General features: G+C 39.8%; 54 protein-coding genes (2 of these 54 cut by a window edge). 16 read left to right on the top strand and 38 right to left on the bottom strand.

The features are described 5' to 3' along the window. Together ACLBWE_RS16910 and ACLBWE_RS16915 are read right to left on the bottom strand one after the other, a co-directional pair. Positions 1-509: the 5' portion of a GntR family transcriptional regulator gene (locus tag ACLBWE_RS16910; protein WP_003653383.1), read on the bottom strand. It extends 187 nt beyond the left edge of the window; 509 of the gene's 696 nt are visible here — the first part of the coding sequence; its start codon is at positions 507-509; its stop codon lies beyond the left edge, outside the window. 256 nt (positions 510-765) lie between these two features. Beyond that, positions 766-1,569 (bottom strand): sulfite exporter TauE/SafE family protein, encoded by an 804-nt coding sequence (locus tag ACLBWE_RS16915; RefSeq protein ID WP_005042782.1) that lies wholly within the window; start codon positions 1,567-1,569, stop codon positions 766-768. A 30-nt stretch (positions 1,570-1,599) separates the two neighbouring features. Here ACLBWE_RS16915 and ACLBWE_RS16920 point away from each other — a divergent pair, with 30 nt between their 5' ends. Together ACLBWE_RS16920 and ACLBWE_RS16925 are read left to right on the top strand one after the other, a co-directional pair. Beyond that, positions 1,600-2,352, top strand: a complete 753-nt coding sequence (locus ACLBWE_RS16920) for a biotin--[acetyl-CoA-carboxylase] ligase (RefSeq protein ID WP_447604057.1) — start codon at positions 1,600-1,602, stop codon at positions 2,350-2,352. Between the two features lie 14 nt (positions 2,353-2,366). Then, positions 2,367-3,101 (top strand): pantothenate kinase, encoded by a 735-nt coding sequence (locus ACLBWE_RS16925; RefSeq protein ID WP_447604058.1) that lies wholly within the window; start codon positions 2,367-2,369, stop codon positions 3,099-3,101. A gap of 49 nt (positions 3,102-3,150) precedes the next feature. On the opposite strand, the gene ffh is transcribed toward ACLBWE_RS16925, so the two are convergent. Further along, positions 3,151-4,566 (bottom strand): signal recognition particle protein, encoded by a 1,416-nt coding sequence (gene ffh, locus ACLBWE_RS16930; protein WP_198497060.1) that lies wholly within the window; start codon positions 4,564-4,566, stop codon positions 3,151-3,153. 140 nt (positions 4,567-4,706) lie between these two features. Between ffh and ACLBWE_RS16935 the strand changes: the two genes are divergently transcribed. Continuing rightward, positions 4,707-5,516 carry a cytochrome C assembly family protein gene (locus ACLBWE_RS16935; RefSeq protein WP_447604059.1) on the top strand — a complete coding sequence of 270 codons (810 nt, stop codon included), beginning with the start codon at positions 4,707-4,709 and terminating at the stop codon, positions 5,514-5,516. A gap of 84 nt (positions 5,517-5,600) precedes the next feature. After that, positions 5,601-6,545 (top strand): tRNA dihydrouridine synthase, encoded by a 945-nt coding sequence (locus tag ACLBWE_RS16940; protein WP_447604060.1) that lies wholly within the window; start codon positions 5,601-5,603, stop codon positions 6,543-6,545. A gap of 78 nt (positions 6,546-6,623) precedes the next feature. On the opposite strand, the gene ACLBWE_RS16945 is transcribed toward ACLBWE_RS16940, so the two are convergent. The 7 genes from ACLBWE_RS16945 to ACLBWE_RS16975 form a co-directional block, all read right to left on the bottom strand. Next, a complete protein-coding gene (locus ACLBWE_RS16945) occupies positions 6,624-7,577 on the bottom strand; it encodes a DUF6160 family protein (protein ID WP_205469792.1) in 954 nt (317 codons plus the stop codon). A gap of 160 nt (positions 7,578-7,737) precedes the next feature. After that, positions 7,738-10,149, bottom strand: coding sequence for a DUF6160 family protein (locus ACLBWE_RS16950; protein WP_447604061.1), 2,412 nt, complete (start codon positions 10,147-10,149; stop codon positions 7,738-7,740). 32 nt (positions 10,150-10,181) lie between these two features. Next, entirely contained in the window at positions 10,182-10,907 is a 726-nt protein-coding gene (locus ACLBWE_RS16955) for a DUF6160 family protein (protein WP_447604062.1), read from the bottom strand. A 15-nt stretch (positions 10,908-10,922) separates the two neighbouring features. After that, on the bottom strand, positions 10,923-12,965 hold the full coding sequence (locus tag ACLBWE_RS16960; protein ID WP_447604063.1) for a hypothetical protein: 2,043 nt from the start codon (positions 12,963-12,965) through the stop codon (positions 10,923-10,925). A gap of 232 nt (positions 12,966-13,197) precedes the next feature. After that, the gene (locus tag ACLBWE_RS16965) at positions 13,198-14,511 is read right to left on the bottom strand and encodes a hypothetical protein (RefSeq protein WP_447604064.1); all 1,314 of its coding nucleotides are present in this window, start codon (positions 14,509-14,511) and stop codon (positions 13,198-13,200) included. Between the two features lie 313 nt (positions 14,512-14,824). Next, on the bottom strand, positions 14,825-15,394 hold the full coding sequence (dcd, locus tag ACLBWE_RS16970) for a dCTP deaminase (RefSeq protein ID WP_003653416.1): 570 nt from the start codon (positions 15,392-15,394) through the stop codon (positions 14,825-14,827). Between the two features lie 114 nt (positions 15,395-15,508). Continuing rightward, positions 15,509-16,102 (bottom strand): LysE family translocator, encoded by a 594-nt coding sequence (locus ACLBWE_RS16975; RefSeq protein ID WP_045436552.1) that lies wholly within the window; start codon positions 16,100-16,102, stop codon positions 15,509-15,511. A gap of 362 nt (positions 16,103-16,464) precedes the next feature. On the opposite strand from ACLBWE_RS16975, the gene ACLBWE_RS16980 reads away from it, so the two are divergent. Continuing rightward, positions 16,465-17,034: a DUF2062 domain-containing protein gene (locus tag ACLBWE_RS16980; protein ID WP_003653419.1), complete on the top strand. Its 570-nt coding sequence runs from the start codon at positions 16,465-16,467 to the stop codon at positions 17,032-17,034. 32 nt (positions 17,035-17,066) lie between these two features. Here the strand turns inward: ACLBWE_RS16980 and ACLBWE_RS16985 are convergent, their stop codons facing one another. The 3 genes from ACLBWE_RS16985 to ACLBWE_RS16995 form a co-directional block, all read right to left on the bottom strand. Beyond that, positions 17,067-17,939, bottom strand: coding sequence for a 5'-methylthioadenosine/S-adenosylhomocysteine nucleosidase (locus ACLBWE_RS16985; protein ID WP_447604065.1), 873 nt, complete (start codon positions 17,937-17,939; stop codon positions 17,067-17,069). A gap of 143 nt (positions 17,940-18,082) precedes the next feature. After that, positions 18,083-19,273 (bottom strand): iron-sulfur cluster carrier protein ApbC, encoded by a 1,191-nt coding sequence (gene apbC / locus ACLBWE_RS16990; protein WP_003653423.1) that lies wholly within the window; start codon positions 19,271-19,273, stop codon positions 18,083-18,085. Between the two features lie 147 nt (positions 19,274-19,420). Further along, a complete protein-coding gene (locus tag ACLBWE_RS16995) occupies positions 19,421-19,921 on the bottom strand; it encodes a hypothetical protein (RefSeq protein WP_447604066.1) in 501 nt (166 codons plus the stop codon). Positions 19,922-20,205: 284 nt separating this feature from the next. On the opposite strand from ACLBWE_RS16995, the gene metG reads away from it, so the two are divergent. Continuing rightward, the gene (metG, locus tag ACLBWE_RS17000; protein WP_348888471.1) at positions 20,206-22,272 is read left to right on the top strand and encodes a methionine--tRNA ligase; all 2,067 of its coding nucleotides are present in this window, start codon (positions 20,206-20,208) and stop codon (positions 22,270-22,272) included. 89 nt (positions 22,273-22,361) lie between these two features. On the opposite strand, the gene ACLBWE_RS17005 is transcribed toward metG, so the two are convergent. The 3 genes from ACLBWE_RS17005 to ACLBWE_RS17015 all read right to left on the bottom strand — a co-directional run bounded on the left by ACLBWE_RS17005 (position 22,362) and on the right by ACLBWE_RS17015 (position 23,652). Continuing rightward, positions 22,362-22,697 carry a calcium-binding protein gene (locus ACLBWE_RS17005; RefSeq protein WP_447604067.1) on the bottom strand — a complete coding sequence of 112 codons (336 nt, stop codon included), beginning with the start codon at positions 22,695-22,697 and terminating at the stop codon, positions 22,362-22,364. Next, positions 22,678-22,866 (bottom strand): NF038215 family lipoprotein, encoded by a 189-nt coding sequence (locus ACLBWE_RS17010; RefSeq protein WP_003653431.1) that lies wholly within the window; start codon positions 22,864-22,866, stop codon positions 22,678-22,680. The genes ACLBWE_RS17005 and ACLBWE_RS17010 overlap by 20 nt, the downstream gene beginning before the upstream one ends. Before the next feature lie 162 nt (positions 22,867-23,028). Then, complete coding sequence (locus tag ACLBWE_RS17015) at positions 23,029-23,652, bottom strand: LysE family translocator (RefSeq protein WP_056483808.1); 624 nt, start codon at positions 23,650-23,652, stop codon at positions 23,029-23,031. 178 nt (positions 23,653-23,830) lie between these two features. On the opposite strand from ACLBWE_RS17015, the gene ACLBWE_RS17020 reads away from it, so the two are divergent. The 5 genes from ACLBWE_RS17020 (at position 23,831) to ACLBWE_RS17040 (ending at position 29,477) form a co-directional block, all read left to right on the top strand. Beyond that, positions 23,831-24,400 (top strand): TetR/AcrR family transcriptional regulator, encoded by a 570-nt coding sequence (locus ACLBWE_RS17020; protein WP_004641494.1) that lies wholly within the window; start codon positions 23,831-23,833, stop codon positions 24,398-24,400. Then, a complete protein-coding gene (locus ACLBWE_RS17025) occupies positions 24,397-26,040 on the top strand; it encodes an MFS transporter (protein WP_005048729.1) in 1,644 nt (547 codons plus the stop codon). Before ACLBWE_RS17020 ends, ACLBWE_RS17025 begins: the two co-directional genes overlap by 4 nt. Positions 26,041-26,080: 40 nt before the next feature. After that, entirely contained in the window at positions 26,081-27,214 is a 1,134-nt protein-coding gene (locus tag ACLBWE_RS17030) for an HlyD family secretion protein (protein ID WP_447604068.1), read from the top strand. 64 nt (positions 27,215-27,278) lie between these two features. After that, complete coding sequence (locus ACLBWE_RS17035) at positions 27,279-28,160, top strand: 1-aminocyclopropane-1-carboxylate deaminase/D-cysteine desulfhydrase (protein ID WP_447604069.1); 882 nt, start codon at positions 27,279-27,281, stop codon at positions 28,158-28,160. Between the two features lie 117 nt (positions 28,161-28,277). Continuing rightward, entirely contained in the window at positions 28,278-29,477 is a 1,200-nt protein-coding gene (locus ACLBWE_RS17040; RefSeq protein ID WP_017392315.1) for a BaiN/RdsA family NAD(P)/FAD-dependent oxidoreductase, read from the top strand. Position 29,478: 1 nt separating this feature from the next. On the opposite strand, the gene ACLBWE_RS17045 is transcribed toward ACLBWE_RS17040, so the two are convergent. From ACLBWE_RS17045 to ACLBWE_RS17055, 3 genes are all read right to left on the bottom strand, one after another. Continuing rightward, positions 29,479-29,649: a hypothetical protein gene (locus ACLBWE_RS17045; protein ID WP_447604070.1), complete on the bottom strand. Its 171-nt coding sequence runs from the start codon at positions 29,647-29,649 to the stop codon at positions 29,479-29,481. Between the two features lie 128 nt (positions 29,650-29,777). Continuing rightward, complete coding sequence (locus tag ACLBWE_RS17050; RefSeq protein WP_447604071.1) at positions 29,778-31,442, bottom strand: mechanosensitive ion channel; 1,665 nt, start codon at positions 31,440-31,442, stop codon at positions 29,778-29,780. 221 nt (positions 31,443-31,663) lie between these two features. Beyond that, positions 31,664-31,897, bottom strand: coding sequence for a hypothetical protein (locus ACLBWE_RS17055; protein WP_045436523.1), 234 nt, complete (start codon positions 31,895-31,897; stop codon positions 31,664-31,666). Between the two features lie 290 nt (positions 31,898-32,187). On the opposite strand from ACLBWE_RS17055, the gene ACLBWE_RS17060 reads away from it, so the two are divergent. Further along, positions 32,188-32,607, top strand: a complete 420-nt coding sequence (locus ACLBWE_RS17060) for a hypothetical protein (protein WP_171056780.1) — start codon at positions 32,188-32,190, stop codon at positions 32,605-32,607. 48 nt (positions 32,608-32,655) lie between these two features. Here the strand turns inward: ACLBWE_RS17060 and ACLBWE_RS17065 are convergent, their stop codons facing one another. Beyond that, the gene (locus tag ACLBWE_RS17065; protein WP_198077914.1) at positions 32,656-33,417 is read right to left on the bottom strand and encodes a ferredoxin--NADP reductase; all 762 of its coding nucleotides are present in this window, start codon (positions 33,415-33,417) and stop codon (positions 32,656-32,658) included. Positions 33,418-33,503: 86 nt separating this feature from the next. Here ACLBWE_RS17065 and gigC point away from each other — a divergent pair, with 86 nt between their 5' ends. Next, positions 33,504-34,388 (top strand): LysR family transcriptional regulator GigC, encoded by an 885-nt coding sequence (gigC, locus tag ACLBWE_RS17070; protein ID WP_198497073.1) that lies wholly within the window; start codon positions 33,504-33,506, stop codon positions 34,386-34,388. Positions 34,389-34,594: 206 nt separating this feature from the next. Here gigC and ACLBWE_RS17075 read toward each other — a convergent pair whose 3' ends face one another. From ACLBWE_RS17075 to ndhC, 15 genes are all read right to left on the bottom strand, one after another. Beyond that, a complete protein-coding gene (locus tag ACLBWE_RS17075; RefSeq protein WP_005042841.1) occupies positions 34,595-34,888 on the bottom strand; it encodes a cold shock domain-containing protein in 294 nt (97 codons plus the stop codon). A gap of 117 nt (positions 34,889-35,005) precedes the next feature. Then, complete coding sequence (upp, locus tag ACLBWE_RS17080; RefSeq protein ID WP_003653460.1) at positions 35,006-35,641, bottom strand: uracil phosphoribosyltransferase; 636 nt, start codon at positions 35,639-35,641, stop codon at positions 35,006-35,008. Positions 35,642-35,741: 100 nt separating this feature from the next. Continuing rightward, positions 35,742-37,238 carry an NADH-quinone oxidoreductase subunit NuoN gene (gene nuoN, locus ACLBWE_RS17085; RefSeq protein WP_003653461.1) on the bottom strand — a complete coding sequence of 499 codons (1,497 nt, stop codon included), beginning with the start codon at positions 37,236-37,238 and terminating at the stop codon, positions 35,742-35,744. A gap of 2 nt (positions 37,239-37,240) precedes the next feature. Next, positions 37,241-38,839, bottom strand: a complete 1,599-nt coding sequence (nuoM, locus tag ACLBWE_RS17090) for an NADH-quinone oxidoreductase subunit M (protein ID WP_003653463.1) — start codon at positions 38,837-38,839, stop codon at positions 37,241-37,243. Between the two features lies 1 nt (position 38,840). Next, complete coding sequence (gene nuoL / locus ACLBWE_RS17095; RefSeq protein WP_080026390.1) at positions 38,841-40,730, bottom strand: NADH-quinone oxidoreductase subunit L; 1,890 nt, start codon at positions 40,728-40,730, stop codon at positions 38,841-38,843. Further along, entirely contained in the window at positions 40,727-41,035 is a 309-nt protein-coding gene (gene nuoK, locus ACLBWE_RS17100) for an NADH-quinone oxidoreductase subunit NuoK (protein WP_003653467.1), read from the bottom strand. Before nuoK ends, nuoL begins: the two co-directional genes overlap by 4 nt. Then, positions 41,035-41,553: an NADH-quinone oxidoreductase subunit J gene (gene nuoJ, locus ACLBWE_RS17105; RefSeq protein ID WP_014205902.1), complete on the bottom strand. Its 519-nt coding sequence runs from the start codon at positions 41,551-41,553 to the stop codon at positions 41,035-41,037. The genes nuoK and nuoJ overlap by 1 nt, the downstream gene beginning before the upstream one ends. Further along, entirely contained in the window at positions 41,553-42,095 is a 543-nt protein-coding gene (gene nuoI, locus ACLBWE_RS17110) for an NADH-quinone oxidoreductase subunit NuoI (protein WP_003653469.1), read from the bottom strand. Before nuoI ends, nuoJ begins: the two co-directional genes overlap by 1 nt. Positions 42,096-42,113: 18 nt before the next feature. Continuing rightward, positions 42,114-43,130 (bottom strand): NADH-quinone oxidoreductase subunit NuoH, encoded by a 1,017-nt coding sequence (gene nuoH / locus ACLBWE_RS17115; protein ID WP_003653472.1) that lies wholly within the window; start codon positions 43,128-43,130, stop codon positions 42,114-42,116. 3 nt (positions 43,131-43,133) lie between these two features. Then, positions 43,134-45,818, bottom strand: a complete 2,685-nt coding sequence (gene nuoG / locus ACLBWE_RS17120; protein ID WP_447604072.1) for an NADH-quinone oxidoreductase subunit NuoG — start codon at positions 45,816-45,818, stop codon at positions 43,134-43,136. Between the two features lie 12 nt (positions 45,819-45,830). Continuing rightward, on the bottom strand, positions 45,831-47,162 hold the full coding sequence (nuoF, locus tag ACLBWE_RS17125) for an NADH-quinone oxidoreductase subunit NuoF (protein WP_003653475.1): 1,332 nt from the start codon (positions 47,160-47,162) through the stop codon (positions 45,831-45,833). Continuing rightward, positions 47,159-47,668 carry an NADH-quinone oxidoreductase subunit NuoE gene (gene nuoE / locus ACLBWE_RS17130; protein ID WP_003653477.1) on the bottom strand — a complete coding sequence of 170 codons (510 nt, stop codon included), beginning with the start codon at positions 47,666-47,668 and terminating at the stop codon, positions 47,159-47,161. Before nuoE ends, nuoF begins: the two co-directional genes overlap by 4 nt. A 13-nt stretch (positions 47,669-47,681) precedes the next feature. Further along, complete coding sequence (gene nuoC, locus ACLBWE_RS17135) at positions 47,682-49,469, bottom strand: NADH-quinone oxidoreductase subunit C/D (RefSeq protein ID WP_016139137.1); 1,788 nt, start codon at positions 49,467-49,469, stop codon at positions 47,682-47,684. A gap of 83 nt (positions 49,470-49,552) precedes the next feature. Continuing rightward, a complete protein-coding gene (locus ACLBWE_RS17140) occupies positions 49,553-50,230 on the bottom strand; it encodes a NuoB/complex I 20 kDa subunit family protein (protein WP_002050353.1) in 678 nt (225 codons plus the stop codon). Between the two features lie 6 nt (positions 50,231-50,236). Beyond that, positions 50,237-50,788: an NADH-quinone oxidoreductase subunit A gene (gene ndhC, locus ACLBWE_RS17145; protein WP_003653481.1), complete on the bottom strand. Its 552-nt coding sequence runs from the start codon at positions 50,786-50,788 to the stop codon at positions 50,237-50,239. A gap of 424 nt (positions 50,789-51,212) precedes the next feature. Here ndhC and ACLBWE_RS17150 point away from each other — a divergent pair, with 424 nt between their 5' ends. Then, a complete protein-coding gene (locus ACLBWE_RS17150) occupies positions 51,213-52,631 on the top strand; it encodes a diguanylate cyclase (RefSeq protein ID WP_447604073.1) in 1,419 nt (472 codons plus the stop codon). Between the two features lie 91 nt (positions 52,632-52,722). Beyond that, complete coding sequence (locus tag ACLBWE_RS17155) at positions 52,723-53,076, top strand: hypothetical protein (protein ID WP_003653485.1); 354 nt, start codon at positions 52,723-52,725, stop codon at positions 53,074-53,076. Positions 53,077-53,098: 22 nt separating this feature from the next. On the opposite strand, the gene bfmS is transcribed toward ACLBWE_RS17155, so the two are convergent. Genes bfmS through ACLBWE_RS17170 form a run of 3 tightly spaced genes read right to left on the bottom strand, consistent with a single transcriptional unit; the run spans position 53,099 to position 55,676 of the window. Then, positions 53,099-54,748: a sensor histidine kinase BfmS gene (gene bfmS, locus ACLBWE_RS17160; protein ID WP_005042856.1), complete on the bottom strand. Its 1,650-nt coding sequence runs from the start codon at positions 54,746-54,748 to the stop codon at positions 53,099-53,101. A 32-nt stretch (positions 54,749-54,780) separates the two neighbouring features. After that, positions 54,781-55,497, bottom strand: coding sequence for a response regulator transcription factor BfmR (gene bfmR / locus ACLBWE_RS17165; protein WP_003653488.1), 717 nt, complete (start codon positions 55,495-55,497; stop codon positions 54,781-54,783). Then, on the bottom strand, positions 55,494-55,676 hold the full coding sequence (locus tag ACLBWE_RS17170; protein WP_016801725.1) for a hypothetical protein: 183 nt from the start codon (positions 55,674-55,676) through the stop codon (positions 55,494-55,496). Before ACLBWE_RS17170 ends, bfmR begins: the two co-directional genes overlap by 4 nt. 353 nt (positions 55,677-56,029) lie before the next feature. On the opposite strand from ACLBWE_RS17170, the gene ACLBWE_RS17175 reads away from it, so the two are divergent. Further along, positions 56,030-57,671, top strand: partial view of a ribonucleoside-diphosphate reductase subunit alpha gene (locus tag ACLBWE_RS17175; protein ID WP_348951067.1) — the 5' portion only. Its footprint extends 1,190 nt past the window's final position; 1,642 of the gene's 2,832 nt are visible here — the first part of the coding sequence; the start codon lies at positions 56,030-56,032; the stop codon falls past the right edge of the window.

Here is a 57,671-nt window from a genome sequence, read left to right on the forward strand (position 1 = left end):
GAAGTATTTAAGGTCAAAAAATAACTACGACGTAATGAAGGCAATAACTCTTTATAGAATTTCATTAGATAAGGATTTCCGACCATATCTTGCTGTTCGGCCAGATATTGGAAAACACCATCATAAAATTTCTCGATATCCCCTGCTTTTACATGCTCAAGAAGTTGTTCTAACAATAACTGCAATTGATCTGCTTCATGTGCCCGCCATGTTTCACTTATTCGCTGAACAATATGCCCCAATAACATCATATTTGTGTCAAACAGTGCTTTCACCTGCTGTGCAGACATTTCTGAAACAATTGCCCCACGGCGTGGAAATATCTCAATTAAATGAGTACGCTCTAATAATAACAATGCTTCACGAACTGACCCTCGGCTCACGTCAAGTTCTTTAGCAATACGTAGTTCTTGAATACGTTCGCCTTCAACCAGCTCACCACTAATGATCTGTTCGCTAATATATTTGACAATTTGCTCAGAAAGACTTTCTGTCTCTTCGAGATTCATAAATCACCCGCTACTTTTTATATGCATTAATCCATGCTTTTCTTTCGCATCCTTGTTTTTAACTGATCCCATCGATTAAAAACTATGTCATTGTCTGACAATTTCATTGCATTTTAAGCCAACCCATTTAAAAACAACACCAAAATCGGATGAATAAAAGCCCCGAATGTTATTATATTATTTAATAAAAAAAGCTCGAATTTCTAAAAATTCAAGCTCTTAGGTCGTAGTCTTGTTAAGGTTAATATTTTATTCTTTAGTGCATAATGCCTTTATAAATAAAATAACTACCTACCACCACTAACAAACAGGCAAAGCATTTTTTTAACATTTGTGGTGACAATGCATGAGCGACTTTTGCTCCAAACTTGGCTGTAATAAAACTCATAACACTAATGCCGATAAAAGCATAGATATGCACATAACCAATCGTGTTAGGTACAGAGATGTGTTCTTTAGCACCGAACCACATGAAGCCAATTGCGCCCGCAATTGCAATGGGTAAACCACAAGCAGCAGAAGTTGCGACTGCTTTTTGCATAACAACGCCGTGACGGTTTAAATACGGTACAGTTAGGCTTCCTCCCCCAATTCCAAAAATTGCAGAGGCAACACCAATTCCGCCACCTGCCATCACTTGCATAGATGCAGAAGGAAGTTGACGTGTTGGATCAACTACAACATGGGCGCCTTTAAACATGCGATAAGCCATGGAAACAGCAAAAATCCCAATAAGAAGTTGCAAATGCTGACCAGACATTAGGTCAGCAATACCAGCACCCAAAAATGAACCAATAATGAGCCCGGGCGCTAAATTACGAAAAACTGGCCAAAGTACAGCTCCTTTTTTATGGTGAGCCGACACCGAACTAAAAGACGTTACAATAATCGTTGCTAGTGATGTTCCTACTGCAATATGCATGATTACCGCAGGGTCATAGTGTAACTGGGTAAAAACGACATAGAGGATTGGTACAATAATTAATCCACCACCAACCCCAAACAATCCGGCAGTAAAACCAGCAATTGCGCCAATGAGTAAATATATGATTAACTCCATAAATGTTTTACCACTCTGCTCATATTCAACATGGATTTAGAGACTCGCCAACTACAACAACTTTTAAGCGCAAAAAACCAGCTTCCAGAAGTGGTTTTATTAAAAGCAACCACAACTTCGACCAATGATGATATTCGTGAAATTGCCCAAAAAGGCATTACAACAGGCTTGGTTTGCAGTGCTCAACAAACTCAAGGGCGAGGTCAACATCAACGGCAATGGATTTCACCTGAAGGAAACATTTATTTAAGCACATTGGTGCAAACTCGAACACCCTTAGATGGTCGCTTAGCACTTGAAGTTGCTCTAAATATTTTGCAAATCCCGCAATTACAGCCTCTAAGCTTACAAGTAAAATGGCCAAATGATTTATATAGTGCGGAAGGTAAATGGGGTGGAATTTTAGTTGAACCCCTTTCGCAACATCAGGCTATAGTAGGTGTGGGCATTAATTTAAAAACGCCACCCGTAACCGACAGTGATCAGCCGATTACCTCTTTAGAAGATTTAGGTTTAGAGCAAAACAACCGTCTTGAGTTAGTTTCAGAGCTGTATATGGCTATTCAAAATGCAGCTCGCTGGTTCGATCATGGCTGCTACAACTTAGCTGGCCGTTTTAATCATCATGCCGCATGGATTAATCAATTCGTGCAGTTTGAGCATAGCCAAGGACTAGTAGAAGGTCGTTTTGTTGGAATTTCCAATGATGGAGCCGTTATACTTGAAACTCCAGAACCTAAACAGTTTTATCAAGGTCGTTTAAGACCACAGATCAATCAATAAACAGGTGTTTCTCCATGAAAAGTTTATGGCTCGATATCGGGAACACTCGTTTAAAATACTGGATTACTGAAAATCACCAAACTATTGAGCATGCCGCAGAACTGCATTTGCAATCCCCTGCCGATTTATTACTTGGGTTAATTCAACATTTTAAGCATCAAGGTCTACATCGAATTGGGGTATCATCCGTCTTAGATGTCGAGAATAATCAGCGCATTCAACAAATTCTAAAATGGCTTGAAATTCCAGTTGTTTTTGCAAAGGTTCATGCTGAATATGCTGAGTTAAAGTGTGGCTATGAAGTACCGAGTCAGCTCGGGATTGACCGTTGGTTACAAGTACTCGCTGTAGCTCAGGCTAATGAAAACTATTGTATTATTGGATGTGGAACAGCCTTAACTATTGATTTAACGCAAGGCAAACAACATTTAGGCGGGTACATTTTACCTAACCTTTATCTGCAACGCGATGCACTTATTCAAAATACAAAAGGCATTAAAATTCCTGACTCAGCTTTTGATAATCTAAACCCGGGTAATAACACCGTAGATGCTGTACATCATGGTATTTTATTAGGCCTTATTAGTACTATCGAAAATATTATGCAGCAATCTCCGAAAAAACTGCTTCTTACTGGTGGAGATGCGCTTGTTTTTGCCAAGTTCTTGAAAAAATATGATCCAGTCGTAGAAACTGACCTTTTGCTCAAAGGATTACAACAATATATTGCTCATTATCCTAAAGACTAAAATACAGAACAAAATAAAAGGCGCTATATGCGCCTTTTATTTTACGAACTTATTTCTTTTGGTCGTTGTTACCAAAGAGTGGTCCCATTCCGCCGCCACCGCCGCCGCCAAATTGTTTTTGCATATTGCCTAATGAACGCATCATTTTGCTCATACCAGATGGATTCGCAAACTTCTTCATCATTTTAGCCATTTGTGCTTGCTGCTTAATGAGTTTATTCACTTCAGCAACATCCATACCACAACCCGCTGCAATACGTTTTTTACGACTTGGGTTCATCAAATCTGGATTACGGCGTTCTTTAACGGTCATCGACTGGATAATAGCTTCCATTTTCTTGACCTGTTTTTCAGGATTTGCTTGCTCAATCGCCTGCTGAATTCCTGCACCGCTCATGCCAGGCAACTTATCTAAGAAGCCCATCATGCCGCCCATACTTTTCATTTGCTCAAATTGCATCAGCATATCTTCAAAGTTGAAGCTGCCTCCTTTTTGCAATTTTTTAGCCATTTTTTCGGCTTTTTCTTTGTCGATTTTACGTTCAACTTCCTCGACTAAAGAAAGTACGTCACCCATGCCTAAAATACGTTGAGCAACACGATCTGGATGGAATGGTTCTAAAGCATCAAGCTTCTCACCCATACCCAAGAACTTGATTGGCTTACCCGTAATTGCACGCACAGAAAGCGCTGCACCACCACGTGCATCACCATCAGTTTTAGTGAGAATCACGCCTGTAAGTGCCAATGCATCATTAAAGGCTTTAGCTGTATTTGCAGCATCCTGACCTGTCATGGCATCAACCACAAACAAGGTTTCAGTTGGCTTAACAGCAGCATGTAATTCTTTAATTTCGTCCATCATGTCTGCATCGACATGTAAACGACCTGCGGTATCGACAATCAATACATCAGCAAATTGGATTTTTGCCTGTTCAATTGCACGATTAACGATATCAATTGGCTTTTCAGAAGCATCTGAAGGAATAAAACCAGCACCAACTTCGCTAGAGACAGTTTCTAACTGCTTAATCGCTGCTGGACGGTAAACGTCGGCAGAAACCGTCATTACTTTTTTCTTTTGACGCTCTTTTAAGAAACGTGCCAACTTAGCGGCAGTTGTCGTTTTACCCGCACCTTGTAAACCAGCAAGTAATACAACAACGGGAGGCTTAGCACTTAAATCAAGTGTTTCATTCGCCTCACCCATCATCTTGGTGAGTTCGTCATAGACAATTTTTACAAATGCCTGGCCTGGCGATAACTGAGTCATCACTTCCTGGCCCAATGCCTCTTCCTTAACTTTCGCGATAAATTCACGAGTTACAGGTAACGCGACATCGGCTTCAAGAAGTGCCATACGTACTTCACGTAAGGTATCTTTAATATTGTCTTCGGTCAGCTGCCCTGAGCCAGTAACATTTCTTAAACTCTGTGTGAGTCGTTCTGTTAAGGTATCAAACATTGCAAAATCCGCTTAAAATGGCTAGTTGCAAAAAAATCTTTCTCGAAATAGAAAATTTATGCATAGAATGCTATAGGATACTTTAGTTCGCAGCGAATTTATATCTTATATAGATGAATTAATCCTGAAAAAGGTTTGACATGATTAGCCTCCCCTTGGTTTACACAATTTTGGCACTCATTGCATATACCACTTCTTTCTGGTATCTGTTTATTCGTTTAATGTCAAAACGTGAACCAAACCCATGGTTATTTGCTGTTGTTGCAATTTTGGCACTCCTGTTGCACGGCACAGTTTTATGCCACGCCATGCTGACACCGGCTGGAATTAACTACGATGTTTTTAATTTAGTATCTTTTACATCGTGGCTTATGCTGTTGTTAAGTTTAATTTTTAGTATTTTTCGCCCCATTGTACCGTTAAACTTGTTAGGCATTCCTGTAGCGGCTATTGGCCTGATTTTAGGTTTTGCATTCAGCCGACCCGATCAATTTATTGAACAGCATTCCCTAGGCCTTGATGTCCATATCATTCTGTCTTTATCTGCCTATGCAGTTTTACTGATGGCAACCATTCACGCTATTTTGCTGTGGTTCCAAAATCGTGAACTCAAAAAGAAACAAAAAAAACGCTTTTGGGTCAATTTACTCCCATCAATTCAGGCGATGGAATCTTTGTTATTTGACCTCATCATTACTGGTTTTATTCTATTAACAATTGCACTCGCTTTTGGTTTCTTGACTATCGATAGCTTCTTTGCCCAACATCTCGCTCATAAAACCGTATTTAGTATTATTTCCTGGTTTATCTATGGATCATTATTGATTGGCCATTACAAACTCGGATGGCGAGGACAAAAGGCCATTCATTTTACCTTAATCGGCTTTGTACTTTTAGCCATTGGTTTTATTGGTAGTAAATTTGTGCTTGAAATGATTTTGGGCCTCTAAATTAATTAAAATTTCATCGATACTAGACAGCGTTATACATATCCCGTATAACGCTGTTTTCTTTTTGCTCAGGTGACACAGACTGTGAAACTCATACTCGCTCCAATGGAAGGTTTAACTGACCCGATCATGCGGGATACACTCACATCTGTTGGTCATTTTGACTGGTGTGTGACCGAGTTTATTCGAGTTACAGACAGCATTTTGCCAGACCATATCTACTATAGTTTTTGTCCAGAATTAAAAAATGACGGTAAAACAGCTGCGGGAACGCCTGTTCATGTCCAGTTCTTAGGTAACAATCCAGATATGCTGGCAGCAAATGCAGCGAAAGTTGTTGAGCTTGGTGCACCAGCAATTGATCTAAATTTCGGTTGTCCCGCAAAAACTGTAAACCGACACCGAGGCGGCTCTGTTCTTCTAGATGAACCTGATGTTGTACATATGCTAATTAAAGCTGTAAGAGATGCAGTACCTCCGCATATTCCTGTTTCAGCAAAGATGCGTTTAGGTTATCTAGATGAAAATCACACCATGGAAAATGCCCATGCTGTTGAAGATGCTGGTGCAAGTTGGTTGACAGTTCACGCTCGTACTAAAGCAGATGGTTACACACCACCAGCTTATTGGGAAAAAATTCTGCCCATTAAAGAAGCTTTAAAAATTAATGTAATTGCCAATGGTGAAATCTGGAGCAATGCTGATGCTAGAGCCTGTCAGCAACAATCTGGCTGTGAAGATTTAATGATTGGGCGTGGTGCTGTGACTACCCCAGATTTAACACAATGCATTCGTGAAAATATGAATGAGGCATTATTCAGTTGGGAACAACTTGTTGATTTGCAAATTCGCTTTTTAAACGGTCAAGCAAAAACAGAAATTGGTATGGTTGGTCGTTATAAACAATGGTTGGGGATGATGACTAAGGCCTACCCACAAGCTAAAAACTTATGGGATCAAGTTAAGCGTATTAAAGCTTTGGATGAAATTGTTCAACAGTTAGAACACACCAAATCAGAAAACATTTAACTCAATATAGTTATAAAAAGAGGGCGATTGTTTTCACAACCGCCCTCTTTCATATTTCAGGTTAAGTTATTATTTTTTCTAAAAGCCACTTACTTTCATTTTTAAGTCAGTCACTGACGCCCCAGTAATACCAAAACTCCCCATAGAACCATTAGGCAAGTTATTAAATGTCGTTGTACTTTGGGTTCCCATATTTCCTAAAGTGACATTGTTAAGTGAAGCATCGAACTTACTCGACACACCGTTATTCCCAAAAGTTAATCCCGTTGGATCAACCCCTGCATAAAAACCATCAAGCACAAAGCCTGTCGAGGTATTTGTTCCAGCAAATTTAAATCCGAATGTAGCTCCCGTATTATCCGAGACTAAAGTAATTGGACAACCCGCAGCAGCAGAACAAATAGATTGAATTGCCCCACCAAATTTAACCATCACTGATTGAGCCGCATGACCAAGCTGGATATTTAAACGAGGTTTATTGGTTTGTACAAAGTTAATATCTAGATTGCCAGTAGAACGGATCAGCTCTTTTACACCCGTATTCACTGTCGTTCCCGAACTAAAAATTGATTTTGGTGCATAACTCGTTAATGCATAATCGGATGGACTAGATAAAGATGCACTTGGAGCTAAATAAACTGAAAAAGGTAAGAGGCGAATACCGTTTACATCATTGCCCATAGACACAGCTAAATTTAAAAAAGGATTTCCACCACCTGCATCAGTATCCATTACGATATTAAAAGAAGGATTACTAGATACCGCAGCTTTAATAAATTCTATGCCAGGAACCGGATTAGTAGAATTCCCTGCAATAACAAAGCCAGCCTTACTATTATACGAAGTTGAAGCAATACCGTTTGTATCAATCAGGGCGACTTGATTAAATTGAACTTTATCAGCCTGAATACCTAAGGTTAAACCATTTTGGCCCGTCGTGGCCGCAAGACTTTGATCATCTAAAGGCTGCATTGCAAAAACACTTGAACTACTGGCAAGTAACAACCAGCACCCTATATTTTTATTCTTCATGTCGCTCTAATCCTTAAGAGACAAACGCTTATTATTTGTTCAGACTATCAGAATAATATTCAAGCACAAAGCAATTATCCCTATAACCCGACGAATGCAAATCCAATCACATTCAAAATAAATTTTTTATAAAAAGTGGCAATGACTGCCACTTTTTTGGTTAGTTAAAAGCACCATTTCTTGGCACAATACTAAAACTACTATTTAAACGACCACCAGTAATTGCAAGCTCGCCTAAACGTGCACCAGCACCAGTTGATGGCGGATAGAAGTTAATATCTTTAACACGTAATGCACCGTCAATACTCTTATCAGGATTAAAATAAACCGCCGTATTTACGCCAACTTTACCTAAACCACTTGCGGTGTCTTTGCCCACAACTAAAGCAGTATTAAACGCAAGTTTTCCAGTAATATTATCAAAGCCAATTGCAGAACCATCGATCGGATCACTAATTTGGACTGTATTTCCAGTTGCTGTGGCAGGCATCGTGAAATCGCCGAGTACAGTTAGAGCGCTACCATCAGCAATTGAACTGTTTGGCACAATCGATAAGTTAAGATCGCCACCTAAACGTAGTTTTAAACCAAATAAAACGTCATTGTTTTTGGCAAAATTATCAATAGGTGAAGTACATGAACCTGTCGCTGGACAAGTTTTATATTTAGCCCCTGGTAAATAACCAGCTGCAATTTCTGTTGATAAAGCAAGTAACATCTCTTTTAAACTAATATTGAGGCTGCCATTTTCTAAACCGATACTGCCATTGCCTTTGACGAACATATCAATGTTACGTAAACCCATATAATAATCAGTCGGGTTACCCGCATTATTGGCATTTGGAGAACCATCGACCAACAACACAGAGGTCGTTTTGGTTCCAGTCGCATCACGTCCTGTAGTTCCAGCTGCAACACCAAAACCTAAACGCGAAGTCGTTCCAGATGTAGCAACAACATTCTGAACAGGTTTACCATTGGCATCTTTTGTATAGTAATAAGCACTATTTGCAGGGGCATCTAAACCATATACAGCAGCATTAGCATTTAAGTTATAAAAAGGTAATGCCAAGCCCCACTGGTTGTTTGCACCATTGTCTGCAAACTGATTTGCAGGAGCGACATTCGCACTTGTTGTAAAGCGACCGCGTCTTGAAAATGCTTGAAACTCTGCTCCACGCATCGCAAGAATTAAGCTAAACGGATTAGTAACCGTATCACGGTGAATATTATGCTGATAATCAGCAGCCGTTGTTAAAGTACCCGATCCTAAACGAATTGCATTTAAAGTCGCGTTGTTTGGCATCAATAACGTTTTTGTATCAGCAAGATTTAAATAAATATTTCCGCTGTCGAAATAACCACGTGTAGCAGAGTTAAGTCCTGTTAAATTGCCAAACTCGAAACCGTAAGCATTCAGACCTGCCCCACCAATTTCTAAAGTGGTTGCTTTACCATCTGCGCCTAGCATTGAATCATTATCTTTAGTAAATTCACCTTTCATACGAAAAGCAATGCCAGAATTACCTAAAATACTATTACTTGAACCTGTACCAGCAGCTGTATTTGCAGTGCCTAAAGTGGTGGTATCCGCCGTACCGTCCATACCACGGACTTGTAAATAACTATTTACCATACGTCCGCTAGCACCTAAACGAATCAAACCCTTCGCATTTTGTGGACTATTAGTTGCATCCAAAGCATAAGGGTTAGTTTTATCGACATTAGAACTTAACATGACCTCAATATTCAGGCCTGAATTGGTTACTTTGCCACTACTGTCAACATACGTACCCGCAGTTAAACCAGAAGCTGAATCTGCTACACGGTTAAAATCAACATAGCCATAGGTAGTATTCGGAGTTTGCCCTACACCAGCAACATTAGTTCCAGTATTTGTCTGTAAAACTAAGCCACGAGTTGGGTCAATCAACATGGCCCCTTTACCAACAAAATTAAAGTTAAAATTTCTTAAAATTAACTGATTTAGCTGACTACGAGCATCCAATTGCCCTAAATAAATATTGGCATTATTAATGCCAAGTGTCATGCTTGACTGGCTATTTGCATTAAATAGGCCATCTTGGGTTGTAAGCGCTAAATTTAGCGGAGAAGTTGTTTGAATAGCCAACTGCCCCATTGTAGGTGAACAAGTAGCAGAGGTATTACATACTTTAAAACTATTTACAGTAATAAGTGATGGACTACTTTGCATAGAAAAGTCGAGTCCAGTTTTACCTGTGGTTGGATTACTCCCCACATCTAAACGGTAATTAGTACTTAAAGATTGACTAGATGCATTACTTTTTTGGACTTTTACACCACTCGCTTGAGCTCTTAAGACCTGATCAGCACTGCTAGGCGTACCTGCATGGTCATCCCAGTAAGCATTATCAATATTAATTTCGTTAAATGTAGTTTGAATCGAGATCCCATCTTGTCCATTAACGGCACTCAAATCTGCATCTGTTAAAGCTTCTAAAGCATAAATTTGTCCACTCACTAACAACATGCTGGTTGTTAATGTATTTAAAATAAACTTTGAGCTGTGATTTTCTTTATTTTTTTTCATCACTTCAGTTCCTTTGAAATCTACATTAACCCTTAACAACGAGGATGGCTACCATCACAGCTAAAGACCATGACTTTTCCTTGAATAGCCAAGTTTCCGTTCATCATTAAGCCCATAAAACCAGTTTCACGCCCATAGTCATAGGCCGATGGAGTTGCTGTAGCAACTTGCTGGTTACCACTATTAGCAGTCGCAGCATATGTCGGTTTTTTGAAATATGCATAATCATACATATTTGCACTCGACCCTTGCGTTGTTGTTGAGCTGGTAAAGTTATCTTGTTCAATCGATAAAGCATTGAAACCAAAATTACGAATTAAAATTGGCTGCGCTGCACTAAAACTCAGCTGAATGGCGGGCTTAATAATTTCTGTATTGTTTTTATCCAGATATTTTAAATCAGCACCATCTAAACCCATTTTTTGAATATTTAAAGTTCCTTGTACACCTTTAAACACTAGCCAAAGCTTATTACCACTATCGCTATTTTCAGCCCAACCACTTGGTTTAGTCACATCTGCTTGTACAAAACGTTTGTTAATTGCCAAACCAATATGGCAGAACTCCACGTTCTCACAGACACCACCACTACCATTGTCAAATATACCGTTACTCGTTTGGTTTAAATTGAGCATCAAAGATAAATCAGCACCGGCCTGTCCATTAATCGCCTGCAATGCTTCATTATCTAAAGTTTGCAGCTCCGCATGAGTAACCGTTGCAAAAAGAGCGAGGATCAAAGTACTTAATTTTTTCATATCATTATCCTCCTCTTATAAGCCTTTAGTTGTCAGTTTTAAATGTTGGATTAATACACCATCAATGACAGCTGAACCCATGTTATTAGTAATGGCTGAGCTAATTTGTGCTCCAGATAGCTTATAGGTGTTCAAATCTGCATTTGGCGTGGTGGTAGACCAACGTCCATTGTTATAAAGTGCATCTGGTAAAGGTGTGCCATTTGGTACAACAAACTGAGCCCCATTTCCTGCATCAGCTAAGGTATAACCTGTATTATTTACTGTCGGGTTATAATAAGCCGTACTATCTACATTGGCCCAATTAGCACCTTGTGAGTCAAATTTCAAACCTGAGCCTGCATTTCCCGTCCAGCCCGTTGCTGTACGGTACTGCCATGTATCATAACAAGTACTTAAGTTCAAAAATCCGCAACTATAACTGCCTGCACGACGCTCCTGATTTTGCAATTGGTAGAAGTTTTTAGTTTGCGTTATCGCCGCCACAGTACCCGTAGGTAATTTACCAAATGAAATACCGACCGCATCCTGTGTACTATTCCCTTTAAATGCCTCTAAAGTATTATTCGTTGCATTATAAACTGTTGAACCAATTGAGATACTGCTGTGCGTTGCACTAGAACCTTGGTAAGTTTTACCACCCAAGGTTACATTCGTACCACATTGGTAAATATTACAAGTAGAACCTAAATAACTAGTATCGGCACCACTATAGTCTGTATAAATTTTCTTATAAATTTCTGGTTTATTTGGAATACGAGCAAGTTCTAAACTAAAGTTTTTACCGTCTGAACTTAAAACGAGTGGTTGATATAAAGACCCTAACACAAGGTTAATGTTTGGGTTATAGAGATATAAACCTTCATTCGCATCAAAAGTTGGTGCAAGCCCACTATTAATTGCTGGTGTTACCAAATTACCTTGGGTAGTTCCAGATTCACGTGTACTCAAACGTAATACGTTATTCATAGCGCTATCAGTTGGCGCGGTCCATGAACCCGTTGAAGTAACAGTCGTAGTCTGACTACGAACCCGATATAACCAGTCCGAGCTTGGAGAGTTATTACTTGGTGCGCCAGTATATTGAGTACTATAGCGATTTACCCATGGCCCTACTGTAGATGTTGGGGTATTTGAAGTAATTGTTGCTCTTAAATTAGAGGCATCACCACTGTTTAAACGAATAACTCCTGCTAAACCCAAAGTATCGTTATAAAAAGGACTCATCCCACCAGCAGATGTTGCGCCCCCTAATGTTTGGAAAAGCTGTAAACGACTGCCATTTAAGCTAAAGTTATTCCAAACTCCTTGTAAACGAAGACGGTTTGCACGGCTTGTATCGGTACTGGTGCCAATCAAACCATTTGAGTCCCCATAATTAAATTGATCGGCGGCACCATTTATTTTATTTGGGTTACGCACAAAGATATCTGTCCATAAACCTAGTTTCAGCTTATAAGCGTCTATACCTGCAGAATCCTTTGTTCCGACCTCATATAAAGGAGCTTCTAAAGCTAAATAGGTTACTTGGCAAGTTGGATCAGTCGCACCACTACAATTTGTCGCACTAAAGTTCGGTACTGAGTTTTCTGTCGCAACTTTAAAGATCCACGGGTTGACGGCAGTTCCCCAACTTGAGATTGCAGCAGCCGCATCAGTAGAAGCAATACGGGTATTCGTATCATTATCAGATTTCGAAAGTGCCAAGCCATAAAGAAAAATATCAGCTTTACCAACCGCACGATCACCCGAATCAATCGAGCCATTTTTATTGGTATCTGCAGCTGTCATACTTAAAGGACCGACAGGCACATAATTGATATAACCTGTATCTTTAGTACGATCGGTTAATATCTGACTTGAGGTTTCATTAGCACCTGCGCCACGAAATACCATATAAGCATTCTGTGGCAAGATCGCAATACCTTCACCAGTAGTTTCACTTAAGCCCGCATCAGAAAGTTCTTCGAGTGCGAAACTAGATTGGCTTATACAAAGCCCTATTAAACTTGCCAAAACGGTTTTTTGAAACCTTACCGTATAATTAAGTGTAGTCATCTTGACCTTCCTGTTTTATACGATGCCGTGCACCATATTTATTTTTCTTTAACAATCCTTGATGCCAGGTGAATCTATCCTTTTCACCTTAGACAAAGAGGCACATCTAAAAGATATTGCCAACCTTTCCACATTTCTATTATGCGGAATATTTGCACAAATGCAAAAAAAAGCATGTAAAAAATTACTTTTCCGATGAATGCATACCATCAACTACAACGTTCTTTTAAGATTAACAGAACTTTAAATTCCCATAGCAGTTAGGAGCAAAACTCTGGTTTTTTAAAACTAAATTCGTCAGATTCATAGGAACATACTGACCAGTTAAATCAATATTTCCTGTATTGATACTCCCAGCCAAACAAGAAATTGCTAAAAAGCCACAGTTGACTGCATTTTCATCTTTTCCTAAATACGCGCTCACTTTACCTAGAGCGGCTTTAACAACATCATCGGTAATCACTACCTGTGACTGCGGAGTTACATCACCAATGTCAATCGGGTTCGAAAGTTCTAACCACCACCCCGCTTGAGAAACTGACTTCGCTCCTGTCCATTGTAAATTTTGCCCTTGCAAGGAAAGAGAGGCCGCCGTACCATTTAAATTGACTTTATGGAAATAGCCCAAATCTTCATTTACAGCAACATTTACACCTAAATTGTTAATCACACCTGTTAAATTCCCTGATAAAGGAATCGTTAAACCAAGATCGAGTTTCGCATCTGCTGAAATAGTTCCAGATAAATTAATACCACTTACATTAGCAGTACCTGTCAAATTTGCAGTAGTTATACGTTTGCCTGAGATGACTTGTGAAGGTAAAGTTAGACTACCAGATGCACTACTTAAACCTAGATCATAAGCTGTAGATTTAAAATTAGCCCAAACTAAACCATCAGAACTTCGTGCTCGGCCAGTAATTACTGTCCCCAAATTAGTTTGAGTTAAGCCAGAACCAGGAGAGCGAGCAAAAGTATTTACAGTTCCTCCAGTCGCTTGAGTTACCATATAACCACTAAAAGAGTTAATACCATTTTTTGTAGCAGTATTCTCTGACCCAAAAGTAAGTAAGCCTTGAATAGATTCAGCACTTAGTCTTACTCCAGCTACTTCGCGAGTCGATGCACTATTGGGGTTTTTAATCGCAAACTCAATAAACGGGTTGGTTAATTTTGCGGAAGAGCTAGCACGACCATCGTTAGTATCTGAAAGACCACTTAGACTTAAGTTATCAATATCAATATCACATGCACCCGCACCATTAGCTCCGCCGCACCCAAGCTGTAGTTTTTTAATATTCGCATTCAGCTCTAAATCGGCATCTAAGCCCAATTTATAAAAACCTACGTTACTGTTATTGTCGCGTAGTTTTTCCAAATTTGCAGAATCCGTAGGCGCAATATAAGACATACTCATTAAAGCTTGGCCACGAGTTGCGGATAGTTCCGAATCTGACATAGGGACTAATGTAGAGGCAGCATACGCTGAAGAAAAGCATAAGCTTCCAAGCGCTATCGCTACATGAAGAGACGTAAACTGTCGCATGGCCGACCTCCGTATCCTTGGGGGCATAATCCTGTTTAATTTCTTTTTATTTGGCCTGTCTGAATTTAGTAGATATCTAAGTAATTACTACTAAAAAGACAACCTATATCCAATACATTTGTTTTTCAATACTGTGATGCAGAACAAAAAAACAAATCAATTATTGATCATATTATATTATTTTTTACAAAAGGAAACTGTCATTTATCACTATTCCGATAAACGCACCTCACGTAAATTTTATTCATAAAATTGGGCCACCTAGGCGACCCATTATTTTAAAACTCTTCTTTATCTAAGAATCTAAGAAAAATTATGTTTTCGGAAGTGTAACGCCTGTTTGACCTTGGTATTTACCACCACGATCTTTATAAGATGTTTCACATACTTCATCACTTTCAAAGAATAGCATTTGTGCTACACCTTCCCCTGCATAAATACGGGCAGGTAAATTGGTGGTGTTTGAAAACTCTAAAGTTACGTGACCTTCCCATTCAGGTTCTAATGGAGTCACATTCACAATGATACCGCAACGAGCATAAGTCGACTTACCTAGACATACGGTCAACACATTACGAGGAATACGGAAATATTCAATTGTACGTGCTAGAGCAAATGAGTTTGGCGGAATAATACAAACATCAGACTCAATATCGATAAAACTTTTGTCATCAAAATTCTTTGGATCGACAATTGCAGAATGTACGTTAGTAAAAACTTTGAATTCACGGGCACAGCGTACATCATAGCCATAGCTAGAGACCCCGTATGAGATCAACTTTTCACCATTTTCATCAAAACGGACTTGATTCTCTGCATAAGGTTCAATCATGCCGTGTTTTTCGCTCATTTCGCGAATCCAACGATCAGACTTAATAGCCATGTATTTTCTATCCAAAAGGTAATTTCATTGATTTCGACGTACTTTAACTTAAAAAAGCAATTATGAAAACAACGCAAAGCTACTCAAACAAATAAGAATAGCTCAGCGGTACCTTTAAAGGCTCAGTAAAGCAGAATAGCTAATAGGAATTGAAAAACTGACTAAAACAAGTGAAGCTGTTTTTTGTAAATTAGTCTGATTTAGCCAGGCAACTTTCTTAGAAGCTAAAAGTGATCCTAAGAAAATCCAGAATAAGGCAATTGGCGTAATAAGCGCTAAGTAAGCCATCATATGAATTAAATAAATGTGAAAATCACTCCACGCAGCTACTGGAAAAATTGCTGAAGCAAAGAGCAAGGCTTTAGGATTCAATAAGGTTGCACAAAATAATTCACGAGTACGGATCGTAGGCTGATTTAATTCAATCTGCTGATTTGCCGTATGCCATAACTTAATGGCTAAGAAAATAATATAGCAAGCACTCAACAGCTTAAGAATAGGCGGCAGCAATGGCAATGTGGTTGACACTTTCCCAATCAGCATTCCCCATGCAGAAATAGAGATCACGTAACCCAAAACTTCTGCCGGAATAAGTTTTACTGACTTCCGTAGTCCTACTTGCACGCCTGAAGAAGCGAGTAAAGTGTTAGTCGGACCAGGTGTAAGTAAAATTGTGGCTACTAAGCCAATAAAAAGCCATGAAATCATTGAATGACCTCATAATATAGTCATCTCAGATTAATAGATATCCTGTCACATGGCAAAAGCTAATTGTAAGACAAAATTTTTTACATCACTTTTAATTTTCAAATAAAAATATTAAAAACATATACTTATAAAATTACCACAAAAAGTGATAAAGAAAAATTTACGGTCAGTTGTTATGCTTTTCAAATAATTTCGTACTTAAATAACATAAGTATTTTTATTTTAAGTCTATTTTTCCATCAAAAGCCTTTATAATAAAAAATATATAGTGATGGTAAGTTTAAATTTTAAGCTTTTAGTAAGTTTCAATTCATATATTGTTTCTGATTTTTTTATTTAGAGCACCGCGCTCTACTACCTTAATGATTATGGCAAAGCACTTTTTTCAATCTTGGCTTCCCTCACCCGAGAAAGTTTCAAATATGAAATTTCTAAGGATTTTTGGTAAAAAGACCCTTAATCCTGTGCTTTGGTATGTCAATCGAAAATCAATTACCCGAGCTGTTTTTGTCGGAACCTTTTTTGGTTTACTGCCTATCCCTTTTCACAGCGTATTTATTGTGATGGCAGTCTTACTATTTGAAGTAAATTTACCAATTAGCTTAATGTTAGCTTGGCTAAGTAATCCTCTTACTTTAGTTCCTATTCTATATATTGGGTTTTGGTTTGGTGCACATATTTTTCATGTGCATATGATCAACAAAGAAATGCTGCTGGGTGTATTGCACCAGATTTCCCGTTGGATTACTCATTTCGGTCATGGACACATTGATTTTAGTCTTGCGAAAATTTTAATGACAGGTCTTGTTGTAGAAGCTTTCGTATTTGCTGTCATTTTATATTTATCTACAGAAATTTTCTGGCGTTGGATGGTCATTAAAAACTGGAAAAGTAGACATCGCCATAAAAAGCAAGAAGAAGAAGTTTTATAAAGACTCCGATCTTCTTGCTTAGTTTTAAATTATTATTTTGGTAGTTTTGATTTCATATACTCTTCAGCCACATTGAGTACATACTCTTGGCAAGCCTCTCCTGTACCTGGGTCATAAGCTCCATTATTCGTAATATTATTAGATAAAATTCGAATTCCTAAAAAAGGAACATTAAACTGGCTGGCAATTTGTGCAACTGACGCCGCTTCCATTTCCTCGACTGAAGTGCCATAGCGTTGATGGAAGAATTGAATACGATCAAGCTCATTATTCCAGACATCTGCTGAACCAATCGTTCCCTCAACCACGTCGCCTTTGTCATAACGGACTTTATGTGCCGCCATTAATAACTCTTGGTCACCTTCAAATTTACGAATTGCGATAGGTTCTGGGTCAGACTCCTTTGTTGGCAAAACATCAAAAGCCTCAACCCATGTGAGTGAGTTTGAACCACCACCTACTGGCTGCTTTGGTGTTCTAAATGCACCAATATTGGTTGCGTATTTTCCTAAGACAATATCGTAAACGTGTAGATCTGGGTCGTGCCCACCTGATGTTCCCTGATTAATAATTGCGATTGGTTTATAACGTTCAATGGCTAAAGCAGTTGCTGCAGCAGAGTTACTCATACCCATGCGTGTTTTAGAGATAATCATTGGATAACCATTATAGGTACCCTTCCAGAATGTCCACCCACCAATGGTTTCAACAGTCTTATTCTCTAATTTTGAAGCCATTCTTTCCGACTCTACAGGCAAAGCACCCTGAATAATAATCGGCTGTAATTTCTGTTTTTGCTCCTGAACTGTAGGTGTTTGTGAAACAGAAGAGTCGTCATTATTGCATCCGACTAAAAATAAAGCGCTACATAAACTGATTACGCCAAAAGCACATTTAAATTGCATTTTTTACCCTTTCTTTTTAAAAAGTGTAAAGTAGCAATCTATATGCCAATTTCAAGTTTAGCTTTGTTATTAAGATTCAGTGGTTTAATTTTTTATTTTAACCAGATAATAAAAAACCCGACTTGAAGTCGGGTTTAAATAAATCAGAAGATACGTTTGTCATCACGTGTACGTTGAGGAATTTTTTCAATCTGCTCCCACATAGCTTTAGCAATATCAATGTAACTATCAGCCGCATCATCCATTGCTACAACACTAGGTTTGCCCTGATCAGCATGCTCACGGATCTGAGCATTTAAAGGCAAGCGACCTAATAATGGAATATGGTACTGTTCAGAAAGCTTGTCACCACCGCCAATACCAAAAATTTGCTCCTCATGACCACAGTTAGAGCAAATATGGGTCGACATATTTTCAACGACGCCTAATACAGGAATTCCAACTTTATTAAATAATTCGATACCTTTAGTAGCATCTAATAAGGCAACATTTTGTGGCGTAGTCACAATGATTGAACCAGTAACTGGGATACGCTGCGCAAGCGTGAGTTGAATATCACCAGTACCAGGTGGCATATCAATCATCAATACATCTAAATCAGGCCAAAGGGTCTGATTAAATAATTGCATTAAAGCACCCGTTGCCTTCGGTCCACGCCACGCGACAGGTGTGTTGTTATCACCAGTTAAATGTCCAATCGATAACACCGCCATGCCATAAGCATCTAAAGGCACAAAATTTTCACTTTCAATAAGAGGAGTTTTGCCAGCATTTCCCAGCATAGTCGGAATACTTGGGCCATAGATATCGGCATCCAACACTCCAACTTTAAGCCCCATTTTTTGCAAGGCAAGTGCTAAATTGACAGTAGTTGTCGATTTACCAACGCCACCCTTACCTGACGAAACTAAAATAACATGCTTAATGCGAGGATGAAGTGGAACATCTCTTTGTTGCGGAGCTGCTTTTTGGATAGGCGGATTATTCGGATCTGGTTCTGATTTAGGTGAAGCATCAAGCACAGGAGGTAAGTTCGAACTTTCTTGTGCAGGGCGCTTTTGTTGAACCACATGTAAGTTTAGTTCTTCGATACCACACTTTTCTAAAGCCCCAGCCAAATCATCATGAATTTGCTGCAAGTGCTCTTTTTCATCAGGAAATGTATTAATGGTGAGTTGTAATACTCGACCTTGAACTTGAAGCTGACTAATGCGCTCTTTTAAAGCATCTTTTGAATGCGGTAGTAAATAATTTTGGAGTACCGTTTGGATTTCATCTTCTTTCACTTCTTGTGCGGGTGAAAAAACAGACTTTAATGAAGAAAGCCAAGACATATTGTTTACTCCAAAAACAGATCATTACAGCTTAATGGAGGTAGTGTAACAGTATTGATCCGCACTCGCTCACCTAAGGATGAAGAATTGCTAATTTTCAAGCTTCCATCTTTTAGGTAAGGAGTGCAGATTTTAATTTAAATAAACTTATTCATCAGAATCATGGTGCTTCAATTTATTTAACTTATCTGTTGCTGTTTTCTTCAACTCATCAAATTTCGCCGTTGCTTGCGTTTTTAACTCATCAAATTTTGTTGCAGCCTCATCTTTTAACTCTACTGCTTTGGCTTTAGCGTCATCAAGTTTATGACCTGCTTCCGTACGTAAATGATCGAACTTATCTTGCAAGGTATGCTGAGCATCCTCAAGTTTGCCTTTCAAATCATTTGCTTTATCTTCAACTGCCTCTTTGCCAGCAGCTTGTTTATCTTTTACATTTTCCTTTAAATCATCCAAAGCTTTTTCACCTTGAACTTTTGCATCTGCCACTTTGGCCTTTAATTCATCTACTTTACCTTCAACAGCTTCTTTACCAGCAGCTTCTTTAGCTTTTACGTTTTCCTTTAAATCTTCCAAAGCTTTTTCACCTTGTACTTTTGCATCTGCCGCTTTTGCCTTTAACTCATCTAATTTATTTTCAGTAGTCATCGTTGTTATCCTCGTAGTTAATTAAAAAATTACCTGAATAAGTTATTAGTTATACATCGTTATGGCTTATTTTCTGACCGTAACTGCAATTTGAAACAAAGACAATACAGGAAGATTCAAATATTTTTTGATTTGTTTATCTGTTCTAAAGAGAAACACTCTCTAACCAAAACCCATTTTTATAGAAACCTCTTGCACCAAGCCAAAGATTATTAATCTTTGCTTATCTCCCTGCATCAGTTAAAATCTTCCACCTTATAAATACGAATGAGAGAATGAAATCCGTGCGTAAAATTTTAGTCACTAATGCCCTCCCTTATGCTAATGGTCCAATTCATATGGGTCATTTACTCGGTTACATCCAGGCAGATATCTGGGTTCGTGCCATGCGAGCAATGGGTCATGATGTGACTTATGTATGTGCGGATGATGCTCACGGTACAGCAATTATGCTACGTGCCGAAGCAAATGGTATTAGCCCAGAAGAGCAAATTGCGAATGTTCAAAAAGAACACATCCGTGATTTTGACGGTTTTGGCGTACATTTCGATCATTACGATTCAACTCATAGCGATGCGAACAAAGCCCGCTCAACAGATATCTATATTAAAAACCGTGAAGCTGGAAATATTGCAGTTCGCCCTGTAACTCAATTATTTGACCCAGAAAAAGGCATGTTCTTGTCTGACCGTTTCATTAAAGGCACATGCCCGAAATGTAAATCAGAAGACCAATACGGCGACTCATGTGAAGTTTGTGGTACGACCTATAATGCAACTGAACTACTTAACCCACGTTCAACCTTAAGTGGTGCAACACCAGTTGAAAAATCTTCAGATCATTATTTCTTTAAACTACCGAACTTTGCTGAGTATTTACAGAAATGGACCCGTGATGAAGGTCGATTACCTGTTTCGATTGCAAACAAGCTAGATGAATGGTTTGAGTCGGGTTTAACCGATTGGGATATTTCCCGTGATGCACCTTATTTCGGTTTCGAGATTCCTGATGCACCAAATAAATACTTCTATGTTTGGGTAGATGCGCCAATTGGTTATATGTCGAGTTTTGAAAATTACATCAAAACTAAGCGCCCAGATTTAAGTTTTGATGATTTCTGGAAAAAAGACAGTCAAAACGATGTTTACCATTTCATTGGTAAAGACATTGTTTATTTCCATGCATTGTTCTGGCCTGCAATGTTGGATGGTGCAAACTATCGCACTCCAACGGGTCTTTTTGTAAATGGTTTCTTGACTGTGAACGGACAAAAAATGTCTAAGTCTCGTGGTACTTTCATTAAAGCAGAGACTTATTTACAGCATCTAAACCCAGAATATTTACGTTACTACTTTGCATCTAAACTTTCAGATAAAGTTGAAGACTCTGATTTAAATCTTGATGATTTTATTCAAAAAGTAAATTCTGACTTAGTCGGTAAAGTCGTCAATATTGCTAGCCGTTGCGCTAAATTTATCAACAGTAACTTTAACAATACTTTATCTGCTGCATGTGCAGAATCTGAATTGGTACAAAGTTTTATTGATGCAGGTGATTCAATCGCTAGCGCATATGAAGCACGTGAATTCTCAATGGCTATTCGTGAAATTATGGCGCTTGCTGATCGTGCAAACCAATATATTGACGAGAAAAAGCCATGGGCACTTGCTAAACAAGAAGGTCAAGAACAACAAGTTCTTGATGTGTGCTCAGTTGGTATCAACTTGTTCCGTCAATTAGCTGTGTACTTAGCTCCAGTTCTTCCAACTTTGGCTGAGCAAGTTCAAGGTTTCTTAAAACTTGAGAGCTTCAATTTCGAATCACGTAAACAAATTCTTGTAAGCCATGAGATTGCACAGTTCCAACCGCTTATGCAACGTGTTGATCCAAAAGCTGTTGCAGCAATGGTGGATGCATCTAAAGAGTCTTTAGGTACTCCTGCTCCAGAAGCAACTAAAGCAGCGGCGAAAAAGGACAAAGCTGCCGAGAAAAAAGCGGCTCCTGTTCCAGCAGTTGGTGAAGCAGAAATCATTGGTATTGAAGATTTCTTAAAGGTTGACTTACGTGTTGCTCAGGTCGTTGAAGCAGGCACTGTTGAAGGTTCAGATAAATTACTTCAACTTACTTTAGACGTTGGTGAAGCTGAAACACGTAACGTATTCAGTGGTATTCGTAGCCAATACGCACCAGAAGATTTAAAAGGTAAACTGGTCGTTATGGTTGCTAACCTTGCACCACGTAAAATGCGTTTTGGTATTTCAAACGGAATGGTACTTGCTGCTGGAAATGGTGAAGGTATTTTCATTATTTCTCCAGATAGCGGTGCAAAACCAGGTGATAAAGTTTCTTAATCTGCCTTCATAAAAAAAGCTTCCTAAATTGGAAGCTTTTTTATTTTTAAAATTCGAGTTCTAAAGAAACATAAATAAGTGAATTTAAATTACGACCACGGCCACCCTTCACAAGGGTTATTAAATAAAACATATATATTTCCTAACTCCTCATTTGTTAAATAGCCATTCTTATTTTCATCTAAATAATGAAATAACCCTATATGCTTGTTTTCACCTTGAAAACGTTTATCGCTGGGCCAGTTATAAGGATAGAAATCTTCAACACGTTCAAATTCTTTTAGGCTGTACATTCCATCATGATTTAAATCATATTTTCCCTGAAAAAGCTCCCAATCTAAAGATGCAGGTTCACATGCATTGACCATATTCAAAATACAGTAAGTCGCACACCCCGCAAGTAACTTAATAGTTGGATTGCTCATGATTATTCGCTTGGATATCGGAAATTTTATAATCCTTTTCATGAACTGGAGTGCCAACAATACTCATGGTCCGTTCATTTGCTGGTGGTTGCTTACTCATCGTTCTCATCTCACATCCTGTAGTTAAGATGAGAAAAACTACAGAAATGCTCACCATTAGTTTTTTCATAACGTGATCCTCATTTCTTTTTGTTTTATTTATTAAGTTACCACTTTTTAAATGTTTAAGTGCTAAAAAAGATATTTCAATTTGTATATATTTTACGCAAAAATAAAGCCAGACTATAAATCGCTGGCTTTGGATTTTTTAGATATTTTAATTAAAGATTTATCATTTGAAGAAAATTAGCTTTAAACCCAATAGGCTAACAATGCTTCCAGCAACTCGGTCAACACCAGTTTTTGCCTTTAAATACATTTTTCTAGGCTTCTCTGAAGATAGAAGCATTGCCACACATGAATACCATCCCGCATCGATCATAAAACAAATCACTGGCAATGCGACGTAGTAATAATTTGGGATTTCTTTCGGCAGTAAAGCAGTAAACACACTTGCTAGTACGACTGCAATTTTCGGGTTACTTAACTGAGTAATCAAACCATATCGATATGCCTGTTTATAGGTCATTTTTGATTTGCCATCATTCTCCATGGCAATTGGTTCTTTGGCATGTTTAATAATTTTAAAAGCTAGCCAAAGCAAATACAGCCCACCACCAATTTTTAAAATTAAATATGCAGAAGGTACAGCCAATAAAACCGCTTGTAATCCCATAACAGCTAATAAGCCAAACAGAGCCGCACCTGTACCCGTTCCTAAAGCCGTGAACAAACCATGTTTACGTGATTTAGAAATTGAATTTTGTGCCACATAAATAAAGCTTGGCCCAGGGCTTATTGCTCCAAGCATCAATGCCATCGCAATTGAAAAAAGAGGAATAAGGGACTCAAACATTGTATTGACCTAGCATTACGCAATTGCGCGGTATTCTACCAGCTTTTTATGACGCAGATAAAAATGGAGAAGATATAAATGATGAAAATTGAATTTTCATGTTTTTACAATTTATCTCTTCACAACGGACAAAAATGTCCGTTAAATATATAACCTTTAAGACTCCCCAATCTATGACATGAGTAAACGTCAAAAAATTGCTGCCCATAATCGGGATGAATTACTCAATGCAGCCGAAGAATGTTTTCGTATTCATGGCATTAATGTCCCCTTACAAGTTGTGATTGACCACGCTGGTGTAGGACGAGCAACGTTCTATCGTAACTTTTGTGATCGCAAAGCTTTAATTAGCGCACTTTTAGAACGCGCGATTACACAGCTAGAGCAAAAAGCAGCTCATTTTCAACAATTCGGAGACGGTTTATTTCGTTTAATTGAAGGACACATTGGGCAACTTCCCAAGCTCGCAATTTTGCAAGATTTTTGGAGAGTAATTGATCGACAAGACCCAATTATGTTAAAAATCTATGAACGGCGAAATAATGCACTTAATCCACTGATTGAAAAAGCAATAGAACAAAAACTGTGCCGAGCTGATCTAACTGCCGATGACTATGCGATGGTTACTGCAATGTTAGGTTCTTCATTTCAAGGACATGAGCCCGAAGAACAGACTCGCTTAGCAAAACGAGCAATTGAATTACTATTTCATGGTATTCAAATACAAAAAATTCGAGGGATAGAATGAGTAAAACGCCTCGTTATTTAGAAACACCACCCGACTGGACACCAGAAGAGCAACCGACTCTACCTGGTTCACCAGCAGCTATTGCACACTCTGTACCTAAGCGGTTTATTTACTTTTTTATCGGTTTATTTATCGCTCTTTCGGCAAGCTTAAGTAATGGTTTTATTACGGCAAACTTACCGTTAATCCAGGGTGAATACGGCCTTACACCTTCCGAAGCTGCTTGGCTGCCTGCGGCCTATGTCATGGCAAATGTCAGCTCAAATCTAATTTTGTTTAAAGCCAGACAACAATATGGCCTGAGAGTATTTTCAGAAATAGGACTCGTTATTTTTATTGCGGTTCTTGTTTTGCATATTTTTGTGCATACCTATGAAATGGCACTATTTGCTCGGGTTGTGGCTGGTTTAGCGGGTGCACCACTAAGCTCTTTAGGTATGTATTACACCATGCAAGCCTTTAAAAAAGCAGACATGGCAAAAGGAATATATATCGCCTTCGGCTTTCAGCAACTTGGCGTACCCTTGGCTTGGATTATTTCTCCTTTCCTTGTAAGTACAGACAGTTGGTCTGTTCTTTACACCTTTGAGCTCGGTTTAGCACTTTGTTGTTTAGCCATGGTCGTTTCATTGAAATTACCACGTAGCTTAAGAATTTATGTTTTTGAGAAGCAAGATTTCTTCACCTTTGCCTTATTGGCTCCAGGTTTTGCATGTTTATGTATCGTGCTGACGCAAGGTCCAATTTTATGGTGGTTTAATAGCGAATGGCTTGCCTATATATTAATCGCAGGTTTTAGCTTAGTTGTTTTAGGTTTGCTCTATGAGCACTATCGAGCCAATCCATTAATTATGACGCGTTGGTTAGGTGCTTCTTCGACCCTACGTTTCATTTTTGGTGCTTTTGCTATTCGACTTTTAATGTCTGAACAAAGCTATGCTGCTGTTAACTTCTTAAAAACAATGGGAATGGGACCTGATCAATTTGTTCCACTCTATGTTGTGATATTCATAGGAATTTTAAGCGGAACACTTTTTAGTGCACTTACTTTTTCACGCGAACGAATTATCTTCCACTTACTTTTTGCAGAATTTTTGATTCTGGTCGCCTGTGGACTAGATTATCACTTAACCAGTGATGTTCGACCTGTGAATTTCTTCGCAAGTCAGTTTTTAGTCGGCTTTGCTGGTGGTCTGTTTATTGGTCCATTACTTCTTATTGGCTTTGCACAAACACTTGCTAAGGGCCCATCTTACGTAGTGACCTTTATCGTATTGTTTTCTGCTACCCAAACTTTCGGTGGTCTTGTCGGGTCTTCTTTCTTCTCGACCTATCAACAACATCGTACGCAGAACTATCAGGCAGAGATCATTAAAGATTTAGAACAAGCAGACCCTCTAGTCGCTCAAAGGCTCTCCACCTATCAACGCAGTGCATCAATCACGACTACTGACCCAGCATTACAAACAGCTCAATCCATGCGCTCACTTAATCAAGTGGTCACTCGTGAAGCCCAAGTACGTGCCTACAATGATGTTATTGCTTTAAACGGTATTTTTGCCGTCGCCCTACTCTTATGGGGTGGATTTAATATTGCACGTAGTAAATATCTACAACGCAGAGGAATTAGCCGTCCTTAACGGCTTTCGTATTTGATGAAATAGAAATTGAGATTGATATATGTCAGATAATCAAAACAAACCGGAACAAACGCCTGCTCAGGCACCTGCCAACGAGCCAACACCTGCACCTGCACCTGCACCTGCACCTGCAAGTAAACTGATTCCGACAAAACGCTCAACACTGTTATGGATGTTAGGTGTTCTTATTGTCGGTATTTTAGTGATTTTATGGGCATGGAGAATTGGACCTTTTGCAACCAGTGTTCAGCAAACTGACAATAGTTATGTCAAAGGTAAAACCACAATTTTATCTTCACAAATTAATGGCTACGTTAAAGACGTATTAGTTAAAGACTTTGACCATGTTAAAAAAGGTCAAGTGCTCATGCATATTGATGCAACCACTTACGATCAAAAAGTAACGCAAGCAGCTTCTGGGGTTGAACAAGCTAAAAATACTTTAGCTAATCAAACTCAATCCATTGCTCAGAAACAAGCTGATATTGTGGCTGCACAAGCCAAAGTGGATCAAGCAAAAGCTCAATACGAACTCTCTTTAGCACAGCTCAGACGTTATCAACAGTTAGGAAATAGTGGAGCAGCTTCTAAATCCGAACAAGATAAAGCCGCGGCGGATGCAGAAAATAACCTTGCAGCACTTAAACAAGCAGAAGCCAATGTATTAGTTGCAAATGAAGCGCTTAAAACAGCACAAGTCGCAGAAGCTGGCTTAGAGGCACAAGTTTCAAGCGCTAAAGCACAGTTGGACCAAGCACAAACCACCAAAGACTATAGCGTTATTGTTGCCCCGATGGATGGTCAACTTGGCGAAGTAAACCCTCGTGTTGGGCAATATGTTGCAGCAGGCTCACAGTTACTCTATTTAATTCCACAGCAAACTTGGGTGATTGCTAACTTTAAAGAAACCCAAATTGCCAATATGCGGATTGGTCAAAAGGCATGGTTCACAGTCGATGCGATGAAACACAAAAAATTTACAGGACATGTTGAGCAGATCTCACCTGCTGCGGGTTCCGAGTTCAGTGTGTTAAAACCTGACAATGCGACAGGAAACTTTACTAAAGTTGTTCAACGGATTGCTGTACGTATAACTATCGACCCAAATCAGGAAGGAATGGAACATTTACGCCCTGGTATGTCAGTAGTTACTTCTGTCGATACAAATTCGTAAACAGCTTTTTAAAGTTCTATTTAAAAAGTTACAATGTGATCAATCATTATTTTCTCAATTTCTAATGTTTGATCACATTACTCAATCGGTTCCTTATCAACATATTCAACTTCCCTATCCCCTGCATCTCGACATTAAGCGGTTAGACTTAATTCACCCTCAAATCTCGGGGAATAAGTTTTTCAAATTAAAATACAATCTACTTGTAGCACAGCAACAAGAATTATCACGCATTTTGACTTTTGGTGGCGCTTATTCAAATCACATTGCTGCAACTGCATATGCGGCTCATCTTTTTGGCTTAAAAAGTATTGGGATTATTCGTGGTGAAGAGTTAGCTGAAAAACCTCTTAATCCAACCTTAGCAAAAGCTCAAAGTTTAGGAATGCATTTACATTTTGTCTCGCGCACTGAATATCGTTTGAGAGATGATGCAAACTATCTTCAACAATTACACAATCAATTTCCTGAAACTTTCATTATTCCTGAAGGCGGTTCTAATCAGCTAGCCGTGCAAGGTTGTCAGGAAATTCTCAGTCAAAGCGATTTGCAAAACTATGATGTCATTTGCTGTGCAGTCGGAACTGGTGGGACTATTTCAGGGCTGATTGAACGAAGTGCACCACATCAAAAGGTTCTAGGATTTTCCGCATTAAAAGGCGACTTTCTACAACAAGATATTATGCAGTGGACTAAAAAACAGAATTGGTCACTGACAGATGCCTACTGTTGTGGTGGTTATGCGAAAACTTCACCTGAGTTATTCGCATTTATCCAAAATTTTGAAGAACAATACGCTGTACCTCTTGAACCGATCTATACGGGAAAAATGATGTTCGGTCTGTTTGACCTTATCAAAAATAATTACTTCCCTGAAGGAACTCGTATTCTAACAATTCATTCTGGCGGTTTACAGGCTGATATAAGAAACAAGCTAAGCTACTGATTCATTAATTTTTAGGAGATATTGCTCCTCATACCGATAAATGTCTTTAGCATGAGTAAGTGTCGGCATGATAGTATATGCCCCTTTTTAATTTTCAAGATTAATCGAGAATCTCTTATGTCTAACAGTCATGTCGATGTCATTGTCTTAGGTGCAGGTGCTTCTGGACTCATGTTGGCTGCACATGCTGCTAAACGCGGGCGCTCGGTTTTAATTTTAGAAAAAGCCAATAAAATTGGTAAAAAGATTTTAATGTCAGGTGGTGGTAAGTGTAACTTTACTAACCTATATGTAGAACCTGATAACTATATTTCTCATAATCCGCACTTCGTTATTTCTGCCCTGTCACGGTATAGCAACTGGGACTTTATCGGTTTGGTGTGTGACTACAAAATTGCCTATGAAGAACGTAAACACGGACAATTATTTACGCTAAACGGCGCTAAAGAAATTTTAGAAATGCTGGTGAGTGAGTGTAATAAAACTAAAAATGTAGATATTCAAACCCATTGCGAAGTTGGACAAATTACACCCTTGGAAAAAGGTGGGTTTTCACTAAACACCAATCAAGGACATTACACTTGTGATTCTTTAGTGATTGCGACTGGGGGCTTATCGATTCCAACATTAGGCGGTTCTGGTTTTGGCTATGAACTGGCACAAAAATTTGGACATCAGGTTTTCCCAACTCGTGCAGGTTTAGTTCCATTTACTTTTTCAGATCATATTAAAGAAGTGACCACACGCTTAAGCGGTAACGCTTTGGATGTAACGTTAAGTAACTCAAAAAATAGCTTTACTGAAGCATTATTATTTACCCATCGTGGTTTGAGTGGACCAAGTTCTTTGCAGCTTTCAAACTATTGGAATTCAGGAGAAAGTTTTAAAATTGACTTTTTCCCAAGCCAAGATTTAGCAACTTATTTAAAAGATAAAAAGAAAACACAGCCTAAAGTTTTATTACGTACTCTTCTTAATGAATTCACTGCCAAAAGTATTATTCAAGAGTTACAACAACTCATATGGTCAGAGCAGAGCGAAACAGCGATTGGTAATATCAGTGATGCACAGCTAGATCATATTGCTGAGCAGTTACATGGCTTCGCAGTTAAACCGTCTGGAACAGAAGGATATCGTACCGCTGAAGTTACTTTAGGCGGAATAGATACAACAGAAGTATCTTCCAAGACTATGGAAAGTAAAAAGCAGAAAGGATTGTTTTTTGTTGGCGAAGTACTCGATGTAACTGGCCATTTAGGAGGTTATAACTTCCAGTGGGCATGGTCTTCTGCCTATGCTGCTGCCCAATACGTATAAACTAATTTGAGTTTTTCGAACTATTTGATGCGTTCGATGAATCTTGTGGCTGAGAAGTAGTCTGTTTTGAGCTTTCCGACTTACTAAATACAAATTTATAAGCACTCGCTAAAAAACCTACCGTAATTCCGGCAATGACAATTGGTGCTAAAAAACGACCTGGTTTCTTCATCGTATTTTCCTCACTTATTTGTTTTTATAACGGCCAAAAAAGAACGACCACTCAATATAGAGTGGTCGAACTTATCACAAAAATCAAAGATTTTTTGTACTGTTTATCTGAAATTCAGTTTAATTCCCTTAAATTTCATCATTTTCACCTGTAGAGCCAAACGGTTTATTCACTGGGGGTTGTGCTGGATTCACCTGTACAGAATCTGCTGGTTTTGCATCAGATGAAACTGGTGACGGTGAAGTCGTTGGCGCAGATGTAGTTGTGGCTGGAGCTGCACTACTCGTACTAGACGGTGGTTGATAAAGAGGATTTGGTTGATTCGCTTCTTTTTTAGCTTTATCAAGCAAATCAGTTAAAAGTCGTTCTGCTGGTTGGCGACCACCTAAGCCAAATGCAAGAGCGAAAGCAACTGCAACTGCACCTAGAGTCAAACCAAATGCAAGATTAACAATTGAATCTGCAATACCCATGGCTCTTAAACCAAGTGCAAGTACTAGACCAATAATTAAGACACGAACTAAGCTAGCTAACCAACGCGAGCTATTATATTCACCACGTTGCACCACGTTCGCCACAACATTTGCGAGCCAGAAGCCAATAACCAAAATAACAGCACCTAACAGAATGTTTGCACCGAAATGGATAAACATTGCGATTAGACCACTAATTTGGTCGAAACCAAGACGATCCGCAGCTTCAGATACTGCAAAAAGCATGGTGAAGAATACGATTAGGCAACCGACAGCACTAGAAACTTTAGTTTGACCTAAAAAGCGTTGTACATCTAATTTGGCAGGAATTTCATCAACACCAGTACCTGCAATTAACTCTGCAACCAAACGTCCAACAAAACGAGAAACAATATAAGCAACCAGTAAAATTAAACCAGCAGCAATAATGTTTGGAATTGCCTGCAAGATTTCGTTGAGCATTGCTGTCGCTGGCTGAGAAATCGTCTCAATCCCTAAAGCTTCGAAAGCTACAATTAATGTCGTAATAATAATGATAGCAAAAACAAACGAACCTAAAAATTTGCCTACATTAGAGCTTTTGAAAAGACCAATTTTTTCCGCTTGAGCTTGAATACCTAAACTATTAACAAGACCTTCAACAATACCTCGTACAATTTTTGCCAAGATATACCCAACAAAAACGATAACGCCAGCAATAAAGATATTTGGTAAGAACGCTACGGCGTCATTTACCATATTCTGAACTGGAATCAGTAAGCCTGTTAGTCCTAATATTGAAAGAACAATCGGAAGGAAAAGTAACAATACAAGCCAGTAAAGAATTTCACCGATATTTTGGCTAATTCCACCTACACCCACTTCATTGCTTAATTTATCATCGAGTTGGGTTCTGGATAAAACATTGGTCACCCCTGCTCGCACCAGTCGAGCAACGATCCAACCAATAAAACCCACCACCACAGCAGCAATAATATTTGGAATATAGACGAGTACCTGATTCACCATATTGCTGAACGGGCCACTTACTCCACTAATGTTAAGTACATTGAGAGCTGCGACAACCGCTAAGATTAAAATAAACCAGAATACGACTTTTGAAATAAGGCCTTCTATATTTGGGGCTCGACCAGTGGCTGAAGATAGTTTGGCATTGGTATTTACTTTTTGTAGAAGCTTTTTCACACCTGCCGCTACCAATAAAGCAATTATCCAACCAACCAATAAGATCACTATTGCAGCCAGAATTGGATGAAACTGATCCCAGTAATACATCGCATCAAATTGAGCGCCGCGAGGCCCATCAAAAAATTCATTCATATTGTTATGTCCTCAATTGTTATGTTCTTTTCAGTGTTATCTCTAGGAAACACCATTCGTTGTAAAAAATGACGATGAATGCGGTCTATCTCACATTATGTTTTGAATATTTTCTAATCAACACACTTCTGCATAAATACAACAAATTGATGCAAAAGGTTGCAAAAAAGCCTTCAGGTTTACACCTAAAGGCTTGATATCAAGATAAACTGATTTGCTTATTACCCTATATAGGTCTTTAAATTCAAATCAGAACTACCCTTAATTACATGTGGTGTGGTCTCATTTTGAAAAGTTCCCTCTTGTTTAGGAGTCTGGTTGTGGTCAGCAACCATATAGACAATAAGCGCAAGAAGAAAAAGCCCAACAATAATTAAAATATAAACTGGCAATCTTCTTTTTTTCGCAGTTTCTTCAGGACTCGTCACATGAGGTGGTTTTGAAAAATCATGCATCTTCTTTCCCCTCTTCTATTATCATTAACTTTATATTCATCATAGCAATTTGCTTTGTTGCATTGTGTGAAAAAGCATTATGCGAAGGTGTCTGTGATTGCAAAACTCTACTTTTAAAATAATAAAAATAGTATAAAATTTGCACACATTAATTTAAGCAATTAAAAATAATTTCCAACTATTCACGAACTTCGTCTATGTCCCATTTGTAATACAATATGTTTTAGCGCTTACTTTTTAGAAAATAGGCTATAATAAGCCCCCATGTTTTAAAGCTACTCTATTTTATGATGTATCGTCAGCAAAACGTAACTCTTGATCTCGACACTGACGTCACACATCAATGTTATATCCACCAGACAAGAGACGAACATCTCATTGGTATTATTGAATTTAATAAACCAAGTTATGAACTCAAATGGGGTGATCTGGAATATTTTCGTCGTCGTACTGAAGAATTTTCAGTTATGCCATTTCCTGACTGCATTAACGCCATGATTGTTGATATTCGTAATATCAATATTTTTCTGGACAATGAAGTTCCGATTTTACCTTGGCGTTTACTTGAAGAAGACTGTCCTGTTCGCTTAGTTGTTCCCCAAGACCGTTTAGAACATTATGCAGGCCTTTTTGAACCTACTTGGCTTTCAAGCGATGTAGACAGTGCGATTTCCGAAATTCGTGAATTTATGGATATGTTTGTCCATTAATAAACATATCCATAAAAATAATTTTAAAGTTCTTTTAATTGTCGTTTGTTACCAGTAATTTTCTACTGCAATATTTCCCTCACCTCGACGATTCATCGTCAAACCACGGCGCTTTAAAGCCTCTTTCGTGTCATCTACCATTTCTGGGTTTCCACAAAGCATGACATGGCTTGTTGCAGGGCTCAGTTCTATACCAGCAACTTTTTCTAATTCACCGTTTTCAATCAAAACCGGTAAACGATCATGTAACTGTGCTGATGGATCACGAGTGATAATTGAAATAAATTTAAAACCGACGTGCCCTTCCCCAAAAGTTTCAGCAATCTCTTGAATACGATCGACATAAGCTAATTCAGCTGCGGTACGGACACTGTAGACCAAATTAATCTTTTGATATTTCGACCATGTATCGAAGTCTTGTAGCATCGATAAAAATGGAGCCAAGCCAGTACCCGTTGCCAATAACCATAAATCATGTGGTAAAGGCTGTTGATAGCGAGCTAAAGTAAGATAACCATAAGGTATTTTTTCTAAATAAAGCTCATCACCTACCTTCAAATGTTGAAGATTTGAGGTAAATGCACCGTCAGGCACTACAATCGAGAAAAATTCTAGCGTTTCATCAAATGGAGACGACACCACCGAATAGGCACGAACAACAAGTTCTTCTCCAACTTTCAGTCCAATACGTGCAAATTGCCCAGCCGTAAATTTAAAATGTGCAGGGCGAGTCATGGTGAAACTAAAAAGAGTTGGAGTCCAGCGGTGTACAGATAAAACTTTTTCTACGCTAAATTTTTCAATTGACATGATTTCAACGTGGCATGAAATAGTGCGCTCATGTTAGCATGACAGTCGAAATAATGAATACTTTTAAACGTTAAGGCTTTTTAAACATGCGCATGACATTACGCCAGTTGGCTGTTTTTGTAGCCGTCGCTCAAGAAGGAACTGTCACCAAAGCCAGTGATGCGGTCAGACTGACGCAAAGTGCAGCAAGTATGGCTTTAGCCGATTTAGAGGATGGTCTTGGTGCCCCTCTATTTGATCGTTTAGGTAAACGACTACAACTCAACGATCTTGGTCGCTTTCTATTGCCACAAGCACTAGAAATATTAGGTCGCTGTGAAGCTTTTGAGCAAGCTGCAAAAGGTGAGTTACAAAGTATTGACTTACGTATTGGGGCAACTCTAACGATCAGTGATTACCTTATGCCAGATTTAATGGCTAACTTTTTACAGTATCACCCTAAAGCACACTTGCAATTACAGGTGGGCAATACTCGCCAAATGATTGAAGCTGTCAATCAGTTTCAGCTTGATTTAGCATTAATTGAAGGCTCGTGTCATCTACCTCAACTTCAATGCATTCACTGGCGTGATGATGAGCTTGCAGTATGCTGCTCACCTACCCATCCTCTAGCACGCTTAAATCGACCTTTAACAGCACATGATTTTCATCAAGTTGAATGGATTTTACGTGAAGAGGGTTCGGGAACTCGTGAAGTGTTTGATAATGCTATTTTGCAAGATCTACCAGACGCTAATATTCGCCTCACCCTAGGCCACAATGAAGCAATTTTGAAAATCGTTGCTGGTGGTTTAGGAATGTCTTGTATCTCTAAACTCGCTATTGAACCTTTAATTGAAAAAGAACAATTAGTTATTTTAGAAACGCCATTCTGGCAACTTACTCGCCCACTTTACATGTTGGTACACCGTCAAAAATACCAAGGTCCTGGCCTCAAAGCATTCTTACAATTCTGTGAAGAGCAGGTTTAAGACCTGATCTTCTAGTACCATCTTGAGTTGTTCTCAGATAACTCACCATTCTTTTCATTTTATTATTTATTACTTAAAACAATTAAGGGAAGTTAACACCTCCCTTAATTGTTTATTACTTACTCGTTCCACAAACGATCAAAAATCTTCTTTGCTGGTCTTAGCTAAACTCTGCAACAAGATAGCTTTGAGCATTGAGAACACTATTAGCGTCGAAAATGTGATAACAACTCTGTTGTAATCGCTTTATTATGATCAGTAATTTGAGTTTTTTTGGTTTTAGACGGATTAGGATCGATACGTTCAATCTTTATAGCCTTAAATTTCCCCTGATTATCTACAGCGAGAAATTTCACTTTTTCATTTCTTTTCGGCTCCCCTTCTGATGCAGGAAAATCCGAAATATGAAAGAAAATATCTCCTTCAGCCGTTCCAATAAAACCAAATCCTTTGTCAGGATCATATTGTTTAACTTTTCCGGTATAAAACTCTTGCTTCATGATCTTTACCTTACTTTTTCAATACTGTTATTACAGCAGAAAATTAAAAAGAGACTTTCAATCCGCCCTCAAAACTTTACGGTTTGATTAAGTCTCTTTTTATCATTATTTCAAAAATTAGTCTTTTTGGACACTACCAAAAATTTTATCGCCCGCATCACCTAAACCCGGAACAATATAGCCCTGTTCATTTAAGCCATTATCAATAGATGCTGTATAAATCTGTACATCTGGATGAGCAGCTTCAACTTTAGCAACACCTTCTGGGGCAGCAACTAATACCATAACACGTATATCTTTACAGCCACTCGCCTTTAACACATCAATGGCAGCAACTAATGAGTTACCTGTTGCCAACATTGGATCGATAATCATTGCAAGACGATTAGCAACATCTGGAACTAGTTTTTTATAATAAGTACGAACTTCTAATGTTTCTTCATTACGTTCAAGACCTAAAACACTAACCTTAGCACTTGGAATCAGATTAAGTACGCCATCCAGCATACCAATTCCTGCACGTAAAATCGGTACAATCGTTATTTTTTTACCAGCAATACGCTGAGTAGTAACAGTTCCGGCCCATCCATTAATTTCACAATCCACAACTGGTAAATCTTTTGTTGCTTCATACGTCAATAACATAGTCACTTCCTGAGCAAGCTCACGGAAATTCTTAGTACTGATGTCAGAACGACGTAACAAACCTAATTTATGACGAATAAGTGGGTGACGAATTTCTTGAATGGCCACAGATGTTACCTAAAAATATAAAAACGTATTTATTATAATCTTTTTTTAATGCTCAATAAAAAAAAGCCTCCAGATTTGGAGGCTTTTTTGTACACTAGGATTATTGTTGTTGTGAAAGCATGAAATGTAATGGAGATAAAATTTCTGCTTTTAATGCCAAATTAATCATTGGATCTGGGTAAACACCCAAAATAATAACTAATGCAGCAGCAGCCAATACCATTAAACCACCTACTTTTTGACCCCAATGAGCATCTGCATCAATACGAGGAGTTTCTGGTGGTGTCATATACATTACAACCATCACACGTAAGTAATAGTACAAACCAATACCACTACCCACAATAATCATTGCAGCCAAGAACCAGTGTTGAGTTGTTACAGCAGCCATTACAACCAAGAACTTACCAATGAAGCCTGCTGTTAATGGAATACCAGCCAAAGATAGCATCATGACTGTTAAAGTTGCTGTAAGTACTGGACGACGCCAGAACAAACCACGGTAGTCTGCAAGGCTTTGTGCTTCATCTACGTTGTTATATGGGCTAGACATTAACGCTACCGCACCAAAAGCACCGATAGTTGTTAATACATAAGACACCACATATACAGTTACGCTACCCAAGCTCGCATAAGTCATACTAATTAACGCAATTAACAAATAACCAAAATGAGCAATAGATGAATAACCAAGAATACGTTTTAAGTTAACTTGACGAACAGCAAGTAAGTTACCAACTAAAATCGACAATACTGCAATGATTGTCAAAATAGTGACTAACGAGTCCACCATAATTGCGCCTGAAGCAAGCATATAGCGCACGAACAAACCAATGGTTGCAACTTTAGCAGCGGTCGCCAAGAAAGTTGCCATTGGCGCTGGTGCACCTGCATATACATCTGGTGTCCATTTATGGAATGGCGCAAGCGATAATTTAAATGCAACAGCAAAGATAATGAGTGCTAAACCTAATAACACCATTGGCTGTTTGATTGCACCAAATAACGCCTGTACAGAATCATAGAATGAAAGCGAACCAGTATATGCATAGATATATGCCATACCCATCAACAGCATTGCAGAAGCTGTCGCTGAAAGTACAAGATATTTAATACCAGCTTCAAGTGAACTACTACGTTGATAGGTATAAGCAAGTAAGCCATATACAGGAATCGACATTAACTCAAGGCTAATGAAGAACGATGCATAGTGAGAACTTGCAACCATCAACATTGCACCTGCTACTGAAGCAAGTAACAAAAGATATAGTTCTTCGCGGTTATCTTTATAAGTTTCGATGTAAGCATGAGACAAAGTACAACAAGCCAATGCCGCAATCAAAATCATAAATTGATAGAACATGGTAAATGGATCAACCATAAACATGCCCATCACATTTGCCGGTACAAACTTACCGCCAAATACTGCAAATAAAATATAAAGTGCAGCGAGGTTTAGACCAACAACAGAAGTTGTTGCGATTAAATTATGATTACGCTTAATAGAAATTAACAGCATGACGACGATTGTTGTCAAAGCAACAATCATCACCGGAGCTAAAGGCATAAGCGTAGAGAGTGATACTGTGAAGTTCATGATTATTGGATCTCCACATGGTCAAGTTGAGTAGCTGTTTGCTGAACAGTTTCAACGACTTCTTGAACTGGCATATAACTATTGACCAACCACTGCATGCTTGAATGAGACATATCCAAGAATGTTTGTGGGTAGATACCAAGCCAAACGAGACCAATCGCACAAATCATCAAAATACCAACTTCACGAGCAGATAAGTCTTTTAGTGGACTAGTGTAGTGTTGCTTTTGTTCAGGGTTTGGTTCACCAAATAAAGCACGGTGAATCAAGATCAAGCCATATAAGCCTGCAAATACAAGGCTGATAGAAGCAAGAATCGTGAAGACAGGATATTTATTAAATGAACCCATCAAAATCAGGAATTCACCGATAAAGTTACCCAAACCTGGCACGCCCACAAGAGCAGCTACGAAGAACATCAAGAAAAATGGCAAGTACTGAAGCTGGCCACGAAGACCACCCATTAAACGTAAATCACGTGTATGTAAACGTTCGTAGATCTGACCAGACATAATGAACAATGCAGCTGATGACAAACCATGTGCCAACATCATGATCATTAGACCTTGGAAGGTCAAAATGTTACCTGCGTAGATTGCAAGTAAAATAAAGCCCATGTGTGAAATCGACGTATACGCAAGTAAACGTTTCATATCAGTTTGCTGGTAAGCACACCATGCGCCGTAGAAAATACCAATCAAACCGAAAATAATCGCAATATCTGCAAACTGAGCAGAAGCTGTCGGGAAGAATGGAATTACAAAACGAAGCAAGCCATACGCAGCTGTTTTAATCAAGATACCCGCCAAGTCTACAGAACCTGCTGTAGGAGCTTGAGCATGCGCATCCGGCAACCAACCATGTAATGGAAACACTGGTAGCTTCACGGCAAAACCAATGAAGAAACAGATCATGAAACCATAAGCTAGGTTCGCAGGTAAGTGGTTGGCTACAGCTAATAAATAGTTGTAATCGAAACCGATCATGCCTGTCATCATGTAGCCATAAACTACAAGACCAAGGATACCGATTAACATCACTAAACCAGCGATCTGCGTGTAAAGGAAGAACTTGGTAGCTGCGTAAACACGTGAACGACCGTTTGAACCTTTATGACCCCATAACGCAATCAAGAAGTAGATTGGTACAAGCATCATCTCCCAGAAGAAGAAGAACAAGAACAGGTCAATCGCTAAGAATACACCGATAACGCCACCTAAGCTCCATAAGAGGTTTAAGTGGAAGAAACCAACGTTCTTTTGAATTTCGCCCCATGAACAACCAACAGCAAGTACACCAAGTAACGCTGTTAATAGCACCATGAGTAAAGATAAGCCATCCACAGCAAGGTGAATGCCAATACCGAGTGATTGAATCCACGGTAAATAGAACTCAGCAGTCCAAGTTGGGATTTTTGAACCCAACTCATAGCTATAAGTTCCACTTTGCCAAAGTGCAAGACCTAAGCCCAAAGTAATGAGCATACCAATTAAGGCAATCCAGCGTGGCAGAGTTTTGTCGAGCTTATCGACTAACCAACAAATAAAACCAGCAATGAACGGAACAAGAATCAGCGCGGGTAAAATTAAATTGTTTTCCATTTTATTTCCCCACTACCTGAATAACGATCAAGATCATCAATAACACCACTACACCGAGTGACATACTTGATGCGTATTCACGCAATGAACCGGTTTGACGTGAGCTTGTAAAACTATTTCCGCCTTTCACAAGTGCAGGAAGAACTAACCACAAACTGTCAATCGGATCACGGCCAAAGATTTTGGCGAAGAATAAATAAGGTTTAACAAAAACGATGTCATACAATGCATCAAAACCAAAAGCAGTACGGCAAATATGTGCCAGACCTGCACCCAAACTTGTTTGAGCGAATGATTTCACTGCACCATAAGCAAATGTAAATAATGCTATACCAACAACTAGACCAACTAGCGCAATTCCTACTGCTAAATGCTCTGCCCCATGCATGCCTTCTACAAATTGTTCAGCCACATGGAATTCAGGAATTTTTGCAGTATTAAGAATACTAGCTACAGGTGCTTTTAATACGGCACCAACAAAAGTAGACAGTACCGCTAAAATGCCCAATGGAGCCCAGTAAGTTGCACCTTTAATTTCATGGTAAGGCGTGTTTTCTTGACCAAAGAATACAACCCAGATTAAACGGAATGTATAAATTGAAGTCAGGAATGCACCTGCTACACCCACCCAATATAAGGTGTGGTATAAAGCAACTGATTGGCCTTGTACCCAAACTTCACCAAGAATCGCATCTTTAGAGAAGAAGCCAATCGTCAAGAATGGAATCGCTGCTAGTGCACCGCCACCAATCGCGAAACAAGCAAACAGGAATTTGTTACGTTTGAACAAGCCACCCATTTTGAAAATGTTTTGCTCGTGGTGGTAAGCCAGAATCACCGCACCAGAAGACAAGAATAATAATGCCTTAAAGAATGCGTGAGCCAACATGTGGAACAAGCCAGCTTGATAAGCTTCCGCACCTACAGCCATAAACATATAGCCAAGCTGACTCATTGTTGAGTAAGCCAAGATACGTTTGATATCTGTTTGAACGAGTGCAGCAAAACCTGCAACTAACAAAGTTACCGCGCCAGTTACCGAAATGAATTGCATCACTTCAGGTGCAAGTTCAAATACGCTGAATAGACGGCAGCATAAATACACACCCGCCGTTACCATTGTTGCAGCGTGGATTAATGCTGAAACAGGTGTTGGACCTGCCATTGCATCTGCCAACCATGTTTGCAATGGAATTTGTGCAGATTTACCAGCAGCACCCAAGAACAACATTAATGCAGTCCAGATCGTAAGTGACGAACTCTTCGTCATTACTTCTGCTGCATGTTCAACGATGTACTGAGTATTCAACGTACCAAATTGTTGGTAAAGCAAGAATAAAGCGATAAGTAAGAATACGTCACCTACACGGGTAACTGTAAATGCTTTGATCGCAGCCCAACCATTTGCAGGGTTTGCATAATAGAAGCCAATAAGCAAATAAGAGCAAAGACCTACGCCTTCCCAACCTAAGAATAACAACGCTAAGTTGTCACCCAATACAAGCACAAGCATGCTGGCAACAAATAGGTTGAAATAAGAGAAGAAGCGCGCATAACCTTCTTCACCGCGCATGTACCATGATGCAAAGATGTGGATTAAGAAACCAACACCCGTAACCATGCCCATCATGAGTAAAGATAAGCCATCTAAATGTAAGCTAATGCCCGGCGCAAAACCGCCAACATTGAACCATGTCCACAGATTTTGAACAAAAACTTGCTGACCACTTGTGGTAAATGCCATTCCAGCAATCAATGCAAATAATGCAGATAAACCTACAGAACCCACACCAATAATTGCTGCAACATTCTCAGAGAGTTTGTCTCGTCCTGCCGCCAATAAAATAAAACCGATTAGCGGAAATAATACTGTTAGATATAAATAACTCATCCGCGCATCTCACTAGCAGCATCCACATCCAAGTGATGGAAGCGATGATAGAACTGAAGGACAATCGCAAGACCGATACATGCCTCTGCTGCTGCAAGGGTCAAAATCAGAATGAACATAACTTGTCCATCTGGTTGTGCCCATACGCTACCCGCAAGAACAAATGCCAATGCAGCAGCATTCATCATGACCTCAAGGCTCATTAACATAAATAATAGGTTGCGTCGCACCATTACACCGTAAAAACCGAGTGCAAAAAGGATGGTTGCAACAATCAAACCATGTTCTAAAGGAATCTGGCCCATTATTCTTTTTCCTCTTCTGCACCTGGTTCACGTTTACCTAAGTGGTATGCTGCAACAAGGGCTGCTAGCAATAACATCGCGGCAACTTCAACCAATAGTAAATAGTGAGTAAAGAGTGCTTGACCAACTACTTTTGGTCCAATCACTTGTGCCCCAAGTGGTGCTGAAATTGTGGTGTATTCACCACCAAGCATCCAAACCAAAAGCAAGCCGAGTAAGAAACTCATGAGTGCTGGATATGCCCAAGCATCTGAAGAAAGCCATTTACGTTCTTGTTCTACAGTGTGTTGACCTAAATTCAACATCATCACCACGAAGACAAACAGAACCATAATTGCTCCGGCATAAACAATGATTTCAAGAGCACCTGCAAAAGGCGCCCCCACGATCATGAAAATACCAGCAACAGCAAGCAATGAAACAATTAGACTAAGTAAAGCATGTACAGGGTTCGTGTTAGTCACTACACGAACCGTAGAAACGATGGCCACGAGTGCCATCAAATAAAACGGCCACATCATGGTAATAGACTCCGTACATCGATTGGTGCACTTTCTTTCTGCGCCTGACCTTTCTCTTTACCGTTAATTGCCATACCAGCTACACGGTAGAAGTTGTAGTCTGGGTATTTACCCGGACCTGAAATGAGTAAGTTTTCTTTCTCATAAACCAAGTCTTGACGTACATATTCACCAAGTTCGAAATCTGGTGTCATCTGAATCGCAGTTGTTGGACAAGCCTCTTCACACATACCGCAGAAAATACAGCGTGAAAAGTTGATACGGAAAAATTCCGGATACCAACGTCCATCTTCTGTTTCTGCTTTTTGTAATGAGATACAGCCAACTGGACACGCAACCGCACATAGGTTACATGCCACACAACGCTCTTCCCCATCTGGGTCGCGCGTCAACACAATACGACCACGAAAGCGTGGCGGCACAATCTGTTCAGCCGGTACTTCTGGATATAAAATCGTGTCACGTTTACGCGTTACATGGCTAAATACCATAAATAACGAACGTACAATCGATCCGAATCCAGCTAGAAATTTATACATTTTGTACTCCCTGCTGTCCTAGGCCTGATTCATCAGAATCACAGCACCAGTCACTAACAAGTTGACCAACGCCAATGGCAAACAAATTTTCCAACCAAAGTTCATGACTTGGTCATAACGTGGACGCATTAAAGAACCACGAGCCAAAACAAACATCATTACAAAGAATGCTGTTTTAATCACAAACCAGAATACTGGCGGAACAAATGGAATTTCTAAATTGAATGGCGCTAACCAGCCACCGAAGAATAAAGTTACGATCAATGCAGAAATAAGTACCACGTTGACATATTCAGCAACGAAGAACATACCCCATTTCATACCACCATATTCAACATGGTAACCTTCAGCCAATTCTTGTTCTGCTTCTGGTTGGTCAAATGGATGACGGTGAGTTACCGCAACACCAGCAACCACAAAAATCAAGAAACCTAAGAATTGTGGAATGACGAACCAAACATCGCGTTGTGCTTCAACAATTTCACGAAGGTTAAATGAACCTGCAATTGCCACCACACCCATCAATGAGATACCCAAGAACACTTCATAAGAAATGGTTTGAGCAGCTGAACGTAAACCACCAAGCAATGAGTATTTGTTATTTGAAGCCCAGCCACCAAACAATACTGCATAGACTGCAATACCAGCCATTGCCATGAAGAACAACAAACCGATACTCATGTCGGCAACACCCAGTGAAGGACTCACCGGGATAACCATGAATGAAAGAACCGCTGTTGCCATTGCAACAGCTGGTGCTAAACGGAATGTAAGCTTGTCAGCAAATTTTGGTGTCCAGTCTTCTTTGAACATGATCTTGAGCATGTCGGCAACGATCTGGAACATACCACCAGGACCAACACGGTTTGGACCATAACGGTCTTGCCACAAAGCAAGCAAACGACGTTCAATAAAAGACATCAACGCTGCAACTAAAACAACCACAAGCAAAATCACAACTGCTTGAACTACAGCATAGGCAATTGGCCAGTTCTCAGCCCAAAGTGGCGTTTGACGTATAATTTCTTGATTCATGAATTACACTCCTAAAGCCACTGAAACAGGCTCAGCTAGTGACACCATTGGTGCTAAACCAACTGGGTAACCAATATAACCTGTAGGTAAATATTCAATTACTTGTACAGGCAAGCTCACACTGGTTTCGCCTGCTTTTACTGTAATGCGTTGACCTTCTTGAAGGTTCAAACGAGTTGCATCTTGTTCGCCCACTGCAAACATAGCTTCTGGAATGCGAGTTTCCATTGCAGGTGTTTTAATAGTGAATTCACCAGAACCAAAAATATGATGCATTGGTACTAAGCGGAAACTTTCAGGGTTTGCAACTACCGCTACTGGAGCTACATAGCTACGTGCAGGACGTTTTGCTAAGCAATCGAATAAACGAATACCTGAATCACCACCTTTTAAGTGACCACCCACTTCATCTTGGTATTTGTTCCAAGATTGTGGAGAGTTCCAGCCCGGAGCCCATGCAAATGGTACTAATGATGATGCTTTTTGCGGACCAACATAACCTTCCATTGAGAATGTTAATGCTGAATCTAGATCTGTAGGCTGTTTAGGTTCATGAACCGATAACGGCGCACGCATTGCTGTACGACCTGAATAACGACGTGGTTCACGTGCAATTTTCAAACCATGTACACGATAACCTGCATCAGGTGCCACATCTTGAATAGCTTCAAGTACTGGTACATTTTTTACGATGCTTTCAATCACATCATCAAGCAATGTCCAGTCTACAGCTTTACCTTTAATGCCAGTTTCAATGGCATGTAACCAACGCCATGATTCTTTAATTGCGTACTCAGGTTTGTAGTAACTTGGATCGTAAACTTGATAGAAACGCTGTGCACGACCTTCTTGGCTTACAACAGTACCGTCACCTTCGGCAAAGCTTGCTGCTGAAAGTACAATATCAGCCTGTTTCACAGTTTCAGTTTCACTGTGATCAAGCACAATTACTGTTTCAGCTTTATCAAGTGCAGCCTGCACTTGTACAGCAGGTAAGCGACGGAACAAGTCATTTTCAACAATAACAAGTGTGTCGTAGTCTTGAGCAAAGGCTTGTTCAAGGCTTAAGCCACCAAACAGAGCCAAGCCCATCGAGTTCACTTCAGGAACCACAAGACTTAAACCAGCTTTAGAACCTAAGTTCTGAGTCAGCTCAGCCGCAGCTTCCATAATAGAAGCATCTTGCAAGCTAGTACCCGCAATGATTAATGGCTTGTTTGCTGCTTTTAACGTATCAGCAATGGTTTGAGCAAATGCTTTTGCATCGTCATCTAAACCATTCACTGTTTCGCCTTTCACTGCCGCAGCTACTGCAAAACCTAAACGAGCAATGTCATTTGGAGAAGCAACAACTTCACCAGTTGCAACATCGGCAAGACGAGTTTGAGTTGCAGCCAAGATATAGATCGGAGATTTTGCTTCTTGACCAATACGTTGTACAGGTTCAGCCAACCAGTCTGGGGTACGTGTTTTTGCAGCCATTTCACGAGCTTTGTTTTTCGCAGCTTGACGAACTGACAAGGCCATACGTGGTGCAGTTTGAGTCAGGTCTTCACCTAAAATCAAGACAGCATCATAGCTTTCGATTTCACGCATGTTCGGGTTGTAAATACCCTCGGTTTGCATGATAGATGCAGCAAGTTCAACAAGCTTTTGCTCTTTTTGTGCAACACCAGTTGAGTAATTTGCCTGACCTACAAGCTCACGTAATGCATAGTTCGATTCCAAGCTTGCACGCGGAGAACCAATACCCAAAACTTTTTTGCCTTGAAGCTTCGCAATCGTTTGATCTAAAGCTTGATCAACAGAAACAGTTGCAACAGTTTCACCGTTACGGAACTGAGGCTGACGTGGACGGTCTGCACGGTTTACATAACCTGTGCCAAAACGACCTTTATCACAAAGGAAGTACTGGTTAACCGAACCATTAAAACGGTTTTCTACGCGGCGGATTTCACCATAACGCTCACCCGGAGAAATGTTACAACCAGAAGAACAGCCTTGACACACGCTTGGTGCATACTGCATGTCCCATTTACGGTTATAACGCTCTGAATGAGTCTTATCAGTGAATACACCTGTTGGACATACTTCAGTCAAGTTACCCGAGAATTCAGATTCTAAAGTACCTGATTCTGGACGACCAAAGTAAACACGAGATGCATTGGCATAAACACCAAAGTCCGTACCGCCCGCATAGTCGTTGTAGTAACGAACACAACGGTAACAAGCAATACAGCGGTTCATTTCATGTGCAATGAATGAGCCAAGTTCTTGGTTGTAATGCGTACGTTTTGTAAAACGGTAGCGACGACGGTCATGACCAGTCATCACAGTCATATCTTGTAAATGACAGTGACCACCCTCTTCACAGACTGGACAGTCGTGTGGGTGATTCGTCATCAAAAATTCAACAATAGATGCACGGAAATCTGTTGCTTCTTTGTCTTCAATCGAGATATAGGTATTGTCAGATGCTGGTGTCATGCATGACATGACCAAACGACCACGCGTATCTTCTGGATTCGCATATTGCGTAACAGCACATTGACGGCAAGAACCAACCGAACCTAAGGATGGATGCCAACAAAAATATGGGATGTCGATGCCCAGACTCAAACATGCTTGTAGCAAGTTTTCCGAGCCGTTGACTTCATACGATTTTCCATCGACATGAATTGTAGCCATAAGTCGAATTCCTTAAGCTTGTTCTACGTTGCTGGTTTGCACGACAGGACGAGTCGTCACTTTCGCTTCAAACTCACCACGGAAATGTTTGAGTGCGCCCATAAGCGGCTCCATCGCACCTGGTGCGTGGGCACAGAAAGTTTTACCAATCCATAATTTACGAGTCAATTCTTGTAAATGATCGATATCTTCTTTCTTACCTTCGCCTACTTCAAGTGCTTTAAGCGCTTTAACAGCCCATGGCAAACCATCACGACATGGTGTACAGAAACCACATGATTCGCGCGCAAAGAACTCTTCTAAGTTACGAGTGAGTGATACCATACATTGAGTTTCGTCAACCACCATCAATAAACATGTTCCCAAACGAGAACCTGCTTTCATAATCGTGTCTGCATCCATTGGTAAATCAATGGTATCAGCCGGTAAAAAGTCAGTTGAAGCACCACCCGGTAACCATGCTTTGAGCTTTAAGCCCTCACGCATACCACCAGCATGATCTTCAATCACTTCACGTGCAGTTGTACCAAATGGCAATTCCCAAAGACCCGGGAATTTTACTTTACCTGATGCACCATAAATTTTAGTGCCTGGGTCTTTTGATTTACCTGCTGATAAACCGATATACCACTCTGGACCACGAAGCATGATTGCTGGCAAGTTGTTATAAGTTTCAACGTTGTTCACAATTGTTGGACGGCCCCATGCCCCTGCAACTTGCGGGAATGGCGGCTTAGTACGTGGGTTTGCACGACGGCCTTCGAGCGAGTTAATCAATGCAGTTTCTTCACCACAGATATAACGCCCTGCACCCGTATGTACATGCAGATCAAAATTCCAGCCAGAACCTAAAATGTTTTCGCCTAAATAACCTTTAGCACGAATCTGTTCTAATGCTTCATTTAAGTATTGAGCTGCCTCAATATATTCACCACGGATAAAGATATAACCTTGAGTTGCCTCTAAGGTATAACCCGCAATCAACATACCTTCGATCAATTGATGTGGAAGTTTTTCCATCAACAAACGGTCTTTAAAAGTACCCGGCTCCATTTCGTCGGCATTACAGATCAAATAACGTGGACCACCATCATTTGGTGCCATTAATGACCATTTAATACCCGCTGGGAAACCCGCACCACCACGACCTTTTACAGTTGCAGCTTTAATGACATCTAACACTTCAGCAGGTTTCATGCCTAATGCTTTTTTAAAGCCAGCATAACCTTCAAGTGCTTCGTAATCATCAGCACCACGAACTTCTTCACGTTTACTTAAACGCCAAGTGAGCGGATGAGTTTCCGGATTACCGTCGCCATAAATTGGTTTTGGTTCAGTATTCATACATACTTCTCCAATAACTGTTTAATTGATGTCACTTCGACTAAACCGTGAGTATCTTCATCAATCATTAAAGTTGGGCCTTTGTCGCAGTTGCCTAGGCAGCAAATTGGAAGCAGTGTAAAACGACCATCTGGTGTCGTTTGACCATACTGAATTCCTAATTCGCGCTGGAATGCTTCAGCAAGTGTTTCTGCACCCATTAAGAAGCAAGCAATTGAGTCACAAAGCAAAATCACGTGACGACCTACCGGGTGGCGATAGATACGGTTGTAAAATGTTGCAACACCTTCCAAATCAGCAACACTCATCGACAATAACTGTGCGATGGCATTCATTTGAGCGTCATCTACCCAACCATTACGGCGTTGTACACACTTCAATGCATCCAAAGAGGCTGCACGAGGGTATGGATAGTGACCAATGTGATGTTCGATGTCGTGAATTTCTTCCGCAGTCAAAATCCCTTCAACATTCACACGTGGCTTTTTATCAGTCAAAATCATCATTATGTGTTACCTCTTAGCGATCCACGTCAGCCATAACCACGTCAATGGTCGCCAGATAAATGATTAAGTCAGATACCAAACTACCGTTAATCACTGCAGGCATTTGCTGTAAGTGAGTAAACGTCGGTGTACGAATACGAGTACGATAACTCATCGTCGATTTATCTGAAGTCAAGTAATACGTACTTGCACCTTTAACCACTTCAGTCATAAATGATGACTCGCCCGCTGGCATGACAGGACCCCATGAAACGCTCAAGAAGTGCGTAATCAAGGTTTCAATATCTTGTAATGTCTTATCTTTCGGTGGTGGAACAGCCAATGGATGATCCGCTTTATATGGACCAGAAGGCATGTTATCCAAACACTGTTGAATAATTTTTAACGACTCAGTAATTTCACGGAAGTGAACGAGTACACGTGCATATGCATCGCCTTCATACTCAACTGGCACATCAAAATCGAAGTTTTCATAGCCACTGTATGGACGATATTTACGAACGTCAAAATCGATACCTGTCGCACGTAAACCAGTACCTGTCACACCCCATGCGAGTGCAGACTTGGCATCATATTGCGCAACGTTACGCGTACGACCAATAAACACAGAGTTTTTCAATGCTGCTGTGTAGTATTCGTTTAAGCGCTTAGGCATCCACTCTAGCAATTCTTTAACAAGTTTTTGCCAGTTATTTGGAAGATCGTGTGCTGTACCACCAATACGGAACCATGCTGGATGCATACGGTAACCCGTAATTGCTTCAACAATGTCGTAAACTTTTTGACGGTCTGCGAACATATAGAATACTGGTGTCATACCACCGGCATCCTGAATTGCCGTACCACAGAACAACAAGTGGTTATTAATACGGAACAATTCGTTCAACATGACACGAATGACTTGAGCACGTTCAGGAACTTTGATTCCTGCCATTTGCTCTACAGCCATCACATACGGCATGTTCTGAGCACAACCACCTAAGTAGTCAACACGGTCAGTATAAGGAATGAAAGAATGCCATGTTTGACGTTCAGCCATCTTTTCCACACCACGGTGGTGATAACCGATATCAGGAACACAGTCCTTCACTTCTTCGCCATCTAACTGCAATACAACACGGAACGCACCATGTGCAGATGGATGGTTAGGACCCAAGTTCAGGAACATAAAGTCTTCGTCAGCGTTACCGCGTTTAAGACCCCAGTCTTCTGGCACAAAACGTAAGTGCTCTTGTTCAAAGTCTTGTTTCGCTTTGTCTTGCATGTACGGCGTATATTCTGTCGCACGTGCTGAATATTCTTTACGTAACGGATGACCTTCCCAGTACGTTGGCAACAAGATACGACGGAGCATTGGATGCCCTTCGAAATTGATACCGAACATATCGTAAGCTTCACGTTCATACCAGTTGGCATTTGGCCAGATATTGGTCGCTGTCGGAAGGTTAAGATCATTTTCGTTCAAGGCAACCTTGATACGAATGTCACTATTACGCTCAAGCGATAATAAATGATAGAACACAGTGAAGTCAGATGCTGGTAAACCATCACGATGAACACGTAAACGCTCATCCATCGCAGATAAGTCAAACAGCATTACATATGGACGTTCCACTTTACGTAGGAACATAAGGACTTCTTGCACGCGTGCGCGCTCAACCCAGACTGTTGGAAACTCTTCAAAAGTCGCCTGCACGTAAAAGTTCTCACCAAATTTGGTTTTGAGTTCTTCTACGATTGCAAATGCTGGGCGTGAATCAACTGGTGTTGACTCTGGCATAGCAATGTCAGTTTCAGCCATTGGCTTGGCTTCCTATTTAATACAAATTCTGTCAATTTTCTCGATGAACATATCGGTTAGATATGTCAAAGCACCGTCAAAAATTATTTAATCTCATCCATAGAGCGTAAGTTTTTAACGGCAATACGCTGCGCATTCTTACGGTCACGTTCTGGCATCATCTTTGGCTTATACACTGGCTGAAGATCATCACCGATCACGGCAGAAAGCGGGCGTCGCTCTAATTGAATCTGGTCTTGTAAAAGCATTAAAGCTTGAATTAATGCTTCAGGACGAGGTGGACAACCTGGGACGTACACGTCAACAGGAATAATTTTGTCTACACCTTGTACTACTGAATAGATGTCGTACATACCTCCAGAGTTTGCACAAGCACCCATCGAGATGACCCATTTAGGCTCTAACATCTGTTCATATAGACGCTGAATAACTGGTGCCATTTTTACGAAACAGGTTCCGGCAACAATCATCAAGTCAGCTTGACGAGGTGAAGCACGGATAACCTCTGCGCCGAAACGTGACAAGTCATGCACACCTGTTAAGGTTGTTGCATATTCAACGTAACAACATGAGGTACCAAAGTTAAATGGCCACAAGGAGTTTTTACGCCCCCAGTTTACTGCTGTATGCAAGACATCCTCTAAACGAGTCATGAATACGTTTTTATTCACTTCCTCTTCTAGTGGATCTGTCACGATTTGACGTTCTTGCAATGGGTATTGATCAGCATCCGGATTCGCGCGGGTCAGAGTATATTTCATCCCGACTTACTCCTTTTCAGATGACAATGCAGGTGTAGTTTTTGACTTAACACGACCTGATGATTGAGCTGGAATCTGGCCTGTAGGGTCAGTTACGAGCTCTTCAATAGAGTTAAAGCGTGTAATTTCAGCAATGTTCATTGTTGGTGAACCGATTTTAATCGCCTCACCTGCTGATTTACGGCGATCTGCTGGTGACCAACTTAAAGCACCTACAGAGAAGGCATAAACAAGCGCAATCAATAAATCAACGACAAAGATCACGACAGTGGTATATCCCAACCACCCTACTTCACGCACAGAAGTAGACCATGCATAGAGGTAAAGTGCCTCTAAGTCGAAGACAACAAAGAAAATTGCAACTAAATAGAACTTTGCAGACAGGCGAATGCGAGCGCCACCAGCACTCACGACACCCGATTCAAACTGCTCTTGCTTAGCACGCCCCCACGATTTCCCCCCGAGGAGTAAGGGAACTGTGAGCATAAAGACGCAAAGAAATGTAACGCCGATCACGAAGGCGATAATCGCCCAGTCGTATGGAGTAATGGCACTCATGCGGGGATAACTCCTGGCAGGCCTATTATTTAACAAAGAATGTATGTATTGGCCTTCAAATACACCAAACACAAAATTAATCCCGCCAATTGTACCTGATTTCTAATTTCGCATGCTAGTTGAAGCGTCTTAGTCTTTCGGATGATTTTCTAAACAAAACTATTCTTCTATGGGTTGTAAGGGGGGTTTCACCACGCATAATCGGTTTATTTAATAGTTTTTTTGTTTATGATGATTTTTTTCATTTTTTAATTTTAGAATAATTACACAGTTCATCGACCATTAAGTTTTTATAACTTACTTTTTTATAATATTAGTTTGTTTTTTATTGTATTCAACTTCCCCTCTGAATTATGATGAATGTTTAGTCATACATAATATTTTATTACTCTTGGATAAGAGTGTTTATCATTAAGGGCAGCTGATGCCAGACTCACTTCGTGAATTTTCATTTCCCTCTTCTTTAAAATTTTTTCTCCTGTTTAGCTTCATTATTACGGTATGTTGTTTTATTGGCATCGCATCTCGTCCTTTAAGTTTTCTGGCGTTCTTTTGGCCAGCCAATTCTGTTTTGCTCGGTCTACTCATTCGCTTTCCGAGCACACGTCGACCCAGCACGTTTTTAGGTGCCTACATAGGTTATGTTATTGCTGACCTATTTCAGGGTACTCCATTTGCTCTCACACTCGTTTTAACAACGTCAAATTTTATTTATGTTGTTACTACCCTCGCATTCTATACATTTTTTAATCAGCATATTAAAGCAGCCTATCGAGGCTATTCTTACCTCTTTTTATTTGGTTTATGCGGTATAGGCAGCGTAGCAGGCGCGTTATTTGCAGCAACTTTCGTGCCTATGTTTAATACCAAATTTATGCTTGGTAATTTGTGGGATGAATTCGGTTACTGGTTCACTTCAGAACTACAAAACGCTTTACTTCTTTTACCTATCATCTTGAACCTACCTCAATATAGTCAGGTAAAGCATTACTTTTCGAGAAATCGTGGTTTAGAAGCAATTGACCTTTTACCTTTTTTGGCTGTGATTATTTCTATTGGCGCTAGCTATTATGACTCTGGTCCTGGTTCATTACTTTACCCAATTGCTGCACTTATTTGGTGTGCTATTCGCTACAAACCTATTATTGTTGCACTCATTACGACCTTTACCAGTGCCTATATTATCTATCATGTCTCTGGACATTACCTTCTGCTTTATCCGAACGAATATTTAAGCAACACCATCTCAATTCGTATTGGTTTAATCATGATGACGATTGCACCTCTTACCGTCTCTAGCATTAGTGTTTTACATTCAGAGTTAATTCAAAAGCTTCAACATGCTATTGCACATGACGAGCTAACCTCTAGTCTCACCCGACGCCAGTTTTTGCAGTCGGTCAGATTACTTCAAGAAAAGGTATACAAGGAAAATAAAACCTCAGCATTTTTCATGCTTGATGTAGACCATTTCAAACACGTTAATGACAACTACGGCCATCAAATAGGCGACCGTGCCCTACAGACTTGTGTCACCACTATTCAAAATATTTTGCATCCTCATGACTTATTGGGCCGCTTTGGCGGTGAAGAATTTGCAATTTTTATTGCAGATACCACCAAAGAGAGTGCTTTTGACCTTGCAGAGCAAATACGAATTAAAATTAGTCAGCAACCGATTTATATTTATGGGAAATTACCAATTTTCATTCAAGTAAGTATTGGCATAAGTTTATATTCACCATCTTCTCATAGAGCGATTGAAAATTTATTTAAAGAAGCAGATGATGCTTTATATCAAGCAAAACGCCAAGGGCGTAATCGGGTCTTTATATCTTTATAGGTTTTCATTTAATCATCTAGTGTAATGAATTTTATACAATATCCTATATTTTGCCATGTATGCTAATAACAGATAATAAGGAGAAAAATGCATGACTCTAGAATATACGCATAAACCAAACTACTACTTGTTTGCGCAGCTACTTGTGCGACATATAGAAAGCTATATTCACAAACATCCAGATGCTAACAATGCAATTTTTGACTTGCGAGATGTCTATGAAATATTTAGGCAAGATTTTGCGTCAACCACAACAAACCTAGAAGGTATTTTGCATATTGCGGATGAATATAAAATAGAAACGCTTAATGGAGATCAGCCTCTTATTCAAAAATACCAGATCGATGCAAAAAATAATTCATTACTGATCGACTTTAATTCCGATGCGTTGAGCAGCTTAAGAAGCGGAAAACCTATTTTGGAACCGGATGCAACTCGATTATAAGTAATGCAATAAAAAAGCACCTTTATGTAGGTGCTTTTTTATTGGCTTTCAAAGGAGGTTGCTTAAAGCGTTTTGCAGGCCACGTCATGATAAAGCGAGCACCACCTAAGGTAGGACTTTCATCTACTTTAATTTCACCACCGAACCAATAAGCAATACGGCTGACAATAGACAATCCTAAACCATAACCACCCGACGCACGAGTACGGCTATCATCTAAACGAGCAAAGGCTTCGAATACTCTTTGACGATCTTGTTCCGGAATTCCGGCGCCATCATCTTCAACACAAACAAAGGCCATGCCGTCGCTGTGAACACCACCTGTAATTCGAACTTTGTTATCACAATAACGAACAGCGTTACCTACCAAGTTTTGAACAACCCGATGTAAATAACGACGCTCTGCATCTACTTTCAAATAAACAGGGGGAGCAACAAGTTCAATTTCTTTTTGCGTTTTTAAAGCTTCGGTTTCTACCGCAACCTGATCTAATACATCAAATAGAGCAATTTCAGCAAAATCTAATGAAGGTGTACCCTGCTCTAGTTTTGCATAAGTCATGATTTCATCAATTAAGGTATTGAGCGCCTCAATATCTTTATCAATCATATCGACCTGATGCATACGATGGTTGTAATCGTCTTCTTCTGCCAACATCTCTGTACCAAAACGAATACGGGCAACCGGCGTTCTAAGCTCATGAGATACCGCTCTCATCAACTCGCGCTGAGCCTCGATTAAACGCTGAATATGATCAGACATGTTGTTATAACTTGATGCCAAGTTTGCCATTTCGTCACTTCCTTCAATAGGAACACGCAATGACAAATCACCAGACTTCATACGGTTTAACGCATAACGTACTTGGCGAATTTTACGTTCTAACGGCAAGATGAGACCGTAAACACCTAAACTCAGTAAGAATAGGCTAAATAAGGTAATTCCTGCTGAAAGCTGTAAAGGCATCCAGTTAAACATCGGAACCGGCCCAAGAACTAAAACTTGTGCAGGATGATTTGGTATTGGAGATACGATCGAAATGGTCGTGCCACGCATTGTTGCACTATCTTTGTACAACATGACACTTTGGTCTTGGCGTAAACGGCCAATTTGCTCGGAATCCAGATTAACATCTTGAATATTGTAGATATTAATTGGATATGAAAAATGTTTTTGAATCTTGGCAAGATATTCTTGTTCTTGCCCCGGATAAAACATTAGATAATCAAGTACAAAAATAGGGAGAGCCTTCATTTGGCGCTCACTAATTTTGTCAACTTTTATGGATAAATAGTGCTGAGGATCATCACGTAAGCCAATAATAATATACGCAATACTATTACTGGCATCGTAACGGACAACAGATTTTTGAGCTTCGATCCGTTTTTTCTCGGTACGAGATAACTCAACCTTGCTCGCATCAGTGTAATAAATTGGAAGTTCCAATAAATCCGATGCATCTGAAACCCAGTCTATTTTCTGTTGCTTCCCCGGTTGTCGAGCAACTCCCTCACTAATGACATAAGAAATACCATCAGTTAAAGACTCTCGGTATTCTTGTGCCCGTTGATAATTGATGATTTGTACAAGCAAATAACCAAAAACGGCAACCAAAACAACAAGAATTACCAGTCCCGCATATATTCGCAGGAATATGCTGTGTTTAAACACTCGACCAACCTTATAGGAAGTTTATGCAGATCTTATAACCCATTGGTTTCTTTAACGAACAAGTAACCTTTACTACGTACTGTTTTAATACGCTTTGGATTTTCAGGATCATCGCCAATTTTTGGACGAATACGTGAGATACGGACATCGATTGAACGGTCCTGACCATCGTATTCAATACCGCGTAAACGTTCGAAGATATCTTCACGCGATAAGATACGGCCGGCATTTGATGCAAGCAACCATAGTAGGTCATATTCTGCGCTAGTGAAATCAACAAGCTCACCATGCAACGTTACTGAACGACCGCCATTATCAATCACAAGGTCATCAAACTCGATACGTTGTGCAACTTCGTCTTCTACAGTTTTATCTGTACGACGTAATAACGCACGGATACGGGCTAAAAGTACGCGTGGCTGAACTGGTTTAGCGACATAGTCATCCGCTCCCATTTCAAGGCCAAGTACCTGATCCATATCTTCCGTACGTGCAGTCAACATAAGAATCGGTTGATGATAATGTGGACGAACTTCACGGCAAACGGTTAAGCCATCGGCACCCGGCAACATGACATCCAAGACCACTAGGTCTGGTTGTTCACTAATAATACGACGAATTGCACGGTTACCATCAGTTTCTACACCAACTTCCAAGCCGTTGCGGATTAAATACTCTTGAGTTAATCGTGCTAAACGCTCGTCGTCTTCAACGATCAGAATCTTTGGTAACTTTTCTTCTTGGCTCATATCATTGCCCCTATAAATCTCATTACATGCATCTTAAAAATCTTGCAGATACATTCGTTTATCATTTGCAATATACACACGTTTACATTGTAAACAAGTAGGCGTTCACCAAACTGATACATGACAACCATGTTTTGTTGCATTTTATTAACCTTTGAATTTTCTCGTGTTTTTAACATTTAGTTATTGTTATTAAATTTCATATTCTATTCATATTTCCAATGTATGAATATTAAACAAATTATTTCTTTAACTACTTTAATTGTATTTAAGTGCTTGTTTTTTGAGTTATCCACAAAGTTATCTATAAGTGTTTTTTGATAGCTTTGCTATGCTATCTCCCATCAAATCATACAGATAAAAAATTACTAAAAAGTCAAGATTGATCTGCTATGAAAAATCCCGTATCTTGTGTTCAAAATAAACTTTAACTACTAAGTCTTGTGTTTATCCCTCAAACATCGTGGCATACTTTTTGCTCGGTTCAAACGGTCTATAAACATAACAAAAGTGACAATGGAGCTATGCTGGCATGAGCGTAATTACTTCGACTCCCGGTCAAATTCAGGTGATCAAACGCACTGGAGATGTTGCTGCATTTGATGCAGAGAAAATTTCTGTTGCGATTGGTAAAGCTTTTCTTGCTGTGGAAGGTCAACAGAGTTCGGATTCAAGCCGTATTCACGACCGTATTACCCAACTGACGGAAATGGTATTAAATACTTTCACTCGCCGTTTACCATCGGGCGGTACGATCCATATTGAAGAAATTCAAGATCAGGTTGAGCTTGCTTTAATGCGTACCGGAGAACAGAAAGTTGCCCGCGCTTACGTAATTTACCGCGAACAACGTACGACTGCTCGTCAGCAAACGAACTCAAACCACCATCCTACGTTACAAGTGACCGATGCAAATGGTCAGCTTCAGCCACTTGATTTAAGTGCATTGCAAGCAACTGTAGCTAAAGCAGCCGAAGGTTTGGAAGGTATTGACGTTCAGGCTATTGTCGATGAAACCGTTAAAAACTTATATAACGGCGTAAAAGAGACTGATATTGCCACTACGATGATGATGGCAACACGTACTCGTATTGAACAAGAACCAAACTATACTTACGTGACTGCACGTTTGCTCTCTAGTGAATTAGTGAGCACAGGTTTAGCGTTCTTAGGCTTGCCTACAGATACTCCTGAAAACACTGCACTCGAAGCCTTTTTGAAAAAAGGTGTAGAACTTGATTTGCTTTCACCAGACTTGCTTGATTTCGATTTAGAGAAACTTGCAGCAGCAATTCAACCAGAACGCTCTAATCAGTTTACCTATTTAGGTTTACAGACTTTATTTGACCGTTACTTCATTCACTCAAACGGCGTTCGCTTCGAATTACCGCAATTATTCTTTATGCGTGTGTCGATGGGTCTTACGTTAAATGAGCAAAATAAAGAAGAACGTGCAATCGAGTTCTATAACTTATTGTCTAGCTTCGACTACATGGCTTCTACGCCTACCCTGTTTAACTCAGGTACGTTACGTCCACAGCTTTCTAGTTGTTACTTAACAACGATTGGCGATGACCTTTATGACATTTATGGCGCAATGCGTGACAACGCAATGCTTTCTAAATGGGCTGGCGGTTTAGGTAATGACTGGACACCTGTACGCGCATTGAACTCTTACATTAAGGGTACAAACGGTAAGTCTCAGGGTGTAGTTCCGTTTTTGAAAGTTGCGAACGATACAGCTGTTGCCGTAAACCAAGGTGGTAAGCGTAAAGGTGCAGTATGTGCATACTTAGAAACTTGGCACTTAGACATCGAAGAGTTTTTAGAACTTCGTAAAAACACTGGTGATGACCGTCGCCGTACACATGACATGAACACTGCGAACTGGGTTCCAGATTTGTTTATGCAACGTGTATTTGAAGATGGTGAATGGACATTATTTACGCCTTCTGAAACTCCAGACTTGCACGATTTAACTGGTGCTGAATTTGCTGAGCGTTATGCTTACTATGAGTCTGTAGCGAAAGAAACAAACATGCTACACAAGAAAGTACGTGCTAAAGACTTATGGCGCAAAATGCTTTCTATGTTGTTCGAAACTGGTCACCCGTGGATTACATTCAAAGACGTATGTAACTTACGTTCACCACAACAACATGTTGGTGTAGTTC

The sequence above is a fragment of the Acinetobacter sp. M5A5_2a genome (assembly GCF_053345265.1).

Excerpts from the sequence above, each read along its gene's own strand:
- ACLBWE_RS17155 (WP_003653485.1), top strand. The coding sequence starts at position 52,723 with ATGACTCTAGAATATACGCATAAACCAAACTACTACTTGTTTGCGCAG.
- ACLBWE_RS16955 (WP_447604062.1), bottom strand. The coding sequence starts at position 10,907 with ATGAAAAAATTAAGTACTTTGATCCTCGCTCTTTTTGCAACGGTTACT.
- ACLBWE_RS16925 (WP_447604058.1), top strand. The coding sequence starts at position 2,367 with ATGAAAAGTTTATGGCTCGATATCGGGAACACTCGTTTAAAATACTGG.
- nuoH (WP_003653472.1), bottom strand. The coding sequence starts at position 43,130 with ATGAATCAAGAAATTATACGTCAAACGCCACTTTGGGCTGAGAACTGG.
- bfmR (WP_003653488.1), bottom strand. The coding sequence starts at position 55,497 with ATGAGCCAAGAAGAAAAGTTACCAAAGATTCTGATCGTTGAAGACGAC.
- dcd (WP_003653416.1), bottom strand. The coding sequence starts at position 15,394 with ATGGCTATTAAGTCTGATCGTTGGATTCGCGAAATGAGCGAAAAACAC.
- ACLBWE_RS16980 (WP_003653419.1), top strand. The coding sequence starts at position 16,465 with ATGATTATGGCAAAGCACTTTTTTCAATCTTGGCTTCCCTCACCCGAG.
- ACLBWE_RS17170 (WP_016801725.1), bottom strand. The coding sequence starts at position 55,676 with ATGTTAAAAACACGAGAAAATTCAAAGGTTAATAAAATGCAACAAAAC.
- ACLBWE_RS17075 (WP_005042841.1), bottom strand. The coding sequence starts at position 34,888 with ATGAAGCAAGAGTTTTATACCGGAAAAGTTAAACAATATGATCCTGAC.
- nuoL (WP_080026390.1), bottom strand. The coding sequence starts at position 40,730 with ATGAGTTATTTATATCTAACAGTATTATTTCCGCTAATCGGTTTTATT.
- gigC (WP_198497073.1), top strand. The coding sequence starts at position 33,504 with ATGCGCATGACATTACGCCAGTTGGCTGTTTTTGTAGCCGTCGCTCAA.
- ACLBWE_RS17035 (WP_447604069.1), top strand. The coding sequence starts at position 27,279 with ATGTTTGATCACATTACTCAATCGGTTCCTTATCAACATATTCAACTT.
- ACLBWE_RS17065 (WP_198077914.1), bottom strand. The coding sequence starts at position 33,417 with ATGTCAATTGAAAAATTTAGCGTAGAAAAAGTTTTATCTGTACACCGC.
- ACLBWE_RS16945 (WP_205469792.1), bottom strand. The coding sequence starts at position 7,577 with ATGAAGAATAAAAATATAGGGTGCTGGTTGTTACTTGCCAGTAGTTCA.
- ACLBWE_RS16995 (WP_447604066.1), bottom strand. The coding sequence starts at position 19,921 with ATGACTACTGAAAATAAATTAGATGAGTTAAAGGCAAAAGCGGCAGAT.
- ACLBWE_RS16985 (WP_447604065.1), bottom strand. The coding sequence starts at position 17,939 with ATGCAATTTAAATGTGCTTTTGGCGTAATCAGTTTATGTAGCGCTTTA.
- ACLBWE_RS17140 (WP_002050353.1), bottom strand. The coding sequence starts at position 50,230 with ATGAAATATACTCTGACCCGCGCGAATCCGGATGCTGATCAATACCCA.
- ACLBWE_RS17045 (WP_447604070.1), bottom strand. The coding sequence starts at position 29,649 with ATGAAGAAACCAGGTCGTTTTTTAGCACCAATTGTCATTGCCGGAATT.
- ACLBWE_RS17060 (WP_171056780.1), top strand. The coding sequence starts at position 32,188 with ATGTATCGTCAGCAAAACGTAACTCTTGATCTCGACACTGACGTCACA.
- ACLBWE_RS16950 (WP_447604061.1), bottom strand. The coding sequence starts at position 10,149 with ATGAAAAAAAATAAAGAAAATCACAGCTCAAAGTTTATTTTAAATACA.
- ACLBWE_RS17025 (WP_005048729.1), top strand. The coding sequence starts at position 24,397 with ATGAGTAAAACGCCTCGTTATTTAGAAACACCACCCGACTGGACACCA.
- ACLBWE_RS17030 (WP_447604068.1), top strand. The coding sequence starts at position 26,081 with ATGTCAGATAATCAAAACAAACCGGAACAAACGCCTGCTCAGGCACCT.
- nuoF (WP_003653475.1), bottom strand. The coding sequence starts at position 47,162 with ATGAATACTGAACCAAAACCAATTTATGGCGACGGTAATCCGGAAACT.
- ACLBWE_RS16915 (WP_005042782.1), bottom strand. The coding sequence starts at position 1,569 with ATGGAGTTAATCATATATTTACTCATTGGCGCAATTGCTGGTTTTACT.
- nuoN (WP_003653461.1), bottom strand. The coding sequence starts at position 37,238 with ATGAACTTCACAGTATCACTCTCTACGCTTATGCCTTTAGCTCCGGTG.
- ndhC (WP_003653481.1), bottom strand. The coding sequence starts at position 50,788 with ATGAGTGCCATTACTCCATACGACTGGGCGATTATCGCCTTCGTGATC.
- ffh (WP_198497060.1), bottom strand. The coding sequence starts at position 4,566 with ATGTTTGATACCTTAACAGAACGACTCACACAGAGTTTAAGAAATGTT.
- ACLBWE_RS17010 (WP_003653431.1), bottom strand. The coding sequence starts at position 22,866 with ATGAAAAAACTAATGGTGAGCATTTCTGTAGTTTTTCTCATCTTAACT.
- ACLBWE_RS17050 (WP_447604071.1), bottom strand. The coding sequence starts at position 31,442 with ATGAATGAATTTTTTGATGGGCCTCGCGGCGCTCAATTTGATGCGATG.
- nuoG (WP_447604072.1), bottom strand. The coding sequence starts at position 45,818 with ATGGCTACAATTCATGTCGATGGAAAATCGTATGAAGTCAACGGCTCG.
- nuoM (WP_003653463.1), bottom strand. The coding sequence starts at position 38,839 with ATGGAAAACAATTTAATTTTACCCGCGCTGATTCTTGTTCCGTTCATT.
- ACLBWE_RS17005 (WP_447604067.1), bottom strand. The coding sequence starts at position 22,697 with ATGAGCAATCCAACTATTAAGTTACTTGCGGGGTGTGCGACTTACTGT.
- ACLBWE_RS16960 (WP_447604063.1), bottom strand. The coding sequence starts at position 12,965 with ATGACTACACTTAATTATACGGTAAGGTTTCAAAAAACCGTTTTGGCA.
- ACLBWE_RS17040 (WP_017392315.1), top strand. The coding sequence starts at position 28,278 with ATGTCTAACAGTCATGTCGATGTCATTGTCTTAGGTGCAGGTGCTTCT.
- nuoJ (WP_014205902.1), bottom strand. The coding sequence starts at position 41,553 with ATGTGGCCGTTTTATTTGATGGCACTCGTGGCCATCGTTTCTACGGTT.
- nuoI (WP_003653469.1), bottom strand. The coding sequence starts at position 42,095 with ATGTATAAATTTCTAGCTGGATTCGGATCGATTGTACGTTCGTTATTT.
- nuoK (WP_003653467.1), bottom strand. The coding sequence starts at position 41,035 with ATGGGCCAGATTCCTTTAGAACATGGTTTGATTGTTGCAACCATCCTT.
- ACLBWE_RS16965 (WP_447604064.1), bottom strand. The coding sequence starts at position 14,511 with ATGCGACAGTTTACGTCTCTTCATGTAGCGATAGCGCTTGGAAGCTTA.
- ACLBWE_RS17015 (WP_056483808.1), bottom strand. The coding sequence starts at position 23,652 with ATGTTTGAGTCCCTTATTCCTCTTTTTTCAATTGCGATGGCATTGATG.
- apbC (WP_003653423.1), bottom strand. The coding sequence starts at position 19,273 with ATGTCTTGGCTTTCTTCATTAAAGTCTGTTTTTTCACCCGCACAAGAA.
- ACLBWE_RS17020 (WP_004641494.1), top strand. The coding sequence starts at position 23,831 with ATGAGTAAACGTCAAAAAATTGCTGCCCATAATCGGGATGAATTACTC.
- ACLBWE_RS17055 (WP_045436523.1), bottom strand. The coding sequence starts at position 31,897 with ATGCATGATTTTTCAAAACCACCTCATGTGACGAGTCCTGAAGAAACT.
- nuoC (WP_016139137.1), bottom strand. The coding sequence starts at position 49,469 with ATGGCTGAAACTGACATTGCTATGCCAGAGTCAACACCAGTTGATTCA.
- ACLBWE_RS16920 (WP_447604057.1), top strand. The coding sequence starts at position 1,600 with ATGGATTTAGAGACTCGCCAACTACAACAACTTTTAAGCGCAAAAAAC.
- ACLBWE_RS16935 (WP_447604059.1), top strand. The coding sequence starts at position 4,707 with ATGATTAGCCTCCCCTTGGTTTACACAATTTTGGCACTCATTGCATAT.
- nuoE (WP_003653477.1), bottom strand. The coding sequence starts at position 47,668 with ATGATGATTTTGACTGATAAAAAGCCACGTGTGAATGTTGAAGGGATT.
- ACLBWE_RS16975 (WP_045436552.1), bottom strand. The coding sequence starts at position 16,102 with ATGATTTCATGGCTTTTTATTGGCTTAGTAGCCACAATTTTACTTACA.
- ACLBWE_RS17150 (WP_447604073.1), top strand. The coding sequence starts at position 51,213 with ATGCCAGACTCACTTCGTGAATTTTCATTTCCCTCTTCTTTAAAATTT.